Annotated in this window: 39 protein-coding genes, 1 tRNA gene and 2 pseudogenes; 18 read left to right on the top strand and 24 right to left on the bottom strand. The window is 67.8% G+C overall.

All coding sequences use genetic code 11. From position 1 onward, the window contains the following. Window positions 1-256 precede the first annotated feature (256 nt). The 3 genes and pseudogenes from ACLN58_RS02425 to ACLN58_RS02415 all read left to right on the top strand — a co-directional run. A pseudogene (locus tag ACLN58_RS02425) lies at window positions 257-589 on the top strand (3,4-dihydroxy-2-butanone-4-phosphate synthase); the annotation flags it as partial. Window positions 590-686: 97 nt separating this feature from the next. Then, window positions 687-1,049, top strand: coding sequence for a 3,4-dihydroxy-2-butanone-4-phosphate synthase (locus ACLN58_RS02420; RefSeq protein ID WP_415853683.1), 363 nt, complete (start codon window positions 687-689; stop codon window positions 1,047-1,049). After that, the gene (locus ACLN58_RS02415; protein ID WP_415853682.1) at window positions 995-1,414 is read left to right on the top strand and encodes a response regulator; all 420 of its coding nucleotides are present in this window, start codon (window positions 995-997) and stop codon (window positions 1,412-1,414) included. The genes ACLN58_RS02420 and ACLN58_RS02415 overlap by 55 nt, the downstream gene beginning before the upstream one ends. 152 nt (window positions 1,415-1,566) lie before the next feature. Here ACLN58_RS02415 and ribB read toward each other — a convergent pair. The 7 genes and pseudogenes from ribB to glpD form a co-directional block, all read right to left on the bottom strand. Further along, a pseudogene (gene ribB, locus ACLN58_RS02410) lies at window positions 1,567-2,160 on the bottom strand (3,4-dihydroxy-2-butanone-4-phosphate synthase); the annotation flags it as partial. 289 nt (window positions 2,161-2,449) lie between these two features. Further along, window positions 2,450-3,397, bottom strand: a complete 948-nt coding sequence (locus ACLN58_RS02405) for a 3-keto-5-aminohexanoate cleavage protein (protein ID WP_415853681.1) — start codon at window positions 3,395-3,397, stop codon at window positions 2,450-2,452. A gap of 2 nt (window positions 3,398-3,399) precedes the next feature. Further along, complete coding sequence (gene lipA, locus ACLN58_RS02400; protein WP_415853680.1) at window positions 3,400-4,443, bottom strand: lipoyl synthase; 1,044 nt, start codon at window positions 4,441-4,443, stop codon at window positions 3,400-3,402. Continuing rightward, the gene (locus tag ACLN58_RS02395; RefSeq protein ID WP_415853684.1) at window positions 4,440-6,143 is read right to left on the bottom strand and encodes a glycerol-3-phosphate dehydrogenase/oxidase; all 1,704 of its coding nucleotides are present in this window, start codon (window positions 6,141-6,143) and stop codon (window positions 4,440-4,442) included. The genes lipA and ACLN58_RS02395 overlap by 4 nt, the downstream gene beginning before the upstream one ends. 7 nt (window positions 6,144-6,150) lie before the next feature. Beyond that, window positions 6,151-6,942: a lipoyl protein ligase domain-containing protein gene (locus ACLN58_RS02390; protein WP_415853679.1), complete on the bottom strand. Its 792-nt coding sequence runs from the start codon at window positions 6,940-6,942 to the stop codon at window positions 6,151-6,153. After that, window positions 6,939-8,465 carry an FGGY family carbohydrate kinase gene (locus tag ACLN58_RS02385; RefSeq protein ID WP_415853678.1) on the bottom strand — a complete coding sequence of 509 codons (1,527 nt, stop codon included), beginning with the start codon at window positions 8,463-8,465 and terminating at the stop codon, window positions 6,939-6,941. Before ACLN58_RS02385 ends, ACLN58_RS02390 begins: the two co-directional genes overlap by 4 nt. Next, window positions 8,462-10,102, bottom strand: a complete 1,641-nt coding sequence (gene glpD / locus ACLN58_RS02380; protein WP_415853677.1) for a glycerol-3-phosphate dehydrogenase — start codon at window positions 10,100-10,102, stop codon at window positions 8,462-8,464. The genes ACLN58_RS02385 and glpD overlap by 4 nt, the downstream gene beginning before the upstream one ends. Before the next feature lie 196 nt (window positions 10,103-10,298). Here glpD and ACLN58_RS02375 point away from each other — a divergent pair, with 196 nt between their 5' ends. The 7 genes from ACLN58_RS02375 (at window position 10,299) to pepD (ending at window position 19,288) form a co-directional block, all read left to right on the top strand. Beyond that, window positions 10,299-11,306: a sugar-binding transcriptional regulator gene (locus ACLN58_RS02375; RefSeq protein ID WP_415853676.1), complete on the top strand. Its 1,008-nt coding sequence runs from the start codon at window positions 10,299-10,301 to the stop codon at window positions 11,304-11,306. Between the two features lie 173 nt (window positions 11,307-11,479). Next, window positions 11,480-12,724, top strand: coding sequence for an epoxide hydrolase family protein (locus ACLN58_RS02370; RefSeq protein WP_415853675.1), 1,245 nt, complete (start codon window positions 11,480-11,482; stop codon window positions 12,722-12,724). A 242-nt stretch (window positions 12,725-12,966) separates the two neighbouring features. Then, window positions 12,967-14,091, top strand: coding sequence for a sugar ABC transporter substrate-binding protein (locus ACLN58_RS02365; RefSeq protein WP_415853674.1), 1,125 nt, complete (start codon window positions 12,967-12,969; stop codon window positions 14,089-14,091). Between the two features lie 84 nt (window positions 14,092-14,175). Beyond that, window positions 14,176-15,210 carry an ABC transporter permease gene (locus tag ACLN58_RS02360; protein WP_415853673.1) on the top strand — a complete coding sequence of 345 codons (1,035 nt, stop codon included), beginning with the start codon at window positions 14,176-14,178 and terminating at the stop codon, window positions 15,208-15,210. Then, window positions 15,207-16,763: a sugar ABC transporter ATP-binding protein gene (locus ACLN58_RS02355; RefSeq protein WP_415853672.1), complete on the top strand. Its 1,557-nt coding sequence runs from the start codon at window positions 15,207-15,209 to the stop codon at window positions 16,761-16,763. Before ACLN58_RS02360 ends, ACLN58_RS02355 begins: the two co-directional genes overlap by 4 nt. 5 nt (window positions 16,764-16,768) lie before the next feature. Continuing rightward, window positions 16,769-17,809, top strand: a complete 1,041-nt coding sequence (locus tag ACLN58_RS02350; RefSeq protein ID WP_415853671.1) for an ABC transporter permease — start codon at window positions 16,769-16,771, stop codon at window positions 17,807-17,809. A 15-nt stretch (window positions 17,810-17,824) separates the two neighbouring features. After that, window positions 17,825-19,288: a beta-Ala-His dipeptidase gene (gene pepD, locus ACLN58_RS02345; RefSeq protein WP_415853670.1), complete on the top strand. Its 1,464-nt coding sequence runs from the start codon at window positions 17,825-17,827 to the stop codon at window positions 19,286-19,288. 175 nt (window positions 19,289-19,463) lie between these two features. On the opposite strand, the gene ACLN58_RS02340 is transcribed toward pepD, so the two are convergent. From ACLN58_RS02340 to ACLN58_RS02285, 12 genes are all read right to left on the bottom strand, one after another. After that, window positions 19,464-19,679 carry a hypothetical protein gene (locus tag ACLN58_RS02340; protein WP_415853669.1) on the bottom strand — a complete coding sequence of 72 codons (216 nt, stop codon included), beginning with the start codon at window positions 19,677-19,679 and terminating at the stop codon, window positions 19,464-19,466. Window positions 19,680-20,004: 325 nt separating this feature from the next. Further along, window positions 20,005-20,673 carry a dihydrolipoamide acetyltransferase family protein gene (locus tag ACLN58_RS02335; protein ID WP_415853668.1) on the bottom strand — a complete coding sequence of 223 codons (669 nt, stop codon included), beginning with the start codon at window positions 20,671-20,673 and terminating at the stop codon, window positions 20,005-20,007. Then, window positions 20,670-21,533, bottom strand: coding sequence for a class II fructose-bisphosphate aldolase (locus ACLN58_RS02330; RefSeq protein WP_415853667.1), 864 nt, complete (start codon window positions 21,531-21,533; stop codon window positions 20,670-20,672). The genes ACLN58_RS02335 and ACLN58_RS02330 overlap by 4 nt, the downstream gene beginning before the upstream one ends. Before the next feature lie 25 nt (window positions 21,534-21,558). Then, on the bottom strand, window positions 21,559-21,801 hold the full coding sequence (locus ACLN58_RS02325; RefSeq protein WP_415853666.1) for a lipoyl domain-containing protein: 243 nt from the start codon (window positions 21,799-21,801) through the stop codon (window positions 21,559-21,561). A 38-nt stretch (window positions 21,802-21,839) separates the two neighbouring features. Next, window positions 21,840-22,892 (bottom strand): alpha-ketoacid dehydrogenase subunit beta, encoded by a 1,053-nt coding sequence (locus ACLN58_RS02320; protein ID WP_415853665.1) that lies wholly within the window; start codon window positions 22,890-22,892, stop codon window positions 21,840-21,842. Continuing rightward, complete coding sequence (locus ACLN58_RS02315; protein WP_415853664.1) at window positions 22,889-23,875, bottom strand: thiamine pyrophosphate-dependent dehydrogenase E1 component subunit alpha; 987 nt, start codon at window positions 23,873-23,875, stop codon at window positions 22,889-22,891. Before ACLN58_RS02315 ends, ACLN58_RS02320 begins: the two co-directional genes overlap by 4 nt. Window positions 23,876-23,981: 106 nt before the next feature. After that, complete coding sequence (locus tag ACLN58_RS02310; RefSeq protein ID WP_415853663.1) at window positions 23,982-24,824, bottom strand: HAD-IIA family hydrolase; 843 nt, start codon at window positions 24,822-24,824, stop codon at window positions 23,982-23,984. After that, a complete protein-coding gene (locus tag ACLN58_RS02305) occupies window positions 24,821-26,329 on the bottom strand; it encodes a xylulokinase (protein ID WP_415853662.1) in 1,509 nt (502 codons plus the stop codon). Before ACLN58_RS02305 ends, ACLN58_RS02310 begins: the two co-directional genes overlap by 4 nt. A gap of 5 nt (window positions 26,330-26,334) precedes the next feature. Next, on the bottom strand, window positions 26,335-27,816 hold the full coding sequence (locus ACLN58_RS02300; RefSeq protein WP_415853661.1) for an iron-containing alcohol dehydrogenase: 1,482 nt from the start codon (window positions 27,814-27,816) through the stop codon (window positions 26,335-26,337). Between the two features lie 33 nt (window positions 27,817-27,849). Next, a complete protein-coding gene (locus ACLN58_RS02295; RefSeq protein WP_415853660.1) occupies window positions 27,850-28,914 on the bottom strand; it encodes an ABC transporter permease in 1,065 nt (354 codons plus the stop codon). Window positions 28,915-28,925: 11 nt separating this feature from the next. Beyond that, window positions 28,926-30,488, bottom strand: a complete 1,563-nt coding sequence (locus tag ACLN58_RS02290; protein WP_415853659.1) for a sugar ABC transporter ATP-binding protein — start codon at window positions 30,486-30,488, stop codon at window positions 28,926-28,928. Between the two features lie 55 nt (window positions 30,489-30,543). Continuing rightward, entirely contained in the window at window positions 30,544-31,539 is a 996-nt protein-coding gene (locus ACLN58_RS02285; protein WP_415853658.1) for a substrate-binding domain-containing protein, read from the bottom strand. Between the two features lie 376 nt (window positions 31,540-31,915). Between ACLN58_RS02285 and ACLN58_RS02280 the strand changes: the two genes are divergently transcribed. Genes ACLN58_RS02280 through ACLN58_RS02270 form a run of 3 tightly spaced genes read left to right on the top strand, consistent with a single transcriptional unit; the run spans window position 31,916 to window position 33,700 of the window. Then, entirely contained in the window at window positions 31,916-32,146 is a 231-nt protein-coding gene (locus ACLN58_RS02280; RefSeq protein WP_415853657.1) for a hypothetical protein, read from the top strand. Window positions 32,147-32,156: 10 nt separating this feature from the next. Next, the gene (locus ACLN58_RS02275; protein WP_415853656.1) at window positions 32,157-32,810 is read left to right on the top strand and encodes a helicase associated domain-containing protein; all 654 of its coding nucleotides are present in this window, start codon (window positions 32,157-32,159) and stop codon (window positions 32,808-32,810) included. Beyond that, the gene (locus ACLN58_RS02270) at window positions 32,714-33,700 is read left to right on the top strand and encodes a helix-turn-helix domain-containing protein (RefSeq protein WP_415853655.1); all 987 of its coding nucleotides are present in this window, start codon (window positions 32,714-32,716) and stop codon (window positions 33,698-33,700) included. The genes ACLN58_RS02275 and ACLN58_RS02270 overlap by 97 nt, the downstream gene beginning before the upstream one ends. A 68-nt stretch (window positions 33,701-33,768) precedes the next feature. On the opposite strand, the gene ACLN58_RS02265 is transcribed toward ACLN58_RS02270, so the two are convergent. Further along, entirely contained in the window at window positions 33,769-34,035 is a 267-nt protein-coding gene (locus tag ACLN58_RS02265) for a hypothetical protein (protein ID WP_415853654.1), read from the bottom strand. Window positions 34,036-34,110: 75 nt separating this feature from the next. Between ACLN58_RS02265 and ACLN58_RS02260 the strand changes: the two genes are divergently transcribed. Both ACLN58_RS02260 and ACLN58_RS02255 read left to right on the top strand, forming a co-directional pair. After that, the gene (locus ACLN58_RS02260; protein ID WP_415853653.1) at window positions 34,111-34,836 is read left to right on the top strand and encodes a hypothetical protein; all 726 of its coding nucleotides are present in this window, start codon (window positions 34,111-34,113) and stop codon (window positions 34,834-34,836) included. A gap of 97 nt (window positions 34,837-34,933) precedes the next feature. After that, on the top strand, window positions 34,934-35,176 hold the full coding sequence (locus tag ACLN58_RS02255) for a hypothetical protein (RefSeq protein ID WP_415853652.1): 243 nt from the start codon (window positions 34,934-34,936) through the stop codon (window positions 35,174-35,176). 19 nt (window positions 35,177-35,195) lie between these two features. On the opposite strand, the gene ACLN58_RS02250 is transcribed toward ACLN58_RS02255, so the two are convergent. From ACLN58_RS02250 to ACLN58_RS02235, 4 genes are all read right to left on the bottom strand, one after another. Beyond that, window positions 35,196-36,380, bottom strand: a complete 1,185-nt coding sequence (locus ACLN58_RS02250; RefSeq protein WP_415853651.1) for a tyrosine-type recombinase/integrase — start codon at window positions 36,378-36,380, stop codon at window positions 35,196-35,198. A gap of 4 nt (window positions 36,381-36,384) precedes the next feature. Beyond that, on the bottom strand, window positions 36,385-36,624 hold the full coding sequence (locus tag ACLN58_RS02245; protein ID WP_415853650.1) for a helix-turn-helix domain-containing protein: 240 nt from the start codon (window positions 36,622-36,624) through the stop codon (window positions 36,385-36,387). Between the two features lie 182 nt (window positions 36,625-36,806). Then, window positions 36,807-36,880, bottom strand: a tRNA-Thr gene (locus ACLN58_RS02240). Between the two features lie 272 nt (window positions 36,881-37,152). Beyond that, a complete protein-coding gene (locus tag ACLN58_RS02235) occupies window positions 37,153-38,055 on the bottom strand; it encodes a DsbA family protein (protein ID WP_415853649.1) in 903 nt (300 codons plus the stop codon). A 194-nt stretch (window positions 38,056-38,249) separates the two neighbouring features. On the opposite strand from ACLN58_RS02235, the gene ACLN58_RS02230 reads away from it, so the two are divergent. From ACLN58_RS02230 to ACLN58_RS02220, 3 genes are all read left to right on the top strand, one after another. Further along, window positions 38,250-39,722, top strand: a complete 1,473-nt coding sequence (locus ACLN58_RS02230) for an alpha,alpha-trehalose-phosphate synthase (UDP-forming) (protein ID WP_415853648.1) — start codon at window positions 38,250-38,252, stop codon at window positions 39,720-39,722. Then, entirely contained in the window at window positions 39,715-40,512 is a 798-nt protein-coding gene (gene otsB / locus ACLN58_RS02225) for a trehalose-phosphatase (protein ID WP_415853647.1), read from the top strand. Before ACLN58_RS02230 ends, otsB begins: the two co-directional genes overlap by 8 nt. Window positions 40,513-40,728: 216 nt before the next feature. Then, window positions 40,729-41,790 (top strand): ABC transporter ATP-binding protein (locus ACLN58_RS02220; protein ID WP_415853646.1); only part of this gene is annotated, 1,062 nt, incomplete at its 3' end.

Below are 41,790 nucleotides of genomic sequence, written 5' to 3'. Positions count from 1 at the left end.
GCACGCCGTCGCCCTCCGCAACGACTCGTTCAAGAAAGCCGTCGCCCACGCCGAGGAATTCATCTACGGAACATAGCCGGCACGTCACCCCGGCGACGCCCCCCGCGTGGTCCCGAAACCCAAACACCGTTCGTGAGAGAGATCCGGTGTCCATCGTGGGGCCGTCGTGCCCTGCCGGACGGCAGAATTCGGGAGGCGCTTGCGCCCGGATTAAGCGACCTGGCAATCGGGAAACACCTTGGGCGAGGAGGGCAGCATGTCGGCGAAGGGACGAGGCGCCATGCGGGAGCAGAGCGGTCTGTCCGATCTTGACGGCGCGCTCGAGGCCCTAGAGGGCCTCCGGCAGGGACGGCGCGTGATCGCCGTCGACGACGAAGGCCGTGAAAACGAGGGAGACATGATCCCGGCCGCCGAGCAGGCCGCACCGCCGGAAATGCTGCCGTGGATGATCCGGGTCACCAGCGGTCTTGTCTGTGCTCCGATGATCAACGAGATCGCCGATGCGCTCGACCTGCCGTTGATGACCGAGAAGAAGCGGGAGACGCTCCGCACGGCCCACACGGTCACGGTTGACGCGGCTGGCCGATCCACGACCGGGATCAGCGCCACCCACAGGGCGAGGACCCTCAGAGTCCTCGCCCTGCCCGAGTTCGGTCGCGGAAGATCTCGTCCGTCCGGGCCATGTCGTGCCGCTGCGCGCGGTCGAAGGGGGCAGCATCTGGGAGCACCCGGGCCCCACAGAAGCCGGCCTCCTCGACCTTGCAGGCCTGAGGCCAGTCGGCGTGATCGCCGAAGTAGCGGCAGAGGATGGGGAGATGATGCGCCTGCCCGCGCTGCTGGAGCTCGGCCGCGAGTGTCGACCTGCCCGTCATGAGCATCGAACAAGTGATCCCGGCGGTGTCACAGCCCGGATCGGCAGGACGATTAGTGCGGCGCGCTGTTCGAGCTCTGTGCTCGACCTGGGGGATTTCCACACGAAAGCAGGGAGTGCGAAGTGGACCGAGATGAAGAGGCGACGGGAGCCACGCATCTGCGGGTGTTCCTCCTGATCGGCTATGGGCGACTCAGGGCCCAGATCAGGCATCTGCTCGAGCACGAGGGCATGGAGGTCGTGGGCGAAGGCGCCTCGGTTCGGGAAGCGCTCCGGCTCCTCCCGCGGCTCCGGCCCCGCGTGGCCGTCCTGGACTCGACGGTCTCCGACGGCCACGGGATCGAGGTCTGCCGACAGGCCAGGGAATCGGTCCCAGGGCTCGGATGCGTCCTCCTTGCCAGCTACCCCGATGAGGCTCCGCAACAGAGCCAGGTGGACTGTGAGTTCGTCCTGCGGGAGATCGGCTCCCACCGCCTTCTCGAGGCCGTTCGGCGCGCCGCTGAGGGGCCGGGCACGGACCCGGAGAACGGGAGCCAGGGATGAGGGAGCACCCTGCCCGCGGGGCGGGAGACCGGCCCCAGGCCAGCTCCCGGACACTTCCGGCGCCACCCAGAATCCTTCCCCGAGGGAACAATTCGGATGACAGGCGGCCCCGACTTTCCGTCTCCTGCGCCTCGGCCTCAGTCCCCGACTCCCAGGTGGTCGACGAGCTGGGCGATGCTGATCACGGGCATGCCCTTCTCCTGGCCGAGTTCGAGCAGCCCGGGCAGCCGCATCATCTCACCGTCGTCCGCAACGACCTCGGCGATCACGCCGACGGGCCGGAGACCCGCCAGCTTGAGGAGGTCCACGGCGGCCTCGGTGTGCCCCCGACGCTGCCGTACACCGCCGTCCACCGCCCGCAGTGGAAGGACATGACCGGGTCGGATCAGGTCCGCCGGGCTGGAGGAGGGATCGGCGAGGACGCGGAGGGTGCGGGAGCGGTCGGTGGCGCTGATTCCGGTGGTGGTCTGGTTGGCGGCATCTACCGTTATGGTGTAGGCCGTCCGCAGGGAGTCCTTGTTCTCCTCGGTCATGAGGGGCAGGTCCAGCGAGTCCGCGGTCTCGTTCGGCATCGGAGCGCAGACGAAGCCGCTCGAGATGCGGATGATCCATGCGAGCCATTCCGGCGTGGCATGCTGGGCGGCCATGATGATGTCGCCCTCGTTCTCGCGGTCTTCATCGTCGACCGCGATGATCGCCTTCCCCTGTCGGAGCGCCTCGAGGGCCTCTTCAATCTCAGAAAGCATGAGCTGCCCTTTCCTTGATTCCTGGGCAATGGTGAATGGAAATTCAGAGTTAAACGATCCAGCAGTTGCTCGCTGATTGGGATCGCTCGGGAAACCGACCGGCTGCCGGTATCGAGATCCGGGCTGCCCCTTCCGTAGGCACCGAAGTGGACACCGCCCGTCTGCGACGAGCCGTGGCCTGGGCACCGAAAGGTCAAACGCAAGTTCCTCAAGCCGATCGTGACAAAATTGGGATTTGGTCTGGCGTCCTGTCAGGAACGGGCAAGGCGGCGACGATGGCCGGCCAGGGTCATGCGATTTTGTAGAGGGCTTTGGCCTCTTGCTGGGTTGCGATGGGGCGGCCGACTTCTCGTGCTATCTCCTGTGCCTGCTGGAGGAGTTCGAGGTTGGTCGGGTTTCGGTCGGGGTCGTAGAAGAGCTCGAGTCCTGTCTTGATGTGGCCGCCGAGTTCGATGGCCCTGCGGAGGATGTGGGTGTCGTCGAGGGCGCCTTGGCCCCAGATGGAGATGTACCACGGGTGTTTGACCTTGGCTTCCTCGATCATCCAGAGGTAGTAGTAGAGGCTCTCCAGGCTGGGCTTCATGCCGTTCGTTCCGATGGGTTCGAGGGCGGTGAGGCCGTAGTCTCCGATGAGGTAGAAGTCCCACATGGAGCCAGGGGTGGAGAGGCCCCGATTCACGTAGTGCATCGCGTGCCGCAGATGCCCGGGCTCGTAGACGCCGAAGACCATGGGCATGGCACGTTCCCGCAGCATCTTCATCTGGCTGGCAATGCGTCGGTAGTTGAAGCCGAACTCGGGGCCGGAAAGGTATCCCTCCTCGTCGGCGTCCGTGGCGAACAGTGTGAGGCCCGTATCGACGCAGGCGATCTTCACGTTCGCACCCGAGGAGAGGAATGGAACGTGCTCGAGGCCGTGCTCGTGGCCGGTCAGACGGAGATTGTTGCACGTTGTGGGATACCACGTGATGTCGGGGTATTTCGCCAGCACCTTGTCCCATGTGCGCATGTAGTCCTTGTATGCGTCCTCGCCGAGCAGGTCGAAGCTGCTGTTGTGCGCGTGGATCGCACCGGCCCCGGCCTCCCAGCACCGGATCGCGTCCTCGGCAATCTCCTCATAGGAGATCGGCGTGTTCGGGTTCATCTCCTTCGTGCGGATGCCGTTGATGTGGGACTCGATGACGACCGGATAGTCCCACCGGGGCTTCATATCCGCATATCTGTCGAGGGCGGTGGTCATGATTACCTCCTGGAATGATCGGCTGGGCTGGTGGATCGGCGGCTTTGGCCGGCGAGGAGGGTCGCAGCCTCCTGGCGCGTGGAGCCGGACGACTCGATGTGCGCGGGCTGCGGCGGGATCTCCCAGCCCTTCTTGCGCATCGCCGTCGCCCAGAGCCGGCCCGCGCGGTAGGACGAGCGCACGAGCGGCCCGCTCATCACGCCCAGGAAGCCGATCTCCTCGGCCTCCTGGGAGAGCTCGACGAACTCCTGCGGCTTGACCCAGCGGTCCACCGGGTGATGCCGCTCCGACGGGCGCAGGTACTGGGTGATGGTGATGAGGTCGCAGCCGGCCTCGTGCAGATCGCGCAGAGCCTGGGAGACTTCCTCACGGGTCTCGCCGATGCCCAGGATGAGGTTGGACTTCGTGACCATGCCCTGGTCTCGGCCCTGCGTGATGACATCGAGCGAGCGCTCGTAGCGGAACGCAGGCCGGATGCTCTTGAAGATGCGGGGAACGGTCTCTACGTTGTGCGCGAACACCTCGGGCTTGGCCTCGCAGATCGCCGTGATGTGCTCAGGCTTGCCGGAGAAGTCCGGGATGAGGATCTCGACGCCGGTGCCCGGGTTGAGCTCGTGGATCTTGCGGATGGTCTCCGCGTAGAGCCATGCCCCCTCGTCCTCGAGATCGTCGCGGGCGACGCCGGTCACGGTCGCGTACCGGAGAGACATGGACCGGACCGAGCGGGCCACCTTCGTGGGCTCGAAGCGGTCCAGCGGCGAGGGCTTGCCGGTGTCGATCTGGCAGAAGTCGCAGCGCCGCGTGCACTCGGAGCCGCCGATGAGGAAGGTCGCTTCCTTGTCCTCCCAGCATTCGAAGATGTTGGGGCAGCCGGCCTCCTCGCAGACCGTGTGCAGCCCCTCCTTCTTCACCTGGTTCTTGAGCTGGATGAACTCGGGGCCCATGTGGACCTTTGCCTTGATCCAGTCGGGCTTGCGCTCGACGGGCGTCGCGGCATTGCGCTGCTCGATGCGCAGCATTCGGCGCCCCTCGGGTGCGAGCGTCACAGGAGTGCTCCTTCGGGCTCGGCCCTCATGCGGTGGGCCGTCTGGAGGATGTGGAGGGCGTCCTCTGCCTCTTCCCGGATCCGCTCGGGGTCCCAGCCCAAGTGCGCGGAGAGGACCTGGGCGATCTCCCGTGCGAGTTCGGCTGTGACAAGGCCGCGGAACGCGAGCGAGGTCCGGCGGACGAGCACATCGACTACGTGCCCGATGTGCTCGTGCTCCGCCATGTAGGCCAGCTCGCGTGTGCTCAGCTCGCGCGTGCTCTCGAGCAGGCCGTCGTCGCCAGCGCGCAGGAAGGCGACGACTTCGGCGGCGCGCGTTCCGTAGCGCTCGAACAGAGTCTTCGCCCGCGCGGCGTCCACGCCGCCGCCGAGCAGGCGCTTGAGCCAGGCCTGGCTGGCCCGCTCCCCTTGCGGGAAACCGGCACCGCCGCCGATGGCCAGCTCGGCGGTGCTGCGGACGCGCGCCATCCCGAGCTCCTTGACCACCTCGTCCACTAGGTGCGCGGAGACCGCGCGGAAGGTGGTCCACTTCCCGCCCACGAGGCTCAGCCGGACCGGCTTTCCCCCGTGCGCCGTCCGCTCGATCCGGTAGTCCCGCGAGACGAAGCCGGGCGCGGTGTCGTCGTGCCGCGGGAGCGGCCTGACCCCGGCGAAGGTGTAGACGATCTGCTCCTCGCCAACCGAGACGTCGGGGAAGACGTGCCGGATGAGGCCGAAGAAATACGCGATCTCCTCATCCGTGCAGACGGGCGTGAGATCCTCGCCGGCATCGATGTCGGTCGTTCCCACGAGCACGCGGTCCCCGATCGGGTAGATCAGCACGATGCGCCCGTCGCTGTGCTCGAAGAAGAGCTCCCGCCCCCCGGTCGCGGCGAGCAGCTCCGGGGAATCCAGCACGATGTGGGATCCCTTCGTGCCGCCCATGAAATGCGTGGAGGCGCCGAGCGCTCCATTGGTCCGATCCGCCCAAGCCCCGGTCGCGTTCACCACCACGTCGGCGCGAACGGCGAATTCCTCCCCGGTGAGCTCGTCGCGCAGCAGCACGGCGCCGTCGTCGTCCATCCCCACGGCGCTGCAGTAGTTGGCCGCACGCGCCGTGGACCCCCCGGCTTGGAGCCCGTCGCGCAAGACGTCGAGAGTGAGCCGTTCCGGGTTGTGCACCGAGGCGTCGAAGTAGGTGGCGGTGTACTTCACATCGTGGCGCAGGCTCGGAAGCTCCGCGAAGGAACGCTTGCGTCCCACGAACCGGTGCCGCGGGACAGTCCCTCCCTGACGGGAGAATGCATCGTAGAGCGCGAGCCCGACCTTGATGAGCAGCGCACCCCGTTCCTGCGGCTTGCCGGAGCGGTGCGTGAGGAAGCGCAGGGGCGCGTTCAACAGTCCCGAGAAGGTGCTGAAAACCGGGATCGTCGTCTGGAGGGGCTTGACATAGTGCGGGGCGATGCGCAGGAGCCGGTTGCGCTCGACGACGGACTCGCGCACGAGCCGGAACTCCCCGTTCTCCAGATACCGGATGCCGCCGTGGATCATGTGCGACGAGGCTCCCGAAGCTCCCTGGCAGAAGTCACCCCGCTCGACCAAGACGACATCCGCCCCCTGCAGTGCAAGGTCGCGGAACGTGCCGACGCCGTTGATCCCGCCTCCGATGATGAGCGCCTGAGCCCGGGGGCGGCGCCGGATGGCGTCGACGGCAGGGCGCATGGGGTGGTCACTGGACACGAGATCCTCCTGACGTTCCGATCGGCGCTGCGAGGGCCTCTCGAGGTGGCTGCGAGAATACGGGCGGGGCTGGGGAGCCCGCCCCGAGCGGAATGGTGCGGTACAGTTCTCCGACGAGGGCCTCCCGGACGTTGTCGAGTGTGGTCCCTGGTGCGGAGTCGGCAACGCAGCCGACGGTCTCGGGATTGAAGTCGAGGTCGAGCATCTTGTACGCGCCGGCCAGCGTGCTGCGAGCGCGTCCAGCCTCTTCGACCATCACCACCGCGCTGAACAGATAGCCATGCTTGGTGATCCGCTGCCCGGTGCCGGCGAGCTTTGCTCGACCGGAGTCGTTGACGCTGAACTCCCCCGCGCAGTACTCGCCGGGCACGGGACCGACCCTCGCGTCGATCCCGACGGCGCGCAGGGCCCGCGCGAGAGCGTCTCCGAAAAGCCCGAATCGCTCGCGGATGTGGGCGCGGGCGCCGAGGTGCGGCGCCCACAGGTGGATCACGAGGTCTCCCGGGCCGTAGGCCGCCAGATGGCCTCCGACAGGACGGATGATCGAGGAGAATCCCTGGGAGTCCATCCATGCCTCGGCGCGCGCGTACCCTCTGAGTCTCGAGTCACGCCGGCTGAACGCGGCGGTCGCCTCGGGCCGTGCGAGATTGAGCTCTCCGGGGCCGCCGGCCGCGAGGGAAGCCAGCTTTCCCCAGACGAGCTCCATGTCCGCGATGCCGGACCTTGGACGGGGGTCTCGGACCACGGCCATGGGGCCGGCTCCGAAGGCCGCCTGCGTCATGCCTGCCCTCCCCTGAGGGGAATGTCCGCCGAGTGACGGCCGGTCACCGTCCTCACAGCCTCGCACCAGCCCGAGTACAGCTCTTCCCTCCTCCCCTCCGTCATGGTGGGTTCGAAGACCCTGTCCCCCTGCCATCCTGTGGACAGGTCCTCCTGCTTCCATAGGCCGACGCCCATTCCCGCGAGATGGGCGATGCCGAGGGCCGTTCGCTCGAGCTCGGTCGGGCGGTGCACCGGGATGCCGAGGATGTCCGCCTGGAACTGGCACAGCAGATCGCTGCGGGCCGCGCCGCCGTCGACCTTGAGCTCTGGGACCGGAATGCCCGCGGCAGTGAGAACGTCGATGTTGTCCCGTGTCTGATAGGCCATCGCCTCGACGCCCGCCCGCACCACGTGCTCGGAGCCAGTCTCGAGAGTGAGCCCCACGATGCTCGCTTTCGCGTCCCGTGACCAGTGCGGCGCGCAGAGGCCCGCGAAGGCGGGAACAATATAGACGCCGCCCGAATCCGGCACCCGTCGTGCGACTGTCTCCGCGTCCTCGTCGGGCTGGAGGACCCCGAGGCGCTCGCGCATCCACTGCAGGGTCTGGCCGCAGTGGAACACCACGCCCTCGATCTCGTATGCCGTGGACCCCGCCGCGGTCCAGCCCACGCTTGCGGTCAGGCCGTCGAGAATGGCCGGTTGCTGACCGCTGTTCGCCGTCAGGACGCCGGCGGTTCCGTAGGTGTTCTTGACCGAGCCGGCCTCGAAGCAGGCTTGGCCGAACATGCCCGCCTGCTGGTCCCCCATGATCGCCATCACCGGAACGCTCGTGCGTCCCGGAAGGCCTACATCTGCCGGACGCATCTCGCCGAAGCGCGAGTCCGAAGGAAGGGCCGGAGGCAGGAGGCGCTGCGGGATCGTGCAGGCCTCGGTGAGCTTCTCGTCCCAATCCAGAGTCTCGAGCGAGAAGAGGGCCGTCCTGGATGCTTCGCTGTGGTCGGTGAAATGCGAGCGTCCGCCGGTCAGCTGCCAGAGGAGCCACGTGTCGACCGTGCCGGCGGCAAGCTCCCCGCGCTCTGCGCGCTCCCGCACTCCAGGCACGTTCTCGAGGATCCACGCGAGCTTGGCCGCAGTGAAGAACGAGTCGTTGAACAGGCCGGTCCTCTTCCTGAACTCGTCATCGAGCCCGTCGAGGCGCCAGCTCTCCACGATGGCGTCCGTCTGCTTGGACATCCACATGAGGGCGGGATGCACCGGCTCACCCGTCCTGCGGTCCCAGATGAGGCACGTCTCGCGGTGCGTGGTGATGCCGATCGCCGCGATGTCATCGGACGACGCGCCCGCCTTCGCCATGACGGCGTCCATGCTGAGGCGCTGAGCCTGCCACAGGGCCATCGGGTCCAGCTCCACCCAGCGGGGCTTCGGGAACAGCGGTGTGACGGGGTTCCGCGCCTCGGCGACAATCTCCCCTTCGAGGTCAACCAGCACGGCTCGGGCACTCGTGGATCCTTCGTCCAGTGCCATGACATATCGGGCGCTCATCGACGCGTGCCCTTGAGGGAGTCGGCCTTCCCCGATTCTGCCTGACCGGGGACCGCGAGCCGCGTGAGCCACTCGAAGTAGCCGGCGACTTCGGAAGCCTGCCGTTCCTCATCCCATCCGTGGCGCTTGCCCAGGATCGCTGCCGCGCGTTGGGCGACGGCGGTGCCATGGTCGGGCTCGAACGCCAGGAGCATGCGTCGGGCGAGCACGTCGGTGAGGGTCTTGGCGAACTCGTGGCGCATGGCGAAGACCAGTTCTGCCCCTATCGCCCCCGTCGCGGGATGGAGAACCTCCGCGAGCTCCTCGTCGCCGCCCGACTCCGCGAAGACATCGAGAGCCCTGCTGCCGTAGAGGTCGAGGAGGCGTGCTACCGTCTGCTCCGACAGGCCCTCGCCGAGGAGGTAGATCCGCGCCTCCTCCGAGGAGCCGGCGGCCCCGGGGAGAGGAAGCCTCGAGGTGACGCACTTGGGGCTCTGCCGGCCGAGGCGCTTGAAGGCGTCGTCGACCGCGTCCTCGGCAAGTTGGCGGTAGGTTGTCAGCTTCCCGCCCACGACCGTGATGAGGCCCGGCAAGTCGGGCGCGTGGTCGTGGAGCACATGGCTGCGCGGCACCTGCCACTCTTCGACGTCGGGCGCGTAGGGCAGTGGCCGGACGCCCGAGTAGGTGAACAGCACATCGTCCTGGGTCAGATGCGCCTCGGGAATCAGCTCGTTGACCTCGCCGAGAAGATAGGCCATCTCATCGGCATCGCACCGCGCCTCGCCCGGATCCTCCTCGAACCGGAGGTCGGTGGTCCCGATGAGATACCGGCCCATCCACGGAATGACCAGAACGAGCCGGCCGTCCTTCTTGGATTCGTAGTACACGACGTCATTCGGCGCCCCCGGGAAGGGATCCACCACGAGGTGGCTGCCCTTCGTGCCGCCATTGAGGCGGGGCTGCGGAGGCACCCCCCGGAGGAACACCCTGTCGATCCACGGGCCGGCCACGTTAAGGACGATTGGCGCTCGGACGTCGTGCGTCGTGCCGGAAAGCATGTCCTGAAAGCGGACGCCGACGACCCTTCCCCCGCTCAAGATGGGTTCTTCGACCCGGGCCTTGGTCCGGATCACCGCGCCAGCCCCCGCAGCGGCCACAGCGACCTCGACGCAGAGCCGCTCCGCATACTCGACCTGGCCGTCCGTGAAGACAACGGCGCCGCGAAGGCCCGAAGGCGCAATCCCGGGGAATCGGCGCAGGAGCGCGTCGCGGCCCAGGACCTCGTGGCCCTGGGTCTTCTTGTCGAAGGACAGCGCGTCGTAGACGAACATCCCAAGCTTGATGAGCCAGACCGGACGGCGGCTATGCTCGTACATCGGCATGATCAGACGGAGCGGCTTCACGAGGTGAGGGGCGAGACGGAAGAGGCGTTCGCGTTCGCGGAGCGATTCGCGGACGAGGGCGAAATCGCGATGCTCGAGATAGCGAAGTCCACCGTGGACCAGACGACCGGACCAGGCCGAAACGCCGCTGCAGATATCATCCTGTTCCAGCAGGATGACTCGCAGTCCTCGGATCGCTGCGTCCCGCGCGATCCCAAGCCCATTGATGCCTGCTCCCACGACGATCAGGTCGAAGGGGGCGGTCAGCTCCTCCATTGCGGCTTCCCTCCTGCTGGAACATGCACTAGAATAAATATTTGTTTAGTGCATGGACATTTCGATAGACCTTTACGAGTCTCCGGGCCCCCGCATCCGATGTCAAGAGGTTCCCGGCACCCTTCACCTCGCGGCCTTGGCAAAGGCCTAGAATTTTCCCTCATACGCCCCACGGGCGGCTAAGGAGCTGATACTGATGGCGGATGTCGACGCCCAGCGTCTGATGATCAAGGTTGCACGGCTCTATCACACGCATGGCATGCGTCAGACGGACATCGCCAAGCGCCTGCAGATCTCCCAGTCGAGGGTTTCCAGACTGCTCGCTCAGGCCGAAGAGGCCTCGATCGTCCGCACGGTGGTGGCCGTCCCCCAGCACATCCATGCCGAGCTCGAAGACCAGGTCGAAGCCCGGTACGGGCTCAGCGAGGTTCACGTTGTCGATGCCGTCAGCCACGACGAGACGGAGCTGAGCAAGGATCTCGCCCATGCGATGGCCTCGCTCCTCTACGACCTCGCCTTCGAAGTCCGCACCGTGGCGTTCACCTCCTGGAGCAAGACGCTCAGGCTCATGGTCGATGCACTGCTGCCGCTGCGCACGCGCTGCGAGCGGGTCGTGGAGACGCTCGGCGATCTCGGGCCTCCCCGGCTGCAGCACGACGCCGCCCGCTCGACGCAGCAGTTCGCCGGCCTTACCGGCGGCGAGCCGGTCTTTCTCCGAACCCCCGGCGTCGTGCCCAGCCCCGAGATCAAGGAGCTCCTCCTCAGCCGGGATCCCTATGCGCGGGGCGCTCTCGAGCTGCTGGACTCGGTCGACCTCGCCCTCGTCGGCATCGCACCATCGGAGATGGATCCGGAGCTGCGTTCAGGGGAGAACTTCTTCACAGACGAGCAATACGAGCGAGTGCGCGAGCAGGGTGCCGTCGGTGAGGTCTGCCTGCACTTCCTCGACGCCGACGGAAATCCGATCGCCTCCGAGCTCGAGGAGCTCGTGGTAGGCATCACCCTCGAACAGCTCAGGAACGCCCGGCATCGATGGGCTGTGGCCGGCGGCGAACGCAAGCACCGAGCGATCCGGGCCGCCGCTGCCGGCGGCTGGATCGACACCCTCGTCACGGACGCGGCCACGGCGAGATTCCTTCTCGAAGGCCCTCCTCCGCCCACCAGGCCCGCGCCCGCCGCCCCTGCCGCCACGACAACGCCCTGAGGCACATGTACCCACGTCTGCGGCAGCGGGCGCGGCGCATCGTGGCCTTCGCCGCGTTCCGATTGCCGTCTCGCGAGCTGTGGAACCTTGACACGCCTCAATCTCGGTTTCATCCTGTGAATGGTTACTTTAACCCCGCATATTTAATACACCCTACTTTACGGAGGCTGGGCATGGCGGCACAGGGCGACCGGGAGGTCCACCCGTTCACCATTTCAATTCCCGAAGAAGACCTCGCGGACATGAACGAGCGGCTTCGCCGAACTCGCTATCCCGCGGACTTCGCGAACGACGACTGGCGATATGGGTACAACAGCGCGTATCACAGGCAGCTCGTCGACTACTGGATCGAGGAGTACGACTGGCGCGACGTCGAGCGGCGCATGAACGAACTGCCGCATTTCAAGACGAACCTCATGGGCGTCCCGCTCCACTTCATCCACGTCGAGGGGAAGGGGCCGAACCCCATGCCCCTGCTCATCCACCACGGCTGGCCCTGGACATTCTGGGACCTGCGCAAGGTGATCGGCCCGCTCTCGGACCCGGCCAGCTACGGCGGAGACCCGGCGGACGCCTTCGACGTCGTGCTCATCTCCCTGCCCGGCTACGGATTCTCCTCACCGCTGAGCGAACCCGGCTGGAACTGGTGGAGGACCGCCGACCTAGAGAATGCCCTCATGAAGGAAGTCCTCGGCTACGAGAAGTATGCGACGGCCGGCGGCGACTGGGGTGCCTTGGTGGCGCAGCAGCACGGGCACAAGTACGAGCAGGACGTCTTCGGCGTCTACACGCACTTCCCCGCCCAGATGAGCCACTACTTGGCCGAGCACCCCGATGCCCCTCCTGGAGTGAAGTTCGACCCGCTCCTCGGCCTTCCCGACGCAAGCGAGTACAGCGACGCCGAGGAGAAGGGCTGGTTCGAGCGCGGCAAGCTCTTCGTCCAGAAGGAGAGCGGATACGGCGAGATCCAGCTGACGAAGCCACAGACGCTCGCCGCCCTCGTGGCAGACTCGCCCGCCGGACAGCTGGCCTGGATCACCGAGAAGCGCTACTTCTGGGGCCTCGAGGAGCGCGGCGAGGGCACCGAGGCCTTCGAGCGCGTGTGGCCCAAGGAGGACCTTGTGACGACCGCCGCGGTCTACTTCCTGACCAACACGGGCGGGACCTCGTCCCGCTACTACTGGGAGTGCCGGGGGAATCCGTGGAGGCCGAGCCACGACCGCTTCCCCGTCGTGGGCGCCCCCACCGCAGTGGGCATCTATCCGGGGGAGATCTACAAGCCGCCGCGGACCTGGACCGAGAAGTACTTCAATCTGCAGCAATACAGGGTGCATGACGAGGGCGGGCATTTCGCTCCGCTCGAAGTGCCGGACACGTACGTCGACGACGTGCGGACCTTCTTCCGCACCTTCCGCTGACCGCTGCACCGCCTGAAGGAGGAGCCTGCCAGGCAGGCTCCTCCTTCAGGCTGCGAGGGCAGTTCCGGAGCACGGCCAGACGCGCGCTTCTTGCGTCATCCTCAAGCCGCCGCTCACGGTCTCTTGACAGGCTCTGGTGACGTAGACCACACTCGGAGAATCCAAATGCAGCCTGCGAATGAATATTCAGCACCGCTAGCCTGCGGCTGCCTCCCGGGCCATCTTTCACGAAGGAGTATCTGATGCCCCTCAGCAACACTGTCCGACGGCGTGCGGCAGCGGCCGTTGCAGCCGCTGCGCTGCTGGCCATGACGGCGTGCACGTCGACGACGGCCGCCGCCCAGAAGACGCTTGACAAGAAGGACATCGTCCTCGTCGCCTCGGTGATCAACACGACCAACCCCTACATGGCCTCGATGATCCAGGGCGCACAGGCTCTGTCGAAGAAGCTCGACGTCCCGCTCCAGATCGTCGACTCCGAGGGAAGCTCGCAGACCGAGATCTCCAAGATCCAGGCGATCCTCGCCCAGGGCAAGAAGGTCGCGCTGATGGTCAACACGGTCGCGAGCTCGGACGCGCCGCCGATCGTGAACGCGGTCAAGGCCGCCGGGGGCTACGTGACCATCTGGTGGAACAAGCCCGACAACTACGAGCCGTGGAACGTCGGGGACAACTTCGTCGCCTTCCAGAAGCACTCCGGCGTCGAGAGCGGTGAGTGCACCGCCAAGGCCCTCGCGGACAGCATCGGCGGCAAGGGCAACGTCATCGCCCTCGCAGGCGTGCAGGACAGCACCACGAGCCAGACCCGCGTGGCCGGCCTCAAGGAGGGTCTCAAGGCCTATCCGAACGTCCACCTGCTCGACACGCAGCCGGCGAACTGGGATCCGCAGCAGGGCCTTCAGGTGACGCAGAACCTGCTCGCGAAGTACGGCAACCAGATCAACGGCGTCTGGGCGGCGGACGACGGGATGACGATCGGCGCGATCCAGGCCATGCAGAATGCCGGGCGCATCAACGACGTCAAGTTCACGTCGGACGGGCTCTACCCGCCGATCATCGAGGACATGCAGAAGCACCTGGGGAACGACGCCATTGCCGGCGAGACGTTCCACCGCGGCTTCATGGCGGCGGCAATCGGCCTGTACACCGCGTACCAGGCGGCGACCGGGGCCATCAAGCCCTCGGAGCTGCCGCATGAGAAGCGCGACAGCCTCTTCAAGATCAGCTGCGTCACCCCGCAGAACCTGACCGACTTCACGAAGTACGACAACAACATCGATGGCTGGATCGACGACCTGCTCAAGAACGGGCCCTGGGACACCCAGCCCGTCCCGCTGGTCGGCGGTGGGCCCGAGAAGCTTCCGTAACCGCAGTTCGCGGAAGGCGGCGGCTGCCGCCGTCGGACTCCGACGCAGCAGCCGCCGCCTTAAGGAACCAGACAGGTGATACCAATGACAGACAAGGAACGTGGGATGGTCCTCCTCGAGCCCAAGCCCATGGAAAAGCGCCCGGCAGCCCGACGCCATCGCCGATTCGAGCCCAAGAGCCTCGGAGAGGCGGCGGCCCTCCTCGTGCTGATCCTGGTGTTCGCTGTGCTCAACCCCGGCTCCTTCCTCACACCGCAGAACGCCCAGACCGTTCTGGATCACGCCGCCCTGCCCCTCCTCATCGGCGTCGGGTCCACGCTCGTGATCCTGACCGGATCGATCGACCTCTCGGTCGAGGGCATCATGGGAACCGCCGGGATGACCTTCGTCCTCCTATCGGCCAACAGCCGCGGGGGAGCCGATCTAGGGTTCTGGGCCATCCCGGTCGCATTGGCGGTAGGCATGGGCATCGGCCTTGCGAACGGCCTCATCCACACCCGTCTCAAGGTGCCCTCCTTCATTGTCACGCTCGGCATGTGGTTCGTCGGACTCGGCATCGCGACGGTCCTTTTCGGACAGTCCTCGATCCCGTTCCTCGCCGACTCAAGCCTCAAGTCCTGGCCGACCAGCCTCACCTTGGGCCTGCCGAACTCCTTCCTCCTGGCGGCCATCCTCGTCCTCGCGGGCATCGGCGTCACCAGGTTCACGCGTCTGGGCCGCTTTGCCTATGCGATCGGCGACAGCGAGGAGATCGCAGGCGGCAACGGCATCCCCGTCGCCAGGTACAAGATCTACGTCTTCGTCGCCGCCGGAGCCTGCAGCGCGGCCGCGGGCATCCTCGCGAGCCTCCAGCTCGGCGCAGGCTCCGCGACAGTCGGAACGGGGAACCTCTTCGTCACGATCGCCGCGGTCGTCATCGGCGGCACTTCCCTCGGCGGCGGCAAGGGCGGCGTCCTCCGGACTGCGATCGGCGTCATGCTCCTCACCGTCCTGAACAACGGGCTCATCCTCAGCGGAGTCAGCCCCAATATCCAGTCCGCGGTCTCGGGAGCCGTCCTGATCGTGGCCGTCCTCGCCGCTTCTTGGCCCCACCGCAGCAGATTGAGGATCGTGAAATGACGAACGCAGACCTGGCCCCGTCCGTTGGGCTCCAAAGCCCAGCGCTCAGGCTCACCAACATCTCGAAGTCCTTCGGCCCGATACAGGCCGTCAAGAACATCTCGCTCGAGATCCCGCGCCACGAGGTCGTCGGCCTCATCGGCGAGAACGGCGCCGGCAAGTCGACGCTCCTGAAGATCCTCACTGGCCTCTACCAGCCGGACTCCGGGGTCATCGAAGCCGGAGGGCGCCCGTTGAAGTTCCGCAGGCCGCAGGACGCGGTCGCGGCCGGCATCGGCGTCGTGCACCAGGAGCAGTCGCTCCTGACGAACCTCTCGGTGGCAGAGAACATCGCGATGAATGCCATTTCGTCGAAGGACACCGCCACGAAATACGGCATATACCATTGGAGCCGCCTCAATCAGGAAGCCTCCCAAGTGCTTGCCCGGATCGGTTCCGCGATCGACCCCCAGACGATCGTCGGCGACCTCTCCTTCGTGGACCGTCAGATGGTGGAGATCGCAAGGGCCCTCCGGGTCGACGAAGCCGTTCACGCGACGCCCCTCGTGATCCTCGACGAGCCCACGTCGGTCCTCGAGCGCAACGAGACCGCGGTCCTCGAGAGGGAAATCCGCAACCTGAAGAAGATCGGCTCGGTTCTCTTCGTCTCCCACCGCCTCGACGAGGTCCTCAGGATCTGTGACCGGGTGATCGTCATGAGGCACGGGCAGGTCGTCGCAGACCGCCGGAGGGAGTCCGTGACGGAGGATGAGCTCTTCAAGCTCATGATCGGACATGAGTCCCGTCCGCAGGGCCGCCCAGCCGGCCGAGGTTCAGGGCAGGCCGGCGAGCGCGCCCTCGAAGTGACCGGGCTCCAGCGGAAGGGCAGCTTCAAAGAGGTCTCGTTCTCGGTCGCCCCGGGGCGCTGCGTCGCGATCGTCGGTGCGATCGGTTCGGGCCGCGAGTCGCTCTGCCGCGCCATATTCGGAGCCGAGCCCTTCGATTCGGGCTCGGTCGAGGTCGGCGGACGCCCGGTGAGTTCGTGGTCCATGAGAAAGGCTGTGCAATCCGGCCTCGCGTACATCCCCTCCGAGCGAAAGGTGGAGGGGATGATCGGAGGCCTGAGCGGGGCCGAGAACCTGACGCTCGTGCACCCAGGCAAGTCGGCTTGGGGGCCTTTCCTCAAGCGCCGCGCTCGCGCCAAGGCTGCCGCGAAATGGTTCGACAGGCTGGACGTCCGTCCTCGCGACCCCATGCTGCACCTGGGCAGGTTCTCGGGAGGCAACCAGCAGAAGGTCGTCCTCGCCAAGTGGCTCACCTCTGACAATCTCAAGGTCCTGATCCTCGACCACCCCTTGCGCGGGCTGGACCCGGGTGCCTCGCAGACCGTGAACGAGCAGATCCGGGCCGCTCAGGAAGCCGGGACCGCCGTCGTCCTCCTTCCAGACACCCTCGAAGAGGCGCTCGAGATGGGCGACCACATCCTCGTGATGCGCGACGGCGAGATCACGGCGCGGTTCGACCTCGCCGTCGACTCTCCGACATCCCTCGACCTGCTCGAAAAGATGGTGTGACCAACATGTCAAAGAAAGCCACCCTCGACATGCCCAAGAAAGCCGTTCTGGACAACACGCCGTCATCCGACGCGACCTCGGTCAGAAGCAGGGCCATGCACCTCCGCCCGGCGGAGCTGTGGCAGTCGGCAGGCCCGTTCGCCGTCTTCGCGGCACTGTTCATCCTCGTCGCGGTCCTGACGCCCACGTTCATCGGCGGCGGCGGCCTCAGCATCCTCGCCGTGCAGGCTGCGCCGATCCTCCTGGTCGCGCTCGGGCAGGCCATGGTCCTCCACGTCGGGTCCATCGATCTGTCCAACGCGGCGGTCGTCGTCTTCTCGGCGATCATCCTCGCCCAGACGCTCGGGCCGTTCGGGGCCGTGGCCCCGCTCCTCTGCGTTGCCGTCATGACGCTCATCGGCGCAGTGAACGGCTTCCTGATCGCCTTCGGCCAGGTGCCGTCCTTCGCGCTCACCCTTGGCACACTGGGCATCCTGCAGGCCGCCTCGCTCGTCGTGAGCAATGCGACGACCGTCTACGCGACCGGGAACACCGAATTGCTCGATTCCCTGTATGGAACTGCTCTGGCCGACCTTCCAGAGGCCTTCTGGCTCGGCGTGGTCGTCGCCGCGGGCCTCTGGGCCCTGCTCCGGTTCACCCGGACCGGGCAGGGAATGACCGCCGTCGGCCTGAACGAGTCCGGCGCCCTCTTCTCCGGGCTGAGGACGCGGTGGCTGAAGGTTGCCGCCTTCGCCCTGTCGGGGCTCCTGTCCGGTATAGCCGGCGTCCTCGTGATCGCCCAAGGCGGAGCAGCGTCGTCGTTCGGGCTCGGAAGCGACCTGCTGCTGCCCGGCATCGCCGCGGCCATCGTGGGCGGGACAGCGATCACGGGAGGCGTCACCAACCCGATCAACATCGTCTTCGGCGCACTGACAGTCGGCCTTGTCCCGATCGGCGCGGCCGCAGTAGGCATCACCCCGCAGGCCCAGAGCCTCGTCTACGGCCTCGTCATCATCATCGTCGTGGCGCTGACGATGAACCGGAACCGGGCCGGCGCGGTCAAATAAAAGAAAGGAATTCCCGTGTCCTCACTCAAATCCCTCCAGCCCCAAGAGGTGTTCTCGTTCTTCGAGACCCTGTCAGGCATTCCCCGCGGCTCCGGCAATGAGAAGGAAGTCGCCGATTGGGTGGTGAATTTCGCGCGCGACCGCGGCTTGGAGGCGAGCCAGGACGGAATGCACTGCGTTCTGGTCAAGAAGCCCGGGCAACACGGCCTGGAAGACGCGCCTCCGCTGATTCTGCACGGCCACCTGGACATGGTGTGCGAGAAGGATGACGGCGTCACACACGACTTCATGAGCGATCCGATCGAACTCCTCGTCCAAGGGGACTTCGTGACCGCGAACGGGACTTCGCTCGGCGCCGACAATGGCATCGGCGTCTCCTACATCCTGGCGCTCCTGGATTCGCAGGACCTTCCGCATCCGCCGCTCGAAGCAGTACTGACGGCCATGGAGGAGAAGGGAAAGGTCGGAGCCGCCCAATTCGACACGTCGAGGCTGTCGGGCAAGCGCATGATCGACTTCAACTGGATCACCGACAAGGAGATCCTCGCGGGCTGCAGTGGGGACGTGACCTTCACCGTCGACCTCCCCGCAGAATGGGAGTCAGTACCGGGCACCCACACCGAAGCCCGCCTTCTCAAGGTCCGTGGGCTTGCCGGCGGGCACTGCGAGTTCGACATCCACCTCGAACGCGCCAACGCCGTCCTCGTCCTCGCAAGGATCCTCAACGGCCTGCTCTCGCAGCACGATGTCAGGATCAGCGATCCCCACGGTGGCGCGCAGAATAACGCGATCCCCGCAGATGCCCAGGCTGTTCTGCTCCTTCGGCCGGAAGAGGTCGGGGATGTGGAAAAAGCCGTCGCCGAGCTCGAGCGGACCCTGGCCGACGAGTATCGACTTGCCGATCCTGACGTCAGGCTCAGGCTCGAGCCAGCCGAAAGGCCTGAGCGCGCCTTCTCGGCCGAGGCGGGAGCGCGTTTCGCGCGGCTGACGGCGTTGATCCCCAACGGCGTCCTGAGCTGGAGCCTTGCCGTGCCAGGCATCGTCGAGAGCTCGAACAACCTGGGCACAGTGCGCACCACGTCAGACGGCGCCCGGCTCATGTCCACCATCACGGCGGCCGTGACATCGCGCAAGCACGAGATCTTCGATCGGGTGCGTTCGCTCGCCGCGCTGGCCGGCGGGGGTGTGGTCGTCGAGCAGTACGGCCTCGATGCCCCCGAGTTCCCGTACCACCCGGGCTCCCGGATCCTGGGGACCGCCCAGGCGGCGTTCAGGGACGTCATGGGGTCAGAGCCCGATGTCCATGTTTCTCAGTGCAGCCTGGAACTGGGCATGTTCAGCCGGAAGATCCCCGGGCTCGACATCATCTCGATCGGCACCGAGCTCCATGATCTCCACTCCCCCAAGGAGACCGTGAACCACACCTCGGTGGCAAAAGTCTGGCCGCTCGTCCAGGCGGTCGTGAGCCGGCTGAGCTGAACCAGGCGGCGGAACCGCCCCCTGCACGATGGGCGCCCTTTTCTGGCCCGTCGCAGATCGAGAGCGGCCTCTTTACCAGAGGCCGCTCTCGATCAGCGGCGGGCCAGATGCTTTTCCGACCCTTCGGATCTGCTCGGTTCGCAATGCCGTTGAATTCTTCGACGAGTCGGACTAGTTAACCCTTCATGGACTTCGGGGACTGGTCGGCGAGGGGCCTCCTGGGATGCGTGTTCCCGAGGCCCTTCACGTGGATCTCGTCAGCCATCGACCTGAGCGAATCGTCGATGCCCGCAATTCGCCCCAACAGAGCCTCGACGCGCCTCAGCGCGAGCTGACGGTGGTCGGCCGCGGCCCACCGGAATTCCAGCTCCAACGTCAACTGCCTCGCCATTGGAATAGAAGACCGTGGCGATTCCCGCGACCTTCCCTACCTCGGCCTCCGTCACCTCGTCAGCCGCTCTGGTGTTGAAGTGGTGCGCATGCCGTAGTCCAGCCCGCAACGCTTGGCTGCCGCGGCTATCGCGCCGACACCGGGACGGCTCGCCAGTCACGCGCGTCCACGTCCGAACGGACCACGTCCACGGTCGACTGCGCCCGCTCGCGACCGACGGCGTGGACTGGCCGAGGCGCCGTGTTCTGGCGTCAACCCGGCGCCCCGCGCACGCCAATGGGCCCGAGCTTCTTTGGCTCGGGCCCATTGGCCTGCGGAGAGTCGCTCAGATCGACTCGAGGTGCTGCTTCACGGAATTGAGGAAGCGCGCACCGGTGGCTCCGTCGACGGCTCGGTGGTCGCAGGTGAGGGTGAGCCTCGCCTGGGGGCGCCAGACTGCCCCGACGTCGCCGTCGCCTACGTACTCCTGACGGGTTGCTCCCACGGCGAGGATGGCGACCTGGGGGACGTTGAGGATCGCGTCGAAGTACTCGATTCCCATCATCCCGAGGTTGGACACGGTGAAGGTGCCGTCGGAGACGTCGGCCATGCCGAGGCGCCCTTCCCGGGCCCGCTGAGCCAGGTCGCGACGCGAGGCCGCAATCCCGACGATGTCGAGATTCGCCGCGTCCTTGATGACCGGGACCATGAGTCCCGCCGGCGTGTCGACGGCCATGCCCAGGTTCACGCTGCCGAACGTGGTCACGGCTTCGTCCCCGTAGTGCGCATTGAGGGCCGGATGCTCGCCCAGCGCGCGTGCACAGGCCGCGAGGATCGCGTCCGTCACCGTCGCCCCCGGGATCCGTCCCTTGACCGTCAATGCCGCGCCCATGTCGGCTTCGACGGCGAGATGGAAGACGGGTGCCTCCCAAGCGGAGACCATCCGGCGGGCTGCCGTCCGCCGGATGCCCTTGAGGGGGGTGACGGTACCGTCCTTCACTGGGGTGGACGTCATCGGCTCCCCAGGGGAAGGCTCCGAACCTTGCCGGCGCAGCCGTAGAGCTCCATCTTCTTGACGGTCGCAGCGATCATCCGCTCGCGGCCCTCGGCCATGGCTTCCTCGAGCTGCCTGTCGCCCTCGGCCCACACCGCCTCGATCCCCGAGCGGAACGCGTGCCGCAGATCTGTGTCGGCGTTGAACTTGTGAACGCCTGCAGCCATCGCCGCGAGGATCTCGTTGTCGGGAACCCCTGAGGCGCCGTGGAGCACGAGAGGGATTCCGACGGCGGCTTCGATCTCCTTGACCCGCTGGATGTCCAGCGGCTGGGGCTTGGCGAGCGGCACACCGTGGACGATGCCCACCGAAATGGCGAGGAAGTCGACTCCGGTCTCCGCGACGAACCGTTCGGCCTCGGCCACGTCGGTGTAATAGGCGGACCAATCGACCTGCTCGTCGGCATTGGGGATCTTGCCGAGCTCGGCCTCGACCGGGATGCCGAACTCATGCGCGACCTCGACGAGCTTGCGCGTCGTGCGGATGTTCTCCTCGAAGGGGAGGTGCGCGCCGTCGTACATGATCGAGGTGAAGCCGAGCTTGATCGCCTCGAGCACCTCGTCCCATGGACCGTGATCAAGGTGGATCACGTAGTTCGACTCGGATTCCTCGGCGATGCGCTTCGTCATCTCATAGGCCTTCTTCAGGCCCATGTGCGGGACGATCGCGCGTCCCACCTGGAGGAAGACCGGCGCCTGGGCCCGCTCGGAAGCCCTCACGAGCGCCTCGGCGGTCTCCTCGTTGTGCATGTTGAATGCCCCGACGGCATAGCCGCCGTCTCGCGCGTCCTGGACGATCTGACGCGGATCCACCTGTGGCATGGTCCCATCCCTTCCGCTTCCGCCGTCAGGCGGTCTCGATGTATGCCAATACGGCGCGGACCTCGACGGTCTCGCCTTCGGGGACGACGATCTCGGCGAGGACGCCGGACGCGGGGGACTCGAGGGTCTCCTCGACCTTCTCCGCCTCGACCTCGGCCAACGGCTCGTCTTCGGCGACGGTGTCGCCGACGTTCTTCAGCCAGGTGGCAACGGTTCCCTCGCTCATGCCCATGCCCCATTGGGGCAGCAGGACCTCGACTCTAGCCAATGTGTCTCCTTCAATAGATGGTTCTTGGGGTTGATGTGTCAGAAGCCGGGTGCCGGGGAGGTGAGGCGGGCGGCCTCGGACAGGCTCCCGGGCCGCGTGCCGGTCACGCGCCGGATCGCGTCCTCGATGCTGTCCCGGTTGGGGTAGAGCTGCTTCTCCAGGGCAGTGCTGAACGGGATCTGGGTATCCGGTGTGGTGACCCGCACGATCGGGGCACGCAGGGACTCGAAGGCCTCCTCCGCGACGATGGCCGAGATTTCCGCGGCCGCGGAGCAGGTGCGGTGGGCGGGGTCGGCGACGACGAGGCGCCCGGTGCGCTGGACGGAGCGGACGACCGCTTCGGCGTCGAAGGGGACGAGCGTCCGGGGGTCGATGACCTCCACGGACAGGCCCTCCTCGGCCAGCGACTCGGCGGCCACGAGTGCCTCCGGCACGGCGCTCGAGATGGCGACGACGGTCACGTCGCTGCCCTCGCGGGCAACGCGGGCCTGGCCGAGGGGGATCCGGTACTCCTCCTCGGGCACCTCGCCCTTCGTGCCCCAGAGCATGCACGCCTCGAAGGTCAGCACCGGGTCGTCGCAGTCCACGGCGGTGCGCAGCAGGCCCTTGGCGTCGTAGGGGGTCGAGGGCACGATGATCTTCAGGCCCGGGACGTTCATGAACATCGGGTACGGGCGGTCCGAGTGGTGGGCGCCGGTGTTGAGCCCGTAGAACATCGCGGAGCGGAAGACCACGGGCAGCGACGCCTGGCCGCCGAACATGTAGCGGTTCTTGGCGACCTGGTTCACGAACTGGTCCATCGCCATGTACAGGAAGCTCGAGTAGGAGAGGTCCACGATCGGCCGCAGTCCAGTCATGGCCGCGCCGGCTGCGGCCCCGACGATCACCTCCTCGGAGATCGGGGTGTTGCGGATGCGGTTCTTCCCGAACAGCTCGAGGAAGTCGCCCTTGTCCTTGCGGGACTTGCCCGCTCCGGTGGTCCCGTAGACGTTGGCTTCGACGTCCTCGCCGATGATCACGACCCGGGGGTCGGCATCCATGGCCTCCCGCTGGGCGGCGCCGATGGCTCCGAGGTAGCTCATGACGGTCATGACAGCGCTCCAATCGGTTCGGTGTAGAGGTCTTTGAAGGCGACGCTGGGGTCGGGGTACGGGCTCCTGTCGGTGAATTCGACGGCGTCGTCGACTTCCTTCAGGACCTCGGCCTCGAGCGCGTCGAGCTGCTCGGCGGTCGCGGTACCCCGCTCGATGAGCCGCTCGCGGAACAGGACGATCGGGTCACGTTCCATCCATGCGGCCCGTTCGTCCTTGTCGCGGTAGTCGGTTCCGAGCCGCAGGCCTTCGGAGTGCTCGTTGAAGCGGTAGGTGACGACCTCCACGAGGGTGGGGCCGTCCCCGCGGCGGGCGCGCTCGACCGCGGCAGCGGTGGCCTCGTAGACCGCGAGGACGTCCTGGCCGTCCTCCACGCGGACACCGGGGATCCCGAAGCCGGGGGCGCGCTCGGCGATCACCCCGGAGGTGACCGTGTGGGCGGGGGTGGAGAGGGCGTACTGGTTGTTCTCGCACAGGAACACGACCGGGAGCTCCCACACCCCCGCGAGGTTCATCGCCTCGTACAGGCAGCCCTGGTTCGCGGCCCCGTCGCCGAAGAAGGCAAGTGAGACGCGCCCGTTTCCCAGAACCTTGCTGGAGAGGCCGGCGCCCGTGGCGATCGGGATGGAGGAGCCGACGATGCCGGACTCCCCCAGACTCCCGACCGCGAAGTCGGCCAGGTGCAGGGATCCTCCCTTGCCGCCGCACACCCCAGTGGCCTTGCCCACGAGCTCGGCCATCAGCGGCCCCAGAGGCGAGCCCTTGCCGATCGGGTGGCCATGGCTGCGGTGGTTCCCGGTCATGTAGTCCCCGTCCCCCAGCGCCATGCAGGCCCCGACTACCTGGGCCTCTTGGCCGATGCTCGTGTGCACGGTGCCCGGGATATAGCCCCGCTTGACCATCAGCGAGGCCCGCTCGTCGAAGCGCCGGATGCGCAGCATGCGCCGCTGCATTTCCAGCAGTGTCTCCGGTGAAAGGTCCATCACGCCTTCCTTTCAATATTTATTCAGCACTCGAATTGAAATTTATTCTACGGGTGTGCGGGGTACCTGACAAGGATCGGCCTGAATCCCGCGGGTCTGAGGTCGGCTACGGTTCGCGGAGGGGCCGGAGTAGTGCGTCGATCCTGGGGAGGACGAAGGTCGGCCTCCTGGCCGGGGGCAGCTGGGCTGCCATCTCCTCGGTGCTCTCCCCAGTCAGGACGAGGGCGGAGTCGATTCCGGCGTCGGCTGCCATGGCGATGTCGGTGTGCAGCCGGTCCCCGACCATCAGGCATTCGGGCCCAGGCAGGCCCAAGACCTCCAGGGCGGTGTGCAGCATGACAGGGGAAGGCTTTCCGAGGTTCGCCTCGCATCTGACGCCGGTGCTGGCCTCGATCGCCGCGATCACAGCGGCCGCGTCCGGCTCCCCGCGCCCCTCGGGCATCGGGCAGTACGCGTCAGGGTTCGTGGCCACCAGCCTCGCCCGCCGGTGCTGCCAGAGGGCGTCGAAGGCGATCTGCAGCTTGCGGTAGTCGAAGCCGCGGTCGTAGCTGGCGATGACAATGTCGATCTGGCGCGGGTCTTCGGTGGTGCGGATGCCCGCTGCGCGGATCGCCCTGACGAGGGGGTCTTCCCCGATGACGAAGACCGCGGCGCCGGGCGCCTCCCGGAGCAGCCAGGTGACCATGGTGACCACCGGGTTGACGATGCGGTCCGAGGGCGTGGGCAGCCCGAGCCGGGTGAGCTTGTCCGCGTACATCTGCGGGTCCCGGGTCGGGTTGTTCGACAGGAACAGGGTCTCCCGCCCGAACCGGCGCAGTGTGGTGACCAGCTCGTGGGCCCCCGGCAGGAGCCGGTCCCCGAGGTAGATCGTGCCGTCGAGGTCGAAGAGGTACCCGTCGTAGGCCCGCAGGGGCCGGGCCACGAGCTCGCGGGGGGCGGCGCTGGTCATTGCGTCGCCTCCGCAAGGCGGGCGAAGATCTCGCGGTTCGCCGGGTAGACGTCCCGGTAGACGCTGTAGAGCCGGTCGTATGAGGCAGCTTGGTCCGGCTCGGGCTCGTAGGAGACGCCGATGCCGCTCATCGCCTTCGCCGCGGTCTCGACCGAGTCGTGGATTCCGAGGGCGGATGCTGCGAGCATGCCTGCCCCGAGGCAGGTGCTCTCGGGTTCTCGCACCACCGAGACGCTGCGCTGCGTCACGTCGGCGATGATCTGGCACCAGAGCGGGCTGCGGGAGCCCCCGCCGAGCGCGACGACCTCGGTCACCGGCTGGGACAGCGCGTTCTCCGCCCCCGTGGTGAGGAGCCGCTGCTCGAAGGCCAGGCCCTCCAGCAGCGCCCGGTACAGATGGGCCTTGCCGTGCACGCCCGTCAGGCCCAGGAGGATGCCCCGGGCGTTGTGGTCCCAGTAGGGTGTGAGGGCGCCGGTCCAGTAGGGCAGGACGAGCAGCCCCTCGGCGCCCGGGGGCAGTTTGGCCGCCGCCGTCTCGAGCACCTGCTCGGGTGTCAGGTCGAGGCCGAGGGCGCGTGCGTCGAGGCCTGAGAGCTTCTCGACGAACCAGTTCAGGTTAACTGTCCCGCCCCCGATGAAGGTCTCCAGCGTGTAGGCGCCCGGCACCGCTGCGGAAAGCGTGCGGTACTCGCGGGCGTACGCGTATTGGTCCGAGAAGGTGCCCGAGACTATCCCGCTGCCGAGGTTCAGGTAGGCGCGCCCGCCGGTGATCGCCCCTGCCCCCAGCTGAGCGCACTGGCCGTCGCCGGCGCCGGCCACCACCGTCACTCCGGGCGGAAGCCCGAGCTGGGCTGCCACCCGGTCGTCCAGATGCCCGAGGATGCTTCCCGGGGCCCGCAGCGCGCTCAGCTGTCCGCGTTCGAGTCCGACGGCTTCCAGGAGGGAGTCGTCGTAGTCGAGGCTGGCCATGTCGACCAGTCCGAGGGGATCGGCAGAGGCCCAGGAGGTGAGCCATTGGCCTGTGAGCCGGTGGATGAGGAATCCGTGGACGTCGACGACCTTGCCGATGCGGGCCATGGTTTCCGGCTCGTGGTCCGCGAGCCAGAGCAGCTTGTACCAGGCCGGGGTGGGGTTCGCGGGCTTGCCCGTGATCCGGTGCACCTCTTCGGTGCCGTATCTGGCGACCTCCGCGGTTGCCCTGGTGTCCAGCCACAGCATTGCCGGCCGGAGAGGGTCCCCTGCCTCGTCGAGGCAGACGAAGCTCTCGCGCTGGTGGGTGATGCACAGGGCTCCGATCCTGGAGGAGTCGACCGTCTGCGCGGCCCGCCGGATGGCTTCGGCGCACGCTTCCCACCAGTCCTCGGCGTTCTGCTCCCCCCATCCCGGTCGCGGCAGGCTCAGGCCGAACGCCCGGCGGGCCTGCGAGAGGGCTTCGCCCTGGGAGTTCCAGACCACAGCCTTCGCCGCAGTCGTGGAGCAGTCGATCCCGATCACGTAGTCGCGCATGGGCCTCACTCCTTCCCGGCGTCCGCGGCGGAGGCGGCTGCGGCAGCTCGCTCGAGGACTTCGTCCACGTCGCCCGGCTCCCACCAGCCAAGGAGCATCAGCAGGTCGACCACGGTGAAGCGGTTGCGCATCAGGGCGCAGTTCGCTATAGCCCACCGCGTAAGCTCGGGGTCGATGTGCTGGCCGAGGTCGGAGAGCCGGACAGCAGCACCGGCGCGGTTCAGGGCTGCGGCAATCGATGCGGCGGGGCGCACCAGGTCCCGGAGCTCTCCGTGATGCTCGCCCCACCTGTCCACGAGTGCCTGGATGCGGGGGAATTCCCATGCGATGGCCTCGAGCTTTGCCGAATAGTCCCTCCAGCACTCGTCCGCCACCCGCAGCGAGGAGTCCACCCGTTCGAAGGCGGCCAGGACGCGCCTGCGTCCCCGCTCAGGGTCGAGCGTCTGTTCCAGGGGGAGGACGCGCGCTGGGCCGTGATCGGCGAGCCTGTCGAAGAGCATTTCCCAGGCGCTGGCAGCGATCACTGCGCCCGCCCCCACCTGCGCGCCATGCAGGCCGGTCGGCATCCCCTGCCCGGCGTGGTACTGGTCGAGCATGTGGCTGATGAGGTGCTCCGCTCCCGAGAGCACGGCGCTGGTGCCCGCGACTCCGGTGACGATCCCGCGCAGCGCAAGGGCCCTGGTCAGACTGGCCACCGCGTCGGGGTCGCCTTCCCTGACCCCCTCGCTGCAGCTTTCGAGGTCCAGTCCGACGGTCGACAGGAGCCGGACCGCGTTGTGGCTATAGGTGCGGTCGGTCCCGACCAGGGAAGCGAGCCTCCAATCGGCTGGCGCGGTGAACATGGAGGTCATTTCCCCGAAGCCTGCCCGGTTCATGCGCGCGGGGGCCTCGGCGATGACGTCGGTGTCGGCGACCACGACATCGGGCCAGCAGGAGGGAACGGTGCGCTTCACTCCGTCGCGGAGCACGACCGAGACGTCGTCCGTGTAACCGTCCACGGATGCAGCCGTCTGCACCGTGAGCAGGACCGGGGCTGTCCCGTCCGCTGCCGCGCGCTGGACGGCGATCTTCGCGATGTCGCTGATGGTCCCCCCGCCGACAGCGACCACGGCGGCCTTGCCGCGCGCGGCCGCGGCTGCCTCGTCGAGGACGCTGTCGACGACATGGAGCTCGGAATGCCCGTCGTCGAGCACGGTCCGGGAAACCTCGAAGCGCTTTCCGAGCTGCTCCTCCACGACATCCTTGATGTCCTCGCCCCGCCGGCTGATCCGGACGGGATCGGCCAGCAGGGCCACGGCCGGCTTCTCCCCGCTTCCCCTCCCAGGCTGCCTTGTCGAGAGGAGCTCGGACACCGCCTCGCCGATGACGGAGAGGGCTTCGGAGCCGATGATCAGCCGCTGGATTCCGCAGGGGGCCAGAGTGCTGTCCGGGTCGGACTCGCGCAACAGCGGTTCGATCGGTTCGACGGCATAGGTCTTCGAAGGCATGGCTGTCCTTTTTGGGGTGTCGTGGGGAGCGAATCAGTCCGCTTGGCGGGAGCGGCTTGCCCTGTCGGTCAGGACGGCGACGATGATCGCGACGCCGATGACCACCGGCTGGAGATTGGGCGAGACGTTCAGCAGCGACATCCCGTTGTTCAGCACCCCGATGATCAGGAGGCCGATGAAGGTGTTCAGCATCCCGCCCGAGCCGCCGGAGAGGCTGGCCCCGCCGATGACGACGACGGCGATCACGTTGAGCAGGTCGGCGGTGCCGGCCGTGGGCTGAGCGGAGTCGAGGCGCGACCCGACGATGACACCGGCGACAGCTGCGAGGAAGCCGGCGATCGCATAGACGCCGATCTTGATCCGGGTCACGTTGAGCCCCGATAGACGCGCTACCTCGGCGTTGCCGCCGATGGCATACAGGGCACGCCCGGTGGGGCGGAACCTGAGCCAGAACGCGGCGATGAGGAAGGTCGCAATCATGATGATCCCCTCAAGGGGAACACCCAGGAGGTTCGTGCTCGTGATCGCGAGGTACCAGTCCGGGAAGTCGTTGATCGGGTTGCCGTTGGTGATGTAGAGGGCCAAGCCGGCGCAGGCAGACATGGTCGCCAGCGTCGCGACGAAGGGCTGGATGCGCCCAATGGTCGACAGCAGGCCATTGACCACCCCGACAGCCGTCCCCGCTGCCAGCCCGATCACCGCGCAGAGCTCGAAAGGCACGCCGAGCGAGCGGTAGAGCCAGGCGCTGATCATGAGCGAGAGCGCGAGGTTGGAGCCGACCGAGAGGTCGATCCCGCCGATGAGGATCACGAGCGCGGCCCCCACGGCCATGATGCCGATGTCCGCGTTCTGCGTGACGATGTTCGAGAGGTTGTGCCACGTGAAGAAGTACGGCGAGGTGATCGAGAACACGACCATGACGACGACGAGCCCGAGAAGCGGGCCCGGCAGGGACCGGAGAGCCTTGAGAGCGCCGGCTCCGAGCGTCCTGGCGTTGAAGCCGGCGGAACCGGGCCCTGCGTCCGTGTTCTCCGCGGCCCTGTCCCCCTGCGGCGCCAAGGACCTCTTGTGGGGCGCGTTATCGGTGGTGGTTCGCATGACTGCTCTTTCTATGGCTGAGGTGTTGAAGCGGACGGTGCGGAGGAGAGCTCGGCCTTGATGGTCGGGGCATTGGCCGAGGCCGCCTGGAAGGCCAAGTCGATGACCCGCTGGGGAGTGGCTTCATCGCGGGTCAGGATGCCCCGCTGGCGTCCTCGGGACATGACGAGGACCCGATGGGACAGGCCGAGGACCTCCTCCAGTTCGGAGGACACGACGATGACGGCCATGCCGCCGGCGGCCAGGGACCGGATGATCTCGTAGATGGCCATCTTCGCGCCGACGTCGACGCCGCGAGTCGGCTCGTCGACGATGAGGACCTTCGGATCCTTGACGAGCCACTTGCCGATGAGGATCTTCTGCTGGTTACCGCCCGACATCGACTTCACGGGCAGCGCCATGTTGCCTCGGACATCGAATTTGCGGCGCTGGACCGCGGCGACGTCGCGGATCACCTTGCGCGTCACGAGACCTCCGCGCGCAAGCTGCCGCTCCCAGGGCAGGGTCAGATTCTCCTCGGCCGAGCGGTCGAGATTCAGGCCTTGGCCCTTTCGGTCCTCGGGGACCATGACGATGCCGGCACGGATTGCCGATTGAGGGCTCGTGCAGGGGAGCTTGCGCCCTTCCAGGACGACCTCTCCCTCGTCGGGCCGGTCGACTCCGGCAATGGCTCGGACCACCTCGGTGCGCCCGGCTCCTACGAGGCCGGCAATGCCGAAGACCTCACCCGCCTCCACATGGAAGTCGATGCCGGCGAAGACCCCCCGGCGGCCGAGGCCGCGGACCTCGAGCACTGCGTGCCCGAGGCTCGGCTTCGGGGGGACGTGCTCGTAGGTGAATTCGCGTCCCACCATGGCGTTGATGATCGCTTCCTTCGGGACGCTCCCCGAGGACCAGGACGCGACGCGGGAACCGTCGCGGAGGCAGACGATCTCATCGGCCACCTCCCGCACTTCGTCCAGCCGGTGGGAGATGTACACAACACCCGTGCCGGCTGCCCGCAGAACACGGATCCTCTCGAGGACGTGCTCGGTCTCCGACTCTCCGAGAGACGCCGAGGGCTCGTCGAACACCACATACCGTGGCTGCCGGCTGATGGCCTTCGCGATCTCGATCTCCTGCTGAACTGCCATGGAGAGCCCTCGGACGGGACGGCGCACGTCGAGATCGACTCCAAGGGAATCGAGCACCGCCCGGGCATCGCGGCGAACGCGGCCCCAGTCGACGCGCCCCCCGTGGCGCGGCAGGCGGCCGATGAAGATGTTCTCGGCGACCGACAGTTCCTGGATCAGCCGGGTCTCCTGATGAATCAGGGCGACTCCCTGGCGCAGGGCTTCGGCCGGGCTGGACGGCGCGTAGTCCGCCCCGTCCAGCCACATGGCCCCGCCGTCGGGTTTGACGACTCCGGTGATCACCGAGCTCAGGGTTGACTTCCCTGCACCGTTCTCGCCCACGAGCCCCACCACGGTCCCCGGGGAGACCCTGAAGTCGACGGACTTCAGGACGGTCACGCCGCTGTACGCCTTGACGAGGCCAACACCTGCCAGGCCGCTATTGTCTGCTTCCGCGTTCATGACGCCTCCCGCCTGCTGCACATTCCCAGGGATCCCGTGGGCCTTCTGAACAAGATCACTTGAAGGACTGGGCGTCCGGTCCGTAGAACTCTTCGACCTTGTGCTGCGTCACGGTGTCCTTGTTGATGAGGACGGTGTCCTGGTACTGCTCCTGAGGGATGTCACTGCCCTTGCCCTCCATGAGGGCAATCGCGTTGTCCACCGCCATCTGGCCCATCCTGTACGGCTGCTGGGCCATCGTGGCCTGCGTCAGGCCGCTGGCGACCCCGTCGAACATGGTGGGGAATCCGTCGATGCCGACCGAGAAGATCGTCTTGCCCGATTCCTTCGCCGCCTTGGACGCACCGAGCGACATCGCGTCGCTCTCCCCGAAGACGGCCTTGACGTTCGGGTGAGCCGTGAGGATGTTCTGGGTGGCCTTGAATGCCTTGGTCTCGTCCCAGTTGGCAGTGTCTTCTGCGACGACCTTGACGCCGGGGTTCTCCCTGAGAGCGTTCTGGCAGCCCTGGGTGCGCTGGATCTCCGCAGTGGAGCCGAGGACCCCGTGCAGGATGGCGAGCTCGCCCTGGCCCCCGATCTGCTTGAACATCCAGGTGCAGAGATCGTGGGCGGCCTTGACGCTGTCCGTGGCGATGTAGGTCGACAGCTTCCCCTGGCCCGACTCGGGCCGCTGGTCGACGGCGATGACCGGAACCTGCGCCTGGTTCGCCGCGCGCACGCCCGCTGCGGCCGCGGTCGAGTCCTGGGACGTGAAGATGAGGGCGCCGATCTGCTTCGTCAGCAGGTCGTTGACCTGCTTGATCTGGGCCGAGGAGTCGTTGTTGGCCGAGGTGATATCCACGTCGTAGCCCTTCTTCTTGGCCTCGTCCTTGATCCCAGCGACTTCGGCGACGTAGAAGAGCGACTTCTGGTCGGCGACCGAGACCCCGATCACCTTCTTAGCTCCGCCCGAGGAAGCGGGGACGTTCTGCCCGCAGGCCGCGAGGGAAAGCGCGGCGAGGCCCGCCGCGATCACAGCGCAGCCGATCCGGACGGTCTTGCGTGAAGTCATCTTCGTCTCCTCTGTTGCATTTTTATGCAAGCGGCCAATTCGTATGCAAAGATAGTGCGATGCAGGTCACAGACTTGTCAACAGCCGAGATCCTGGGCCAAGTCCAGATCGCCCACATCGCAACCCCGGCACTTCTGAGACCAGGCCCTCGTGATCATCTGGCAGCTGCTCAAGGACCCCTACACCGATCCGGACATCAAGGACTCCCTGCTGCAGTCCCCGGGGACACCGTCCGGGCACCCCTGGTGCACCTCAAGGACCTAACACGGACGCCCCTCAAGGGACGAGCCACGCTGCGGTGTTGACAGTGCTGTTCACACAGTTTTTACGGCCTGAAATGTAGACAGAACGGTCGTTCTGCCCCAACACTCGTCGCATGGTTGAGATCATGGCAGCTGGGGCCATGGCCGGGCCGGCCGATCCGTGGGCGGGCGAGGACACCCTCGCCGCACAGGTGCTGGGCATCCTCCGTGAGGTGCTGGACGAGCCACGCCTGTGCGAGGAATCCAAGGACAACCTCCGCCGGCTCCTGGTCCTGCACAAGGGCCACCCCGAGCAGGCCCTGTACGAGCACCTGCGCTGCATCCGCTCCGGCCGGGCCGGCTGAGGGCTTCGGCATGCACGCCGTGGAGGTCCCCGCCGCCCGCCGCCCCGGGCGCGCGGCCCTGTCAGGGGAACAGGCACTCGGCTGGGGGCAGCGGGCGCGTCACGCAGGGACAGCCGGGATGCCCCCGCGGCCCGAGGTGGACGAAGCGGTCGAGCTGATGCAGCAGCTGCGCATTCTGTGCGGGGTCCCACAGCGCGCGTGCGCCCGCCCCGTCCCCCTGCTGGCGCCCCAGCCCCACAGGCGGCACCCGCCGGTGTGCCCCCGGACACAGGCCGACTCGCTCCCGGGGGTGACATTCCGCCGGCAGCTCGCCCACCTGCTCGGCTTCAGCCACGCCCACGCCCGCATGCCATCGACCAGCCGGCGCGCGCCCCTCGAGGAGAGGAAGCTGGGCATGTGGCTCTACCGGCAGCGCCGCCGCCACGCGGCCGGGAAGACCACCCGAGCAGAGGCCGCGATGCTGGCCGCATGCCTCGGCCCGGCCTGGGCAGCCGCCCCCGCGGGCCCCACGGGCGGCGCCACCCACGAGGCCCGCGACGCGGGACGGAGGACACCAGAGGAGGCAAAATGGGCACGAGGTTCGGTGAGAGGCTACGCCGCGAACGGCTTGAGCGCGGCCTCACCCACGACCAGCTCAGCCGGGACCTGTGCCCGCCCGGGCTGATCTCCCTCCTGGAGACAGGGCGCAGAGAGCCCTCTTGCGAGCTCGTCCGCTCTCTCGCCGGCCGCCTCGCCCCGGCCCCTCCCGGGCCCGGGGCCCTCCTTGCCGCCCTGCGCGCCGAGCAGGCTTGGGACGAGCACGACTACGCCCAGAGCGCCAGCAACGCGCTCGCCGCAGCCCAGCTGGCCCTCGCCGCCGGCGACCGCCTCACCAGATGGGACCTGAGCTGCCTCCAGGCCGAATGCCTGATGAGCCAAGGCCACCCGCGCGAGTCGAAGCACATCCTGGACCGCCTCGTCGAGGACGCGCCTGCCCCCGACCCCGCCGGCACCGAACTGCGGTGCCGGACACTGCTCGCCGAGGCCTGCACAGCCCTGGGCGAGCACGCCGAGGCCATCGCCCACGCCCGCGAAGCCCTCCGACTCGCCACCAGCCACCCCGCACACCCCGCGCAGCAAGCAGCGGCGATCCGGGCCCTGGCCACAGCGCTGGCCGAAGCAGACGACACTGACGAGGCCTGGGCGCACTGCCGCTCCCTCGAGCACCTCCTGGACGCCGGGCTGCCTGCCCGGGCCGCCGGGGAGGCGCACTGGACAATCGGGAACATCGCCGTGCTCGGCGGCGAGTCCGGAAGAGCCACCGCACACCACCAGCGCGCGGCCGAGCTCCTCATGCCCCTGCAGGACATGCAGCTGTGGGCCCGCTTCAACCTCGACGCCTCCGCGGCCCGCCTCTCCCTAGGGATCGCCGACTCCTTCACCCTGGCCATGATCGAACAGGCCGAGACCGCCCTCGCCGCCACGGGCGGCAGTCCGCTCGAGCACCTCCACGCCACCCTGAACCGCGCCCAGTGGCTCTACCTCCGCGGCGGAATCGCCGAAGCCGCCCGATAGCTCGAGCAGATCCACCCACCCCGCAGGTCCCTCCTCGGACACCGCACCGCCGGAGAGGCCGCCATGCTCTACGGGAAAGGAGCGCGATGTCCAGCCAGATCGAGACCCCCGGGCACGCCCCCGATGTTCACGCGAGCACGGTCGAGACGGCTCGGGATCACCGACTCGGACGGGCGCACCCAGACGATGCCCGGCTTGTTGCCCCGACCGTCCGTCGGGGTGGCCGCCATGGCCTGTGACGGATCGGCGCGCCCGCCGACCGGCGAGACCCCAAGCGGGCAACGTCGCTGTTCGCGGGACTCGGAATCGATCTCGATGTCGAGCCCGCCCGCCACACCCCACACCTCCCCGTCCAGGCGGCCGCCGCCACCCCTAGGGGGGCGAGCGGCCGCGCGCTTCGGCTTCCGCCCGTGTCTGCGTTCAGCCGCGATGGCCGCACGCCCACAGGGCTGCCCGCCCAGGATCGGGCTGGTGAGCTGAGCGTGTCTGGTTCCAGCACCGCATCGACCTCGGTTGCCGGGGAGCGCGTGTGCACCTACCTGCTGGGAGGTGCCGCAGTGATGGACACAACGGGCCGCAGACAGGAGAACCGGTACGGGCTCACCCGGCCGGGATGGCCGTCGGCCACAGCGCATGCAGGGGTGGGGTACATCTGCACCCGGCTCATTGGGGCCTGCTCGAGGGCCTCGACCTTCGAGGCCCTGCGCGGCGGCTTCCACGCCCGCGCGCGACCGGAGATCCCCGGCACGTCGTGGCCGGCCATGCTGCGTTCCGTGCTCGACAACCCCGGCCCGGGACCGACTCACGCTGCCGCAGGACGGGGCGTCCTGCTGCGGCTGCTCATCGGCGGACCGCTCAGCGACCTCCTGGCCGACGGCGCCCTGCTCGCCGAGGACGCCGCACGCCGTCTGGAGGCCTCACGGTTCAGCGGCAACGCGGATAACCCCAGGTCACACGGTGGGGCCACCGTGGCCCCACCGTCAAAGGCGGACGGGAAGACCTGGGAATGGGCAGCGCTTGTGGTCACCGGCTCGAACTCGTGCGCGAGCCTGGAGGGCATCGGCGGGGGGCGGCGCCTCGCCGAGGATTCCGGCCGACCCGGTGCGCTCCGTGCGGTTCGCCGGCGGCGGGCATAAGCCCACGTCGCACGGTGCCGCCACGGTGGCGGCACCGTCGATTCCAATCGGAAGCACGGGGATGCCTGTGTCCCTCTTGCTCGCAGAGGAGCGGAGGATGGTGGGAGCCTCCATCGTCGGCGTCGTGCTCGGCTGGACCTCGAGCCCCGAGGACGTGCACGACCTGACCAAGCGCATCGGCGAGCAGACCACCGACTGCTCCGCCATCACGGGAGGCCAAGTCACCACTCTGCACGGCGTCTCCATTACCACGAGTCCCCTCATGCCCCTATGCGATCCGCCCCCCCGTTGGGCACCGCTCTCGTCCCGTGGCGCTCCGCACCACCCAGCGTCGCACTAATGCGGGCTGACGAGGAAGATCAGAGCTCGTCTTTCGCGAACGCGCGCTCGAGCATCTCGGCCGTGGCCGGGTTCACCATCTCGTTGCGGCGGATGTAGTGCGCGATGGTGATCTTCGGGTCCGTGTGGCCGAGCAGCTCTGCGGCGAGATCGACACCGGATTGGGCATTGATCGCCGTCGCGACGGTGCGGCGGAACATATGCGGAGTGACCCCGGCGATCCCGGCCAGGTCCATCACCCGGCGGAGCTGGAGGCGGACGTGATTCGTCGTCAGCGGCGTCCCCTCCCGGCTGCAGAACAGCAGCGCATCCAGCGACGGGTCCTCCAGCTTCGCCAGCCGCCCCCGGACGGCCTCGGCAGTGAACGACGGGACCGCCACCGTCCGACGGGACTTCGCCGTCTTCGGATGGTCCTGGCGCACGGTCGGCTCGCCCCGGTTGCTGACGATCGTTCCGGCGATCCGGACCGAGGGAGGTGCCCCAGTGATGTCGACGTCGCGGCGGCGGATGGCCAGGACCTCGCCGATGCGTGCGGAGGTGCCGAGCATTACCTCCACGATCGCGCCGAGCTGGCCGTCCGGCTTCGGGCCCGAGGGCGACCGGCCGGCCTCCCAGTATGCTATCGCGGCCCGGACCGCATTGACCTCTGCCGGGGTGAGCGCATCGGGGATGCGCGCCGGACGCCGCAGGGAAGAGACATGGTCCATCGGGTTGCGGGCCAGCACCTCGTGCCGGACGGCCAGGCCGAGGGCCAGGCGAAGGACCACGCGCGCCTGCTTGGCGCGGCTGTAGCTCTGCTTCGCGAGCTGCTTGAGGAAGTTGTCGCAGCGGGCGACGCCGACCTCCCGCAGGGTCAGACTCTCGAAGGCCGGCAGGACGAGCCTTTGCATGTTGCCTTCGTAGAGCTGCCGGGTCCTCTTCGAGAGACGGCCCTCGAGGTCGAGGTCCTCGAGCCAGTAGGCGACCAGTTCGGGGAACGGGCTGTCCGCGGTGAGCCTCGAGGAGGAGGGCTGGAAGAGGCTCCGCTCGGAGAGCTTGGCCTTCAACGCCCGCTCCGCGGCCTTCCGGGTGGCCCCGGTGGCCTGCACCAGCCGTGTCTTCCCGTCCCAGCCGCGGTAGCGGGCCCGGGCGACGATCCGCCCGCCGGCAGCGGGCAGGTAGCCGATCTCGCCGAAGGTGCCGACGGCCAGGCGCTGGCGGCTCACCGGGTCACCTCCCGTCCGCCGGCGACGGCGGCCCGGGCTCGCGCTGCTGCTCGACCCAGACCCTCACATCGGAGACGGCGAACTTCAGGTGCTTGCCGAAGCGGTACGCGCGGGGCCCCAGGCCCCGCGTGCGCCAGTCGTACACCGTGGAGACCGGCACCCGCAGGTACGCTGCGAGCTCGCCGACGTCCAGCAGGCTGTCCAGCCCCCACGGATTCTCCGCAGCAGTGTGATCGGTGTCCATGCCGCACAGGTGCGCCGCACTCCCACACAAGGACCAGAGGCGACCGGAGACCACGTCCGCCTGCCGGAGCACAGCGGCGCCGGGCCGGCGCGGGGAGGCCAAAGTGATGGGTTTTCGATGACCGGGTCATTTCTCACCAACCGAGAAGCCGCAGGAACCCTTGAGTTCCCGCGGCTTCGGAGAGCCCCCTGCCGGATTCGAACCGGCGACCCTCTGTTTACAAGACAGATGCTCTGGCCAACTGAGCTAAGGGGGCAGGAGCCCGGACCTCGCCCGAGCGCCCTACAAGCGTAACGTGTGCGGCCCACGGCTTCGAACCGCACGGCCCTCTCGGCCGCCGGGGAAAGTCACGCTCTCGTTGAGAAGTCTCCCCGTGGGTGACTTCTCGACGAGAAGGTGACTGGCAGCGTCTCGCCCCTCAACGAGGTAACTGCACGAGCGCCCCGCCCCCCGCAGCCCCGAAAACCGAAAGCGGCCCGGCCCCCACGCAAGGGGAGCCGGGCCGCCGTCGTCCGTCGCCGGGAGGGATCAGGCCTTGGCGCGCGCGTCCAGGTCCGCCTGGAGGAACGCGTCGAACGCCTGGTTCGCCGAGTCGCCGATCCCCCACTGCTTGCCGTCCACGATCGCGGTCGGCGTGCCGGTCACGCCGCTCGACGTGGCGAGCTGCGTCGTGTACTTGACCCAGGGTCTGTACGTCTTGTCGTCCACGCACTTCGAGATGTCCGCCCCCACGCTCGAGGCGATGTCCTTGAGCTGCTGGTCGGAGAGACCGGCCGAGCCCTCGGCGGGCTGCTGGTCGTACAGCTTGGTAAAGAAGTCCGAGTACTTATCCGGGTTGGAGTTCGCCACGCACGCCGCGGCGGCCGCCGCGCGCGAGGAATAGTTCGTGGTCGAGTTGCGGTCGAGGAACGCGATGGGCCGGTACTCGAGCGTGATCTGGCCTGCGTTGCGCAGATCCGTGAGCTTCTGGCCGTACGTCTGCTCGAACTGGTGGCAGATCGGGCAGATGAAGTCCACGTACACCACGACCTTGGCCGGCTGCCCCTTCGCCGCCGCCTCGGTGCCCGGCGCGTTCGCCGCCTGGCCCTGTGTGGGCTGGGTGCTGGGCGTCGGAACGCTCGCCACGTTGACGTTCGACGCCGGCTGCGCGGTGACCGCTGTGCCCTTACCGAGCGTGATGCCCCCGTTGGAGTTCATGTTGGCCGGGCTTGCACCGCTGTCGGCGATGGGCGCGTTCGAGCGCATGGTGGTCGTGATGACGATCGCCACGATGGCGATCACGGCGACAAGCGCCACGACGACACCCCACCGCAGGAGCAGCTTGTTCCGCTTCTCCCGCTTGAGCTGGGCCTCGCGGATCTGGCGGGCCTTCTCTCGGGCAGCTGCGGTGCGCTCCGCTTTCGTGGGGCGTGGTTGGTTGGAGGGGCTCATGGTTCCTCGTGTCATTTCGCGGGCGCGGGGATGCGCATCGGGTCGGCGACGGGGAAAGTGTATGCCAGCGGGCATAGCCCTCCCTGTCAAGGGTCTCCACAGGCCGCAACGAGCGGACGTTCGCAACGGTTCCTTTACCTGCGTGTGACGGTCGCCGCACCCCGCCCCCGGTAGGGTGGAAATGATCTCATGGAATGCGAGGTAGCGCGCAAGTGGCCCAGGACACTGAACGGACAGCACCCGATACGAAGACCACGAAGGGCAGGGCGTCAGGCCAGTACGACTTCCTTGTCGTCGCCAACCGCCTGCCAGTCGATCGTGCCGGGGACGGCCCGAAGTCAGGCTGGAAGCGCTCCCCCGGCGGCCTCGTCACCGCGCTCGCTCCGGTCATGGAAAAGTCCGACGGCGCGTGGGTGGGTTGGGTGGGCTCCCCCGGCGAGGAGATCGAGCCGTTTGAGCACGCTGGCATGGCCCTCGTCCCCGTGGAACTCTCCACGAACGAGGTTGAGCTGTACTACGAGGGGTTCGCGAACGCGACCCTGTGGCCCCTGTATCACGACGTCATTGCCCCGCCCGAGTTCCACCGCACGTGGTGGGACGCGTACCGCCGGGTCAACGAGCGCTTCGCGGTCGCCGTGCTGGCCCGCGCGGCCGAGGGCGCCACGGTCTGGGTTCAGGACTACCAGCTCCAGCTCGTGCCCGCGATCCTGCGCGAACGGCGCCCCGACCTCCGGATCGGCTTCTTCAACCACATCCCGTTCCCGCCGCCGGAGATCTTCTCCCAGCTTCCGTGGCGCCGCCAGGTCCTCGAGGGGCTCCTCGGTTCCGACCTCGTAGGCTTCCAGCGGCCGAACGACGCCCTCAACTTCGCCCGCTGCGCGCGGCGCTACGGCGGCGCGGGCGGCAAGGGCACGCACCTGCTCGTGGGCCCGGAGCAGCGCGCGGTCCGCGCCGAGCCGTTCCCCATCTCGATCGACACCGCCCGGATCTCGGACCTGGCCCGCCAGCCGGAGATCCGCGAGCGCGCCCGCCGGATCCGCCACGACCTCGGGGATCCGAAGACGATCATGCTCGGCGTCGACCGCCTCGACTACACGAAGGGCATCCGCCACCGCCTCAAGGCGTTCGAGGAGCTCCTTTCGGACGGCCGCATCCAGGTCGGCGAGGTCACCCTCATCCAGGTTGCGAGTCCGAGCCGCGAGCGCGTCGAGCAGTACCGCCTGCTCCGCGAGGAGATCGAGGGCACGGTGGGCCGCATCAACGGCGGGTTCGACACCCTCCAGCACACGGCGGTCCGGTACCTCCACCACAACTACCCGGTCGAGGAAATGGTGGCGCTCTACCTCGCGGCGGACGTCATGCTCGTGACGGCGCTGCGCGACGGCATGAACCTCGTGGCGAAGGAGTACGTCGCGGCGCGCTGCGACGGGACCGGCGCGCTCGTGCTGAGCGAGTTCGCGGGCGCCGCGGACCAGCTCAAGCAGGCGCTCCTCATTAACCCGCACGATATCGCGGGCCTCAAAGACGCGATGGTCACGGCCATCGGGATGCCCCGTGGGGCAGCGGGCCGGCGCATGAAGGCCATGCGCCGGCAGATCATCGTCCACAACGTCGAGGAATGGTCCACCGCGTTCCTCGACCGGCTCGCGGAGGTCACGCATGGCTAGCACCGGAGTCCCTCACGACCTGCGGATCGCGCTCGAGCGGCTCGCCGCCGTCGAACGCCTCCTCGTGGCGCTCGACTTCGACGGGGTCGTCTCCCCGATCGTCGAGCGGGCCGAGCAGGCACGCCCGCTCCCAGAGACCGCGGCGGCCGTGGCCGAGCTCGCAGGCCTCGCGGGCACGTGGACAGCGTACGTCTCGGGCCGCTCCCTCGAGAGCCTCGTCGCTGCGGCGTCGCCGGACGCGCGCACGCTGCTCATCGGCAGCCACGGCGCCGAGGTGCGCCTGGGTGGCGAAGAGCACCCCGTGACGCTCGATCCGGACCAGAAGGAGGCGCTCGACGTCCTCCACGCGGCGTTCACGGCGGTCGCCGCGAACGCCCCCGGGACGTGGGTCGAGGAGAAGCCGGCCGGGCGCGTCCTCCACACCCGCCAGGCCGAGCGTGACGTCGCAGCGAAGGCCGTCGAAGCCGCGCGTGAGCGGCTCGGGAGCCGCCGCGACGTCTTCCTCAAGACCGGCAAGCAGGTGCTCGAGGGCTCGGTGGTCCACGCGACCAAGGGCGAGGGCATCGCCTTCCTGCGCCAGGTCACCGAGGCGGACGCGGTCCTCTTTGCGGGCGACGACGTCACAGACGAAGACGGCTTCCTCGCCTTGGAAGACGGCGACGTCGGGATCAAAGTGGGCGACGGCGACACCTCCGCGGGCTTCCGGGTGGGAGGTCCGGTGGACATCGCCGAGGCGATGGCGCTCCTCGTGCGCTTCCGAGCGGAGCTGGGCGCGCAGCGCACGTCGTGAGGGTGCGGGGCGTCCAAGTGGTGGACGTCACACTTTGGATCGCCTTGTGATGCATGCCATACTCGTCTGGTGATCCGGGGCACGTCCCGGCGGATCGCACTGTGCCAGAATCGGCGATGCCAGCTTCGGCAGCCGCAACTGGCACACAACTGAACAACATGACCATTCACAACGGATCGTCCGGCACGTACCTGCCGGTGAAGGGACACGATTACTGTGGCAACAGTGACGTTCGACAACGCTACGCGCCTGTACCCGGGCACCGATAAGCCCGCGGTGGACAAGCTCAACATCCAGATCGCCGACGGCGAGTTCCTGGTTCTGGTCGGCCCCTCGGGCTGCGGAAAGTCCACCTCTCTTCGTATGCTGGCCGGCTTGGAGGACGTCAACTCCGGCCGCATCCTCATCGGCGATCGCGACGTCACGGACGTCCCGCCGAAGGACCGCGACATCGCCATGGTCTTCCAGAACTACGCGCTGTACCCGCACATGAGCGTTGCGGACAACATGGGCTTCGCACTCAAGATCGCCGGCGTCTCCAAGGAAGAGCGCGCGCAGCGTGTTCGCGAGGCGGCCAAGCTCCTCGACCTCGAGCAGTACCTCGACCGCAAGCCGAAGGCTCTCTCCGGTGGTCAGCGTCAGCGCGTCGCCATGGGCCGCGCGATCGTCCGTAACCCGCAGGTCTTCCTCATGGACGAGCCGCTCTCGAACCTCGACGCCAAGCTCCGCGTCCAGACCCGCACGCAGATCGCGTCCCTGACCCGCCGCCTCGGCGTCACGACCGTCTACGTCACGCACGACCAGGTCGAGGCCATGACCATGGGCGACCGCGTCGCGGTCCTCAAGGACGGCCTCCTCCAGCAGGTCGACACCCCGCGCAACCTCTACGACAAGCCGCAGAACGTCTTCGTGGCCGGCTTCATCGGCTCCCCCGCGATGAACCTCCTCGAGCTTCCCGAGGTGGACGCCGGCGTGCAGTTCGGCGGTACCGTCTACCCGGTGGCGCGCGACGTCCTCGCCGAGGCGTCCGGCACCACGGTCACGCTGGGTGTTCGTCCCGAGGACCTTGAGGGCGCGCCGCAGGGCGAGGGCCTCGAGGTCGAGGTCGACGTCGTCGAGGAGCTCGGCGCCGACGCCTACATCTACGGCCACACCACGCTGAACGGCCAGAGCCACGACATCGTGGCCCGCACCGACGGCCGCCGCCCCCCGATGAAGGGCGACAAGGTGTGGGTCCGTCCGCAGCAGGGCCACGTGCACCTCTTCGACACGAAGACC

Origin of the sequence: Sinomonas sp. G460-2 (assembly GCF_047759905.1) — a bacterium.
Classification (GTDB): domain Bacteria; phylum Actinomycetota; class Actinomycetes; order Actinomycetales; family Micrococcaceae; genus Sinomonas.
The sequence above is the reverse complement of the archived record's forward strand: the minus strand, read 5'-3'. Positions and strand labels throughout refer to the sequence as shown.

Excerpts from the sequence above, each read along its gene's own strand:
- ACLN58_RS02235 (WP_415853649.1), bottom strand. The coding sequence starts at position 38,055 with ATGAGCCCCTCCAACCAACCACGCCCCACGAAAGCGGAGCGCACCGCA.
- ACLN58_RS02370 (WP_415853675.1), top strand. The coding sequence starts at position 11,480 with ATGGCGGCACAGGGCGACCGGGAGGTCCACCCGTTCACCATTTCAATT.
- ACLN58_RS02335 (WP_415853668.1), bottom strand. The coding sequence starts at position 20,673 with ATGACGTCCACCCCAGTGAAGGACGGTACCGTCACCCCCCTCAAGGGC.
- ACLN58_RS02330 (WP_415853667.1), bottom strand. The coding sequence starts at position 21,533 with ATGCCACAGGTGGATCCGCGTCAGATCGTCCAGGACGCGCGAGACGGC.
- ACLN58_RS02360 (WP_415853673.1), top strand. The coding sequence starts at position 14,176 with ATGACAGACAAGGAACGTGGGATGGTCCTCCTCGAGCCCAAGCCCATG.
- ACLN58_RS02375 (WP_415853676.1), top strand. The coding sequence starts at position 10,299 with ATGGCGGATGTCGACGCCCAGCGTCTGATGATCAAGGTTGCACGGCTC.
- ACLN58_RS02365 (WP_415853674.1), top strand. The coding sequence starts at position 12,967 with ATGCCCCTCAGCAACACTGTCCGACGGCGTGCGGCAGCGGCCGTTGCA.
- ACLN58_RS02270 (WP_415853655.1), top strand. The coding sequence starts at position 32,714 with ATGGGCACGAGGTTCGGTGAGAGGCTACGCCGCGAACGGCTTGAGCGC.
- glpD (WP_415853677.1), bottom strand. The coding sequence starts at position 10,102 with ATGGAGGAGCTGACCGCCCCCTTCGACCTGATCGTCGTGGGAGCAGGC.
- ACLN58_RS02300 (WP_415853661.1), bottom strand. The coding sequence starts at position 27,816 with ATGCCTTCGAAGACCTATGCCGTCGAACCGATCGAACCGCTGTTGCGC.
- ACLN58_RS02255 (WP_415853652.1), top strand. The coding sequence starts at position 34,934 with ATGGTGGGAGCCTCCATCGTCGGCGTCGTGCTCGGCTGGACCTCGAGC.
- ACLN58_RS02305 (WP_415853662.1), bottom strand. The coding sequence starts at position 26,329 with ATGCGCGACTACGTGATCGGGATCGACTGCTCCACGACTGCGGCGAAG.
- ACLN58_RS02395 (WP_415853684.1), bottom strand. The coding sequence starts at position 6,143 with ATGCGCCCTGCCGTCGACGCCATCCGGCGCCGCCCCCGGGCTCAGGCG.
- ACLN58_RS02275 (WP_415853656.1), top strand. The coding sequence starts at position 32,157 with ATGCACGCCGTGGAGGTCCCCGCCGCCCGCCGCCCCGGGCGCGCGGCC.
- ACLN58_RS02230 (WP_415853648.1), top strand. The coding sequence starts at position 38,250 with ATGCGAGGTAGCGCGCAAGTGGCCCAGGACACTGAACGGACAGCACCC.
- ACLN58_RS02315 (WP_415853664.1), bottom strand. The coding sequence starts at position 23,875 with ATGGACCTTTCACCGGAGACACTGCTGGAAATGCAGCGGCGCATGCTG.
- ACLN58_RS02405 (WP_415853681.1), bottom strand. The coding sequence starts at position 3,397 with ATGACCACCGCCCTCGACAGATATGCGGATATGAAGCCCCGGTGGGAC.
- ACLN58_RS02285 (WP_415853658.1), bottom strand. The coding sequence starts at position 31,539 with ATGACTTCACGCAAGACCGTCCGGATCGGCTGCGCTGTGATCGCGGCG.
- ACLN58_RS02295 (WP_415853660.1), bottom strand. The coding sequence starts at position 28,914 with ATGCGAACCACCACCGATAACGCGCCCCACAAGAGGTCCTTGGCGCCG.
- ACLN58_RS02390 (WP_415853679.1), bottom strand. The coding sequence starts at position 6,942 with ATGACGCAGGCGGCCTTCGGAGCCGGCCCCATGGCCGTGGTCCGAGAC.
- ACLN58_RS02355 (WP_415853672.1), top strand. The coding sequence starts at position 15,207 with ATGACGAACGCAGACCTGGCCCCGTCCGTTGGGCTCCAAAGCCCAGCG.
- ACLN58_RS02290 (WP_415853659.1), bottom strand. The coding sequence starts at position 30,488 with ATGAACGCGGAAGCAGACAATAGCGGCCTGGCAGGTGTTGGCCTCGTC.
- ACLN58_RS02320 (WP_415853665.1), bottom strand. The coding sequence starts at position 22,892 with ATGACCGTCATGAGCTACCTCGGAGCCATCGGCGCCGCCCAGCGGGAG.
- ACLN58_RS02340 (WP_415853669.1), bottom strand. The coding sequence starts at position 19,679 with ATGGCGAGGCAGTTGACGTTGGAGCTGGAATTCCGGTGGGCCGCGGCC.
- ACLN58_RS02350 (WP_415853671.1), top strand. The coding sequence starts at position 16,769 with ATGTCAAAGAAAGCCACCCTCGACATGCCCAAGAAAGCCGTTCTGGAC.
- ACLN58_RS02310 (WP_415853663.1), bottom strand. The coding sequence starts at position 24,824 with ATGACCAGCGCCGCCCCCCGCGAGCTCGTGGCCCGGCCCCTGCGGGCC.
- ACLN58_RS02245 (WP_415853650.1), bottom strand. The coding sequence starts at position 36,624 with ATGGACACCGATCACACTGCTGCGGAGAATCCGTGGGGGCTGGACAGC.
- otsB (WP_415853647.1), top strand. The coding sequence starts at position 39,715 with ATGGCTAGCACCGGAGTCCCTCACGACCTGCGGATCGCGCTCGAGCGG.
- ACLN58_RS02280 (WP_415853657.1), top strand. The coding sequence starts at position 31,916 with ATGGTTGAGATCATGGCAGCTGGGGCCATGGCCGGGCCGGCCGATCCG.
- ACLN58_RS02385 (WP_415853678.1), bottom strand. The coding sequence starts at position 8,465 with ATGAGCGCCCGATATGTCATGGCACTGGACGAAGGATCCACGAGTGCC.